This is a genomic window from Nocardioides epinepheli, assembly GCF_037936805.1.
In the GTDB taxonomy this organism is placed as follows: domain Bacteria; phylum Actinomycetota; class Actinomycetes; order Propionibacteriales; family Nocardioidaceae; genus Nocardioides.
Window position 1 is genome coordinate 283,841 of sequence record NZ_JBBMMC010000003.1, and the last position, 54,050, is coordinate 337,890.

The 54,050-nt window shown below is 70.2% G+C and carries 50 protein-coding genes and 1 pseudogene (1 of these 51 cut by a window edge); 31 read left to right on the forward strand and 20 right to left on the reverse strand.

All coding sequences use genetic code 11. The features are described 5' to 3' along the window. The 10 genes from WMR31_RS06365 to WMR31_RS06410 all read right to left on the reverse strand — a co-directional run. A protein-coding gene (locus tag WMR31_RS06365; RefSeq protein ID WP_340537941.1) for a phosphotransferase family protein crosses the window boundary here: on the reverse strand, nucleotides 1–863 show its 5' portion. 232 nt of this gene lie to the left of the window's left edge; 863 of the gene's 1,095 nt are visible here — the first part of the coding sequence; it begins with the start codon at nucleotides 861–863; the stop codon falls past the left edge of the window. A gap of 32 nt (nucleotides 864–895) precedes the next feature. After that, nucleotides 896–2,173 carry an acyl-CoA dehydrogenase family protein gene (locus WMR31_RS06370; protein WP_340537942.1) on the reverse strand — a complete coding sequence of 426 codons (1,278 nt, stop codon included), beginning with the start codon at nucleotides 2,171–2,173 and terminating at the stop codon, nucleotides 896–898. 7 nt (nucleotides 2,174–2,180) lie between these two features. Next, nucleotides 2,181–2,705 carry a VOC family protein gene (locus WMR31_RS06375; RefSeq protein ID WP_340537943.1) on the reverse strand — a complete coding sequence of 175 codons (525 nt, stop codon included), beginning with the start codon at nucleotides 2,703–2,705 and terminating at the stop codon, nucleotides 2,181–2,183. A gap of 86 nt (nucleotides 2,706–2,791) precedes the next feature. Next, the gene (locus tag WMR31_RS06380; protein WP_340537944.1) at nucleotides 2,792–3,592 is read right to left on the reverse strand and encodes an enoyl-CoA hydratase/isomerase family protein; all 801 of its coding nucleotides are present in this window, start codon (nucleotides 3,590–3,592) and stop codon (nucleotides 2,792–2,794) included. Further along, nucleotides 3,589–4,407, reverse strand: a complete 819-nt coding sequence (locus WMR31_RS06385; RefSeq protein ID WP_340537945.1) for an SDR family NAD(P)-dependent oxidoreductase — start codon at nucleotides 4,405–4,407, stop codon at nucleotides 3,589–3,591. The genes WMR31_RS06380 and WMR31_RS06385 overlap by 4 nt, the downstream gene beginning before the upstream one ends. Further along, nucleotides 4,388–5,299: an ABC transporter ATP-binding protein gene (locus tag WMR31_RS06390; RefSeq protein WP_340537946.1), complete on the reverse strand. Its 912-nt coding sequence runs from the start codon at nucleotides 5,297–5,299 to the stop codon at nucleotides 4,388–4,390. Before WMR31_RS06390 ends, WMR31_RS06385 begins: the two co-directional genes overlap by 20 nt. After that, nucleotides 5,296–6,135 (reverse strand): ABC transporter ATP-binding protein, encoded by an 840-nt coding sequence (locus tag WMR31_RS06395; protein WP_340537947.1) that lies wholly within the window; start codon nucleotides 6,133–6,135, stop codon nucleotides 5,296–5,298. The genes WMR31_RS06390 and WMR31_RS06395 overlap by 4 nt, the downstream gene beginning before the upstream one ends. Then, nucleotides 6,132–7,220, reverse strand: coding sequence for a branched-chain amino acid ABC transporter permease (locus WMR31_RS06400; protein WP_340537948.1), 1,089 nt, complete (start codon nucleotides 7,218–7,220; stop codon nucleotides 6,132–6,134). Before WMR31_RS06400 ends, WMR31_RS06395 begins: the two co-directional genes overlap by 4 nt. Next, nucleotides 7,220–8,101, reverse strand: coding sequence for a branched-chain amino acid ABC transporter permease (locus WMR31_RS06405; protein WP_340537949.1), 882 nt, complete (start codon nucleotides 8,099–8,101; stop codon nucleotides 7,220–7,222). Before WMR31_RS06405 ends, WMR31_RS06400 begins: the two co-directional genes overlap by 1 nt. 8 nt (nucleotides 8,102–8,109) lie before the next feature. Continuing rightward, a complete protein-coding gene (locus tag WMR31_RS06410) occupies nucleotides 8,110–9,363 on the reverse strand; it encodes an ABC transporter substrate-binding protein (protein WP_340537950.1) in 1,254 nt (417 codons plus the stop codon). A 172-nt stretch (nucleotides 9,364–9,535) separates the two neighbouring features. Between WMR31_RS06410 and WMR31_RS06415 the strand changes: the two genes are divergently transcribed. Together WMR31_RS06415 and WMR31_RS06420 are read left to right on the forward strand one after the other, a co-directional pair. Next, the gene (locus WMR31_RS06415; RefSeq protein WP_340537951.1) at nucleotides 9,536–10,813 is read left to right on the forward strand and encodes an MFS transporter; all 1,278 of its coding nucleotides are present in this window, start codon (nucleotides 9,536–9,538) and stop codon (nucleotides 10,811–10,813) included. Continuing rightward, entirely contained in the window at nucleotides 10,810–11,442 is a 633-nt protein-coding gene (locus WMR31_RS06420) for a GntR family transcriptional regulator (RefSeq protein ID WP_340537952.1), read from the forward strand. The genes WMR31_RS06415 and WMR31_RS06420 overlap by 4 nt, the downstream gene beginning before the upstream one ends. 43 nt (nucleotides 11,443–11,485) lie before the next feature. Here the strand turns inward: WMR31_RS06420 and WMR31_RS06425 are convergent, their stop codons facing one another. The 4 genes from WMR31_RS06425 to WMR31_RS06440 are packed head-to-tail and all read right to left on the reverse strand — an operon-like array spanning nucleotide 11,486 to nucleotide 14,547. After that, entirely contained in the window at nucleotides 11,486–11,833 is a 348-nt protein-coding gene (locus WMR31_RS06425) for a cupin domain-containing protein (protein WP_340537953.1), read from the reverse strand. After that, nucleotides 11,830–13,257, reverse strand: a complete 1,428-nt coding sequence (locus WMR31_RS06430) for a phytoene desaturase family protein (RefSeq protein ID WP_340537954.1) — start codon at nucleotides 13,255–13,257, stop codon at nucleotides 11,830–11,832. Before WMR31_RS06430 ends, WMR31_RS06425 begins: the two co-directional genes overlap by 4 nt. A gap of 16 nt (nucleotides 13,258–13,273) precedes the next feature. Then, entirely contained in the window at nucleotides 13,274–14,347 is a 1,074-nt protein-coding gene (locus WMR31_RS06435) for a hypothetical protein (RefSeq protein WP_340537955.1), read from the reverse strand. Further along, nucleotides 14,347–14,547 carry a hypothetical protein gene (locus WMR31_RS06440; RefSeq protein ID WP_340537956.1) on the reverse strand — a complete coding sequence of 67 codons (201 nt, stop codon included), beginning with the start codon at nucleotides 14,545–14,547 and terminating at the stop codon, nucleotides 14,347–14,349. Before WMR31_RS06440 ends, WMR31_RS06435 begins: the two co-directional genes overlap by 1 nt. A gap of 330 nt (nucleotides 14,548–14,877) precedes the next feature. On the opposite strand from WMR31_RS06440, the gene WMR31_RS06445 reads away from it, so the two are divergent. Continuing rightward, nucleotides 14,878–15,762 (forward strand): aldo/keto reductase, encoded by an 885-nt coding sequence (locus tag WMR31_RS06445; RefSeq protein ID WP_340537957.1) that lies wholly within the window; start codon nucleotides 14,878–14,880, stop codon nucleotides 15,760–15,762. Nucleotides 15,763–15,804: 42 nt separating this feature from the next. Continuing rightward, on the forward strand, nucleotides 15,805–16,953 hold the full coding sequence (locus WMR31_RS06450; protein ID WP_340537958.1) for a cysteine desulfurase-like protein: 1,149 nt from the start codon (nucleotides 15,805–15,807) through the stop codon (nucleotides 16,951–16,953). A 146-nt stretch (nucleotides 16,954–17,099) separates the two neighbouring features. Here the strand turns inward: WMR31_RS06450 and WMR31_RS06455 are convergent, their stop codons facing one another. Beyond that, nucleotides 17,100–18,284 carry an amino acid deaminase/aldolase gene (locus WMR31_RS06455; RefSeq protein ID WP_340537959.1) on the reverse strand — a complete coding sequence of 395 codons (1,185 nt, stop codon included), beginning with the start codon at nucleotides 18,282–18,284 and terminating at the stop codon, nucleotides 17,100–17,102. On the opposite strand from WMR31_RS06455, the gene WMR31_RS06460 reads away from it, so the two are divergent. The 3 genes from WMR31_RS06460 (at nucleotide 18,283) to tpx (ending at nucleotide 21,885) form a co-directional block, all read left to right on the forward strand. After that, nucleotides 18,283–19,626, forward strand: coding sequence for a D-arabinono-1,4-lactone oxidase (locus WMR31_RS06460; RefSeq protein ID WP_340537960.1), 1,344 nt, complete (start codon nucleotides 18,283–18,285; stop codon nucleotides 19,624–19,626). The genes WMR31_RS06455 and WMR31_RS06460 overlap by 2 nt on opposite strands. A gap of 197 nt (nucleotides 19,627–19,823) precedes the next feature. Next, a complete protein-coding gene (locus WMR31_RS06465) occupies nucleotides 19,824–21,329 on the forward strand; it encodes a lysozyme family protein (protein ID WP_340537961.1) in 1,506 nt (501 codons plus the stop codon). 64 nt (nucleotides 21,330–21,393) lie between these two features. Beyond that, nucleotides 21,394–21,885, forward strand: coding sequence for a thiol peroxidase (tpx, locus tag WMR31_RS06470; RefSeq protein WP_340537962.1), 492 nt, complete (start codon nucleotides 21,394–21,396; stop codon nucleotides 21,883–21,885). A 26-nt stretch (nucleotides 21,886–21,911) separates the two neighbouring features. Here the strand turns inward: tpx and WMR31_RS06475 are convergent, their stop codons facing one another. Next, nucleotides 21,912–22,826 (reverse strand): LysR substrate-binding domain-containing protein, encoded by a 915-nt coding sequence (locus WMR31_RS06475; protein WP_340537963.1) that lies wholly within the window; start codon nucleotides 22,824–22,826, stop codon nucleotides 21,912–21,914. Between the two features lie 70 nt (nucleotides 22,827–22,896). Between WMR31_RS06475 and WMR31_RS06480 the strand changes: the two genes are divergently transcribed. From WMR31_RS06480 to WMR31_RS06490, 3 genes are all read left to right on the forward strand, one after another. After that, on the forward strand, nucleotides 22,897–23,865 hold the full coding sequence (locus WMR31_RS06480) for an SLAC1 family transporter (RefSeq protein ID WP_340537964.1): 969 nt from the start codon (nucleotides 22,897–22,899) through the stop codon (nucleotides 23,863–23,865). 167 nt (nucleotides 23,866–24,032) lie between these two features. Next, nucleotides 24,033–24,803, forward strand: coding sequence for a lytic murein transglycosylase (locus tag WMR31_RS06485; RefSeq protein WP_340537965.1), 771 nt, complete (start codon nucleotides 24,033–24,035; stop codon nucleotides 24,801–24,803). 31 nt (nucleotides 24,804–24,834) lie between these two features. Further along, nucleotides 24,835–25,356, forward strand: coding sequence for a PGPGW domain-containing protein (locus WMR31_RS06490; RefSeq protein WP_340537966.1), 522 nt, complete (start codon nucleotides 24,835–24,837; stop codon nucleotides 25,354–25,356). Here WMR31_RS06490 and WMR31_RS06495 read toward each other — a convergent pair. Continuing rightward, nucleotides 25,331–26,461 carry a DNA glycosylase AlkZ-like family protein gene (locus WMR31_RS06495; protein ID WP_340537967.1) on the reverse strand — a complete coding sequence of 377 codons (1,131 nt, stop codon included), beginning with the start codon at nucleotides 26,459–26,461 and terminating at the stop codon, nucleotides 25,331–25,333. The genes WMR31_RS06490 and WMR31_RS06495 overlap by 26 nt on opposite strands. A gap of 194 nt (nucleotides 26,462–26,655) precedes the next feature. On the opposite strand from WMR31_RS06495, the gene recC reads away from it, so the two are divergent. Genes recC through WMR31_RS06515 form a run of 4 tightly spaced genes read left to right on the forward strand, consistent with a single transcriptional unit; the run spans nucleotide 26,656 to nucleotide 35,835 of the window. Beyond that, nucleotides 26,656–30,015 (forward strand): exodeoxyribonuclease V subunit gamma, encoded by a 3,360-nt coding sequence (recC, locus tag WMR31_RS06500; protein WP_340537968.1) that lies wholly within the window; start codon nucleotides 26,656–26,658, stop codon nucleotides 30,013–30,015. After that, on the forward strand, nucleotides 30,012–33,410 hold the full coding sequence (locus WMR31_RS06505) for a UvrD-helicase domain-containing protein (RefSeq protein WP_340537969.1): 3,399 nt from the start codon (nucleotides 30,012–30,014) through the stop codon (nucleotides 33,408–33,410). The genes recC and WMR31_RS06505 overlap by 4 nt, the downstream gene beginning before the upstream one ends. Next, complete coding sequence (gene recD, locus WMR31_RS06510) at nucleotides 33,407–35,197, forward strand: exodeoxyribonuclease V subunit alpha (RefSeq protein WP_340537970.1); 1,791 nt, start codon at nucleotides 33,407–33,409, stop codon at nucleotides 35,195–35,197. Before WMR31_RS06505 ends, recD begins: the two co-directional genes overlap by 4 nt. A gap of 29 nt (nucleotides 35,198–35,226) precedes the next feature. Beyond that, complete coding sequence (locus tag WMR31_RS06515; RefSeq protein WP_340537971.1) at nucleotides 35,227–35,835, forward strand: ACT domain-containing protein; 609 nt, start codon at nucleotides 35,227–35,229, stop codon at nucleotides 35,833–35,835. Nucleotides 35,836–35,890: 55 nt separating this feature from the next. On the opposite strand, the gene WMR31_RS06520 is transcribed toward WMR31_RS06515, so the two are convergent. Next, nucleotides 35,891–36,340: a nitroreductase family deazaflavin-dependent oxidoreductase gene (locus tag WMR31_RS06520; protein ID WP_340537972.1), complete on the reverse strand. Its 450-nt coding sequence runs from the start codon at nucleotides 36,338–36,340 to the stop codon at nucleotides 35,891–35,893. A 57-nt stretch (nucleotides 36,341–36,397) separates the two neighbouring features. Between WMR31_RS06520 and WMR31_RS06525 the strand changes: the two genes are divergently transcribed. From WMR31_RS06525 to WMR31_RS06570, 11 genes are all read left to right on the forward strand, one after another. Next, nucleotides 36,398–37,315 (forward strand): 1,4-dihydroxy-2-naphthoyl-CoA synthase, encoded by a 918-nt coding sequence (locus WMR31_RS06525; RefSeq protein WP_340537973.1) that lies wholly within the window; start codon nucleotides 36,398–36,400, stop codon nucleotides 37,313–37,315. Between the two features lie 147 nt (nucleotides 37,316–37,462). Beyond that, nucleotides 37,463–37,885: an SCO4402 family protein gene (locus tag WMR31_RS22130; protein WP_445321606.1), complete on the forward strand. Its 423-nt coding sequence runs from the start codon at nucleotides 37,463–37,465 to the stop codon at nucleotides 37,883–37,885. Between the two features lie 242 nt (nucleotides 37,886–38,127). Beyond that, the gene (locus WMR31_RS06530) at nucleotides 38,128–38,637 is read left to right on the forward strand and encodes a hypothetical protein (protein WP_340537974.1); all 510 of its coding nucleotides are present in this window, start codon (nucleotides 38,128–38,130) and stop codon (nucleotides 38,635–38,637) included. Further along, nucleotides 38,634–39,143, forward strand: coding sequence for a hypothetical protein (locus WMR31_RS06535; protein WP_340537975.1), 510 nt, complete (start codon nucleotides 38,634–38,636; stop codon nucleotides 39,141–39,143). Before WMR31_RS06530 ends, WMR31_RS06535 begins: the two co-directional genes overlap by 4 nt. A 4-nt stretch (nucleotides 39,144–39,147) precedes the next feature. Further along, entirely contained in the window at nucleotides 39,148–39,522 is a 375-nt protein-coding gene (locus tag WMR31_RS06540) for a hypothetical protein (RefSeq protein ID WP_340537976.1), read from the forward strand. A 14-nt stretch (nucleotides 39,523–39,536) separates the two neighbouring features. Continuing rightward, nucleotides 39,537–39,956 carry a WapI family immunity protein gene (locus WMR31_RS06545; protein WP_340537977.1) on the forward strand — a complete coding sequence of 140 codons (420 nt, stop codon included), beginning with the start codon at nucleotides 39,537–39,539 and terminating at the stop codon, nucleotides 39,954–39,956. A 42-nt stretch (nucleotides 39,957–39,998) separates the two neighbouring features. Continuing rightward, complete coding sequence (locus WMR31_RS06550; RefSeq protein ID WP_340537978.1) at nucleotides 39,999–40,583, forward strand: type IV toxin-antitoxin system AbiEi family antitoxin domain-containing protein; 585 nt, start codon at nucleotides 39,999–40,001, stop codon at nucleotides 40,581–40,583. Continuing rightward, nucleotides 40,580–41,407 carry a nucleotidyl transferase AbiEii/AbiGii toxin family protein gene (locus WMR31_RS06555; protein ID WP_340537979.1) on the forward strand — a complete coding sequence of 276 codons (828 nt, stop codon included), beginning with the start codon at nucleotides 40,580–40,582 and terminating at the stop codon, nucleotides 41,405–41,407. The genes WMR31_RS06550 and WMR31_RS06555 overlap by 4 nt, the downstream gene beginning before the upstream one ends. Before the next feature lie 22 nt (nucleotides 41,408–41,429). Next, nucleotides 41,430–41,585: a hypothetical protein gene (locus WMR31_RS06560; protein ID WP_340537980.1), complete on the forward strand. Its 156-nt coding sequence runs from the start codon at nucleotides 41,430–41,432 to the stop codon at nucleotides 41,583–41,585. Between the two features lie 627 nt (nucleotides 41,586–42,212). Next, a complete protein-coding gene (locus WMR31_RS06565) occupies nucleotides 42,213–42,743 on the forward strand; it encodes a DUF4304 domain-containing protein (RefSeq protein WP_340537995.1) in 531 nt (176 codons plus the stop codon). Between the two features lie 262 nt (nucleotides 42,744–43,005). Then, nucleotides 43,006–43,854 (forward strand): phospholipase D-like domain-containing protein, encoded by an 849-nt coding sequence (locus WMR31_RS06570; protein ID WP_340537981.1) that lies wholly within the window; start codon nucleotides 43,006–43,008, stop codon nucleotides 43,852–43,854. On the opposite strand, the gene WMR31_RS06575 is transcribed toward WMR31_RS06570, so the two are convergent. Continuing rightward, nucleotides 43,806–44,393, reverse strand: a complete 588-nt coding sequence (locus WMR31_RS06575) for a hypothetical protein (RefSeq protein ID WP_340537982.1) — start codon at nucleotides 44,391–44,393, stop codon at nucleotides 43,806–43,808. The two genes, WMR31_RS06570 and WMR31_RS06575, sit on opposite strands and share 49 nt — an antisense overlap. A 661-nt stretch (nucleotides 44,394–45,054) precedes the next feature. Here WMR31_RS06575 and WMR31_RS06580 point away from each other — a divergent pair. The 3 genes from WMR31_RS06580 to WMR31_RS06590 all read left to right on the forward strand — a co-directional run bounded on the left by WMR31_RS06580 (nucleotide 45,055) and on the right by WMR31_RS06590 (nucleotide 49,246). Continuing rightward, on the forward strand, nucleotides 45,055–46,569 hold the full coding sequence (locus WMR31_RS06580; protein WP_340537983.1) for a sugar ABC transporter ATP-binding protein: 1,515 nt from the start codon (nucleotides 45,055–45,057) through the stop codon (nucleotides 46,567–46,569). After that, nucleotides 46,562–47,641, forward strand: coding sequence for an ABC transporter permease (locus WMR31_RS06585; protein ID WP_340537984.1), 1,080 nt, complete (start codon nucleotides 46,562–46,564; stop codon nucleotides 47,639–47,641). Before WMR31_RS06580 ends, WMR31_RS06585 begins: the two co-directional genes overlap by 8 nt. 123 nt (nucleotides 47,642–47,764) lie before the next feature. Then, complete coding sequence (locus WMR31_RS06590; RefSeq protein ID WP_340537985.1) at nucleotides 47,765–49,246, forward strand: aldehyde dehydrogenase; 1,482 nt, start codon at nucleotides 47,765–47,767, stop codon at nucleotides 49,244–49,246. 164 nt (nucleotides 49,247–49,410) lie between these two features. Here the strand turns inward: WMR31_RS06590 and WMR31_RS06595 are convergent. Next, nucleotides 49,411–49,801 (reverse strand): annotated as a pseudogene (locus tag WMR31_RS06595) (integrase core domain-containing protein); the annotation flags it as partial. A gap of 14 nt (nucleotides 49,802–49,815) precedes the next feature. Here WMR31_RS06595 and WMR31_RS06600 point away from each other — a divergent pair. The 3 genes from WMR31_RS06600 (at nucleotide 49,816) to WMR31_RS06610 (ending at nucleotide 52,434) form a co-directional block, all read left to right on the forward strand. After that, nucleotides 49,816–50,016 (forward strand): hypothetical protein, encoded by a 201-nt coding sequence (locus tag WMR31_RS06600; RefSeq protein ID WP_340537986.1) that lies wholly within the window; start codon nucleotides 49,816–49,818, stop codon nucleotides 50,014–50,016. Nucleotides 50,017–50,268: 252 nt separating this feature from the next. Further along, nucleotides 50,269–51,213, forward strand: coding sequence for a sugar ABC transporter substrate-binding protein (locus tag WMR31_RS06605; protein WP_340537987.1), 945 nt, complete (start codon nucleotides 50,269–50,271; stop codon nucleotides 51,211–51,213). A 108-nt stretch (nucleotides 51,214–51,321) separates the two neighbouring features. Continuing rightward, on the forward strand, nucleotides 51,322–52,434 hold the full coding sequence (locus WMR31_RS06610) for an NDMA-dependent alcohol dehydrogenase (protein ID WP_340537988.1): 1,113 nt from the start codon (nucleotides 51,322–51,324) through the stop codon (nucleotides 52,432–52,434). Nucleotides 52,435–54,050: the final 1,616 nt, after the last annotated feature.

Sequence of the window (54,050 nt, forward strand, 5' to 3'; positions counted from 1 at the left end):
CCGGCGAGGTCGGTGACCGCCGGCGTGAGCTGGAGTCCGGTCTCGCCGGGTTCGAGCCAGTAGAAGAGCAGCAGGGCCAGGTCGGCGAGCGGATCGCCGAGGGTGGACAGCTCCCAGTCCAGCACGGCGTTCACGTGCGGGGGCGACGACAGGGAGACCACGCAGTTGTCCAGGCGGTAGTCGCCGTGCACGATGCCGGTGCGCTGCGAGGCAGGGATACGCGCGGCGAGCAGACGGCCCAGTTCGGTGACGGCCGGGACCTCCTCGTCGGCGCTGCGCTCCCACTGGTCGGTCCACCGGCGCACCTGCCGGTCCAGGAAGCCTTCGGGCCGGCCGTAGTCCCCGAGGCCGATCTCGCCGGGGACGACCTCGTGCAGGTCTGCCAGGGTGTCGACCAGGGCGAGTCCCAGCCGGCGGCGCTCCTCCTCGGTGGAGGCATAGCCCGCCGGCAGCTCGTCTCGGATGATGTGGCCCTCGACGCGCTCCATCACGTAGAAGGGCACCCCGAGCAGCTCGCCGTCGTCGGTGAGCACGATGCGCGGCACCGGGACCTGCGAGGCGGCCAGCGCCCGCTGGACCCGCGCCTCGCGGGCCATGTCGTGGGCGGTGGGGAGCAACGGGCCAGCCGGCGGCCGGCGCAGCACGAGGTCCCCGGCAGCGGAGGCCACCAGGAAGGTGAGATTGGACTTCCCCCCGGAGAGCAGGGTGACGTCGGGGGTCAGCCACGCCTGCTCCCCGGTCGCCGCGGCGAGCGCCGGGCCGATCCGGTCGGGCCGGACGAGCTCGTGCCACGAGTCGGGTGGCTGCACGTCGGACGCCGCCGGTGGGTGCGCCGGTCGGGCGGAGGATGGGGGAGCGGTCACGAGGGTCTCCTGGAGTCGAGGTCGGTCGGTGGTCAGGCGCCGAAGTCCCACGGTTCGCCGTTGTCGTGGTCGCGCAGTAGCCGCCGAGCGACGTTGACGACGTGCACCTCGTCGGCGCCGTCGTAGATGCGGGCGAACCGCGCGGCGCGGTACATCCGGCTCAGCGGGGTGTCGTCGGACAGGCCGGCGGCGCCGTGCACCTGGAGGGCCCGGTCGACCACGTCGTGCAGCATGCGGGCGCCGACCACTTTGAGAGCACCGATCTCTGCTCGCGCGCCGTGGCCGCGGTCGATGCGGCTGGCGGCGTCGAGCGTGAGGAGCCGGCTGGCCCAGATGGAGCTCCAGGACTCGAACACGTGCTGCTGCATCAACTGCCGCTCGCCCAGGGGGGAGCCGGACAGCATGCGTGAGTTGAGGCGGGAGCACATCAGCTCGAAGGCGCGCTGTGCCTGGCCGAGCCAGCGCATCGCGTGGAAGATCCGGCCCGGGCCCAACCGCTCCTGGGCGATGGCGAACCCGGCGCCTCGATCCCCGATCAGGTGGTCCTCGGGCACCTCGACGCCATCGAGCTCGATCTCGAAGTGCCCGCCACGGAGTCCGAGCGCGGGCGTCTCGCGGACCACGCGGTAGCCCGGCGTGTCGGTGGGCACCAGGATCAGCGAGAAGGACCGGTGCGGCGGCGCGTCGTCCTCGGTGCGGCACAGCACGGTGGTGAAGGCGGCGTCACCGGCGTTGGTGATGAACCACTTGCGGCCCTCGATCCGCCAGTGGCCGTCGACCAGCCGGGCGGTCGTCTGCAGGGTGGTCGGGTCGGAGGAGGCGACGTCCGGCTCCGTCATCGCGAAGCTGGGCCAGGCCTCTCCGGCGACGAGCGGGCCGAGGAAGCGATCGCGGCACGGCCCGACGGCATGGCGGTGCAGCATCAAGGAGTCCTGCAGGGTCCAGGTGCCCAGCGCGTACTGCCCGAACTCCGAGCGGCCCTGGATCTCGTTGATGTAGACGTAGTCGAGGAAGGGCAGGCCGCCGCCACCGATCTCGGCGGGATGCCCGAGTGCCCACAGGCCCTGGGCGGCTGCCTCGGCCTGCAGCGTCCGCAAGAGCTCGCGCGCCGCGGGCGTGCCGGCGTCGAGGTCGGCCTCGACCGGCTCGACGTGCTCGGTCATGAACCGGAGCACGGCCTCCCGGAGCGGCCGGATGTGGCTGGGGACCGAGAACTCGCTGCGGCCCTCGAGGTCCGCGGCGTCGGTGGTCTGCGGGCCGCTCGAGTCGGCCGGCCCGGTCGGGAGTGGGGCGGTAGGGGTGCTGGTCATCGGATCGTCAATTCTTGCTGCTCACCATCGACTTGTGCTGACTGTGGTCGACGTCGTCGGGGGTGGCGGTGAGCAGCCGGTGCGCCTCCTCGGCGTCGGGCTCGAACCCGGGGGTGTCGACGCAGAGCTCGACCATGATGCCGTTGGGGTCGATGTAGTACAGCGAGCGGAGATAGTCGTGGTCGACCTCCATGTAGGGCTCCACGCCGGCCTCGGCCATCCGAGCGCGCACCTCCTCGACCTTGTCCGCGGTGACGTTGAATGCGACGTGGTTCACCCAGCGGGGCAGCTTGTTGCCGATGGAGATCTCCGAGCTCCACCCCTCCCGCTCCCCGGCCTCGTGCAGGTCGAAGAACGCGATGCAGCTGCCGTCGCCGGTGTCGTGGAAGGTGTGGCGGAAGAAGCCGCCCTGAGGGCCGCGCGCGACCTCGGTGTGCACGAGGGGGAAGCCCATCAGGTCCTCGTAGAAACGGGTCGTCGCGGGCAGGTCGCGGCAGGCGTAGGCGACGTGGTGGATTCCGGGTGCGGTCATTGATCTTCCTCCTGGTGGTGGACCGATTCGGTGTGCGAAGCGCGGTGAGGCGCCCTGTGAGGGGGTGGTCCTGGCGTGGTGCCGGCTCAGTCGCCGAACCGTGGCGGACGCTTCTCGGTGAATGCGGCGACGCCCTCGTGGAAGTCGGTGGTGGCGTGCAGCATGGTCTGCGCGCCGATCTCGGCGGCGAGCAGGGCGTCGAGGCTCGTCGAGCCCTGGGCGAGCACCTTCTTGGTCATCGCCGTGGCCAGCCTCGGTTGTGCGGCGAGCTGCTGGGCGACCTGCGTGGCGACCGCCAGGGCGGCCCCTGCCGCGGCGGGGAAGTCGGCGAGGCCGGCGCGCAGCGCCTCTGCCGCCTGGACCTCCTCGTCGAGCAGCAGCATCCGGCGGGTCAGGCCGGCGCCGACGCGCTGGGGGAGGGTCCAGAGGAGGCCGAGGTCGGCCATCAGGCCGAGGCGGGGGAAGCCGCACCGGAAGCTCGCGGTCGCGGACGCGACGACGAGGTCGGCGGCCAGCGCTAGCGAGAAGCCCGCGCCGACCGCGTGTCCCTCGACCGCGGCGACGACCGGCTTGCTGCCGGCGACGACGGCGCGAACCACGCGATGCAGCGCCTCGAGGTTGGTGTGGGTCGACTCGACGGTGGCATCGCGCAGCACCGAGACCTCGATGCCGGCGCAGAAGGTGTCGCCGGCCCCGGTCACGACGAACGCGCCGACGCCGGGATCGCGCATGCCGTCGTCGAGCTCTGCCTCCAGCGCAGCCATCGAGGCGAGGGTGAAGGCGTTGCGCCGGGCGGGGTTGCTCAGCTCGAGGATCCGAACCGGTCCGTCGTCCCGTCGCCCGACGCAGGCCTCCTCGGCGGTCGGCTCAGAAGCTGGGGCGCTCATACCGCGGTCCATCCGCCGTCGACCGACAGCACGGAGCCGGTGACATAGGTCGAGGCGTCGGAGGCGAGGTAGACCAGGGCGCCGTCCAGCTCGTGGGCAGCGCCGCCGCGGCCCATCGGGATGTAGCGGCGGATGTAGGCGCGCCCGTCCTCGGTGGCGAACAGCTCCTGGCTCATCTCGGACTCGAAGTAGCCGGGGGCGATCGCGTTGACGCGGACGCCGGTGCGTGCCCACTGGCCGGCGAGCTCGTGGGTCAGGTTGACCACGCCGCCCTTGCTCGCGCAGTAGCCGCCGTGAGGGATGCGGCGCGAGCCGCGCAGGCCGAGTGCCGAGGCGATGTTGATGATGCTGCCGCCGCCCTGCTCGGCCATGGCGAGGCCGAAGGCGCGGGCGCATCGGTACAGCCCGACCAGGTTCACGTCGAGGAGGTGGGCGAACTGCTCGGGCGTCTCCTCGGCGATCGTACGGACGTGGGTGGCCCCGGCGTTGTTCACCAGGACGTCCACCCGTCCCTGCCACGACAGGGCCTCCTCGTGCAGGCGCCGGACCGAGTCCTCGCTGGTGACGTCGGTGCGGACCGGAAGCACCGAGTCGGTGCCGACCTCGTCGGCCAGTGCGCCGAGAGCGTCGTCGCGGCGCGCCGCGGCGACGACCCGTGCGCCCCGGCCGGCCAGGACGCGGACGAACCGCTCACCGAGCCCCGACGAGGCGCCGGTCACGACCACGACGCGGTCGGTCAGGTCGAACAGATCCGCCCGATCCGGGTGGGACGAGGGCCGGCCGTTCGGCGCGAGGTCAGTGGGACGTGTGCTCAACAGGAGCCTCCTCCGAGACGGACTCCGGACTGTCGGTACCGAGGTAGGCAGCCATGACGGCCGGGTCGGAGCCGATCTCGCTCGGAGTGCCGACGGCGATCCTCCGGCCGAAGTCGAGGACGGCGATGCGGTCGCAGATGTCCATCACCACACCCATGTTGTGTTCGACGATCACCACCGTCAGGTCCAGCTGCTCGTGGGCGTCGAGAACCGCGCCCACCATCGTCTCGACCTCGTCGCTGGTCATGCCCGCCACCGGCTCGTCGAGCAGCAGCAGGTCGGGCTCGGCCATCAACGCGCGGCACAGCTCGACCTGGCGCTGGAGACCGCCGGGCAGCTCGCCCATCGGAGTGTCGCGGTACCGATCGAGTCCGAACAGGTCCAGGATCTCCGCGGCGTGGGCGCGCGCCTTGCGCTCCTCGCGCGCCGCGGCCCCGAGCCAGAGCATGCCGCGCAGGACGCCGACGTGCTGGTTCCCGATGCCGCCGAGCAGGACGCTGTCGAGCACGGTCATCGTCGGGAAGGACTCGACGTTCTGGAAGGTGCGGGCGACGCCCCGTCGGTTGATCCGGTCCGGTCGCATCCCGACGAGCTCGGTGCCGTGGTGGCGGATCGAGCCCTGCTGGGGGCGGTAGACGCCGCTGATGCAGTTGAACAGCGAGGACTTCCCGGCGCCGTTGGGCCCGATCACGCCGAAGATCTCCCCGTGGTGCACCTCGAAGGTCACGCCGTCGAGCGAGCGGACTCCGCTGAAGCTGAGGCCGACCTCGTCGAGGGCCAGGGTCGCGTTCTCTGCCTTGGTGGCCATATCTGCTCCGTCGAGTTCTCGCTCGCCCACCCGGGTGTCGTCGGCGGTGTCGGTCGTGGTGATCGCGGGTGCGGGTGTCGTCATGCCGTCGCCGCCCCCTCTTGACGTCGGCGGGTCCTCCGACCGGAGACGGAGCGCTCGCCGAGGTAGTAGTGGGCGACCCGCTCGTCGACGGCCAGCTCGGCCGCCCGCCCGCTGACCGCGATCCGGCCGCCTTCGAGGACGTGGCCGTGGTCGGCGATCCGGAACGCGAGGAGGGCGTTCTGCTCGACCAGCAGGATGCTGGTGCCGCGGGCGTTGATGGCGAGGATCACCTCGCGGATCTCCTCGACGATGCGGGGGGCGAGGCCGAGGCTGGGCTCGTCGAGGACCAGCAGCCTCGGGCGTGCCATGAGCGCCCGGCCGATCGCGAGCATCTGCTGCTCGCCGCCGGACAGGAAGCCCGCGTGCTGGTCGAGTCGTCGGCCCAGCACCGGGAAGAGCTCGAGGACCTCGGCTCGGGTGGCCGCGGTCTCGGCATCGCCCCAGCGGCTGTACGACCCGGCGGCGAGGTTGTCCGAGACGCTGAGGTTCGGGAACACCTGCCGGCCCTCGAGCACCTGCGCGACGCCGCGCCGCACCACCTGTGCCGGATCGCCGCCGGTGATGTCGACGCCGTCCAGCCGCACCGAGCCCCGCCGGATCGCTCCCGAGTGGTGTCGTAGGAGCCCCGAGACCGCGCGCAGCACGGTGGACTTCCCCGCGCCGTTCGGGCCGACCAGAGCGACGATCGATCCCGCCTCGACCTCGAGGCTGACGTCGTCGACGACGTTCCCGGCGCCGGCGTAGCTGACGCTGAGACCCTCGATGCTCAGCGCGGCGCCCGGGGCGTCGTTCGTGACGCGGCGCTTGGACCGTCCGGAGTGCGAGGTGATGCTCATGCCTTGGCCTCCTTGCGTCGCAGCACGCTGCCGATTCGAGCCGGCAGCCCGGCGAGGCCGCGCGGCTCGACCACGAGCACCACCACCACGGCCAGTCCGTAGAGGAAGTTGGCCAGCAGGTCGGTGGTGATGCCGCCACCGGTGGTGGGCGTCGTCGAGATCCCCGGCAGGACGCCGGCGAGCAGCGCCACCAGCTGCGGGATGGCGGTCACGAAGAACGCACCCGCGATCGCACCGCCCAGGGAGCCCATGCCGCCGATGACGATCATGGCCAGGTACTGGACCGACAGCATCAGGCTCCACTGGTCGGGCACGGCGTAGGTCTGGTAGCCGACCAGGAGTGCGCCCGCGACGCCGGCGTACCCGGCGGACACCGCGAACGCGGCGCTCTTCATCCGGGCGACGGGGACGCCGACCACGCTCGCGGTCAGGTCCCGGTCGCGGATGGCACCGAAGGCCCGTCCGGGTCGGCTGCGGGCGAGGTTGTAGGCAGCGAGGGCGCCCACGCCGAGGACCGCGCAGGCCAGGTAGAAGTACTGCTGGTCGGCGGACAGCAGGAAGGGCCCGAAGGCGACGTCGTCGAACAGGTCGTGGCCGAAGAGCTGGACGGTCTGGGCACTGCGACCGTTGGTGCCTCCGGTCAGGCCCTCCCAGGTGTTCCAGATGTAGTCGGTGACGAAGAGCACCGCGAGGGTGACCACGGAGAGGTAGAGCCCGCGCAGGCGGGCCGCGAAGGGCACCACCAGCAGTCCGACCGCGGCGCTGGCGATGCCGGCGGCGGGGAGCCACACCCACAGCGGCAGTCCTCGGTCCTCGCCGAGCCAGATCGCGGTGTAGCCGCCGACGGCGACGAACGCGGCGTGCCCCAGGGACACCTGGCCGGCCAGGCCGGTGAGCACGTGGAGGCCGATGGCGGCGATCGCCGCGATGGCTGAGAACACCCAGATCGCCTGCCACTGAGGGGTCGTCACGAGCGGGACCACGAGCATGGCGACCACGAGCAGGCCGGTGAGCAGCCTGCGCGGGCGTCGGGTGGCGGGGGTCGGCGTGGTCACCGGGGGCGCGGGGAGGGTCTGTGTCGTCATCACACGCGCTCCACATCGGCGCGGCCGAAGAGCCCCGAGGGCCGGACGGCCAGGACCACCAGCATCGCCACGTAGGGCAGCACGACATACAGTCCGCCGCCACCGAACGAGGTGAGGTAGCCCGCGCCGAGCACGAGCATCAGCCCGACGGAGACGCCGCCGACCACGGCCCCGACCAGGGAGGCGAAGCCACCGATGACCAGCGCCGGCAGCACGCCGAGGGCGGTGTCGACCATGCTCGGCGAGACGCGACGGGGGAAGGCGCCCAGGAACACCCCGGCGACCACCGCCAGCAGGCCGGCGATGCCCCAGGAGACCAGCTGCACCCGGCGCATGCTGATGCCCTGTGCCATCGCCGCCTCGTGGTGATCGGCGGTGGCGCGCAGCGCCAGTCCCATCCGGGTCCGCTGGAAGAAGAACCACAAGGCGGCCAGGAGCACCAACGACACCGCGATGATCGACAGGCTCGCCCAGGGCAGCGAGACGCCGCCGATCTCGAGCACGCCGCGTCCCATCGGCCCTTCGGTGGACCCCTGGGCCTCGACGCCCCAGATCATCGCGATCGCCGACTGCCCCATCACCGACAGGCCCAGGGTCGCCATGATCACCAGGTACAGCGAGCGCCCGGCGAGACGGCGCAGGACGAACAGCTCGCAGCCGATGGCCACGGCCACCATGCACACGGCCGCGGTCAGGATGCCCCAGAAGAAGCCGAACGGCGACAGGGCCGCGACGATGTAGGCGCTGGCCATCACGAACACCGGGTGCGCGAAGTTGAAGACGCCGGAGCTCTTGAAGACGATGACGAACCCCAGGCCGATGAGCGCGTAGATGCAGCCCAGCGAGACGCCTTGGAAGGTCAGCTGGATGAAGGTGTCCATCTCGATCCTCAGCCCTCGTCGTCTGAGAGCGACCACTCGTCGGCCAGCGGCGTGCTGCCGAACTCGGTCACCGGGACCAGGACGCCGGCGTCGACGTCGACCTTGTTGATCCGGGTCTCACGCGAGGGGATCCGCGAGTCGGCGTCGTCGTTGGAGCCGTAGGAGAGGTCGGGGCTCAGGCCGTCGGTGGAGATCTCCAGCCCCTCCATGGCATCGACGATGCCCTTCTGGGTGAGGTCCTTCTTCTCGCAGGCGCGCTCGAGCGCGGCGACGGCGACGGAGGCATCGATCCAGCCGGTGACGACGAGCTGGTCGGGCTTGGTGCCCGGCGCGACCTCCTCGACGTACTTGGTCACCTCGTCCATCGCCGGCACGTCCTCGGAGTAGGGCACGCTGCTGGTGACCACGTGGAGCCGGTCGAGCAGGTTCCCGAGCTGGGGAGCCAGGGTGGTGTCGTAGCCGGAGTCGACGGTCATCCATTGCGGGTCGAAGTTCAGCTGCGACGCCTGGCTGAGGATGGGCCCGGTCTTCGAGGCGATCCCGTGCACCCAGACCATGTCGACCCCGGCCTTCTTCATGGCCAGCACCTGGGCGGTGAAGTCCTCGGTCGTGGGGTCGTAGCTGGCCTCCGCGGCGATGTCGATGCCGTCGGTGTGCTCCGCGGCGTACTTCGCGGCGCGAAGACCCTCCTCGCCGAAGTCGTCGTCCTGGTAGATGACCCCGACCTTGAGGTTGCCGCTCTCGCCGAACTCCTGCTGCGCCCAGGTGAGCCCGTTGATCACGTACATGGGGAAGGGTGTGGTGAACAGGTAGACGTCCTCGAGAGGGATCACCGAGGCGGCGCTGGTCGCCGCCAGCGTGGCGATGTCGTCACGTGCGATCTGCTTGCTCAGCCCGAAGATCGTGGTCGCCCCGAGCAACTGTCCGATCATCGCGATGTCGTCGACGTTGGCCCGATAGGCCTGGACGGCGACCGCCGGGTCGTACTTGGTGTCGGCGCGGACCGAGACCAGGTCCCGGTCGCACACCCCGCCCTCGGCGTTGGCCTTGGCCAGGCGCGCGTCGAAGCCGGCGGCGCCCGCGATCGCCCCGGCGGCGACGGGCCCGGTATAGCCGTTGAGCAGACCGATCTTGATCTCGTCGTCCGTGACCCCCGCATCGACCTTCACCCCGCCCTTGCCGGAGGAGGTCGACACGCCGGCGCAGCCGGCGAGGAGGAGTGAGCAGAGGGAGAGACCTACCAGCGTCCGACGTGGGTTCATGGAATGACCTCGGGGTTCCGATTCGGGGGATGGGGTGAGTCAGGTCACACACCCAAACATGAATCTGACATCAGTGTCAATAAAAATGGCGAGGTTGTGCGCCGTTCTCTCCGTGGGCGTGCCGCGGCTCGGCGCCCTATCGCCGTTGGGATACAAGTTGTACGCTAGATCCATGCGGAGGGGAGAGGCGACGCTCGACGTGTCCGCGATCCAGCGGCGCACGCTGGCGGTGGTCATCACCGCCCAGGTCTTCGGCGGAGCGGGCCTCGCGGCGGGTGTGACCGTCGGCGGCCTGATCGCCGAGGACATGCTGGGCAGCGAGGGCGTCGCCGGGCTGCCGTCGGCGGTGTTCACCCTCGGCTCCGCGATCGCCGCCTTCTCGATCGGGCGCTACTCGGCACGGGCCGGACGACGACTCGGCCTGGCCGGCGGGTTCCTCGCGGGGGCGATCGGCGCAGTGGGCATCATCGCGGCCACCCTCCTCGAGAGTCCGGTCCTCTTCTTCGCCTCCCTGCTGGTCTACGGCTCGGGCACCGCGACCAACCTCCAGGCGCGCTACGCCGGGACCGACCTGGCCGGTCCGGCGACCCGCGCCACGGCCGCGGCGGCCGCGATGATCGCGACGACGGCCGGCGCCGTCGCCGGTCCGAACCTGGTCACCCCGCTCGGCGACCTGGCCGATGCGCTCGGCATCCCGCGGCTGGCCGGGCCCTTCCTGCTCGCCGCGGTCGCCTACGGCGCCGCGGGGCTCTTCCTCTTCGCCTTCCTGCGCCCCGACCCGCTGCTGGTGGCGCGCGGCCTGGAGCGCGCCGCCGAGACCGAGCCGGACGCCGATGCCGGGACCGGCCGTGCCCGACGGGTGCCCCCGGGCGTCGTCGTCGGCGCCAGTGTGATGGTGCTGACCCAGACCACGATGGTCGCGATCATGACGATGACCCCGATCCACATGCGCCACCACCATCACGGGCTCTCCGCGGTCGGCCTGGTCATCAGCCTCCACATCGCCGCGATGTACCTGCCCTCCCTGCTCACCGGACGTCTGGTCGACCGGGTCGGAAGACTGCCGATGTCGATCGCCGCCGGGGTCACGCTGCTTGCCGCCGGGATCACCGCGGCGGCCGCGCCCGCGACGTCGACCGGTTGGCTGATCGTGGCGCTGATGCTGCTCGGGCTCGGCTGGAACTTCGGCCTCATCGCCGGGACGGCGATGATCGTCGACTCCACCACGCTCCGCACCCGCGCCCGCACGCAGGGCACCGTCGACGTGCTCATCGCGCTGGCCGGATCTGCGGGCGGCGCCCTGTCGGGCCTCGTCGTCCACGCGACCAGCTTCCACGCGCTCGCGCTCGGTGGCGGGCTGCTCGCCCTGATCCTGGTCCCGGTGGCCGCCTGGCACGCCTCGACGTCCCGCGACGGCCGGGACGACCCGGTGCCGACGAGCACCCGATGAGCCCGCGCACCACGGCCGGCGACCGGGCCTACGACGCGATCCGGCGCTCCATCCTCGACGGCGACGTCACGGTGGGCACCATGCTCAGCGAGAACGAGCTCGCCGCCTCGCTCTCGATGAGCCGGACGCCGGTGCGTGCGGCCCTGCACCGGCTCCAGGCCGAGGGGTGGATCACGATCTACCCGCAGCGCGGCGCACTGGTGAACGGGCTCGGCGCGCAGGAGGTCCAGGAGGCCGCCGAGCTGCGCCACGCCCTCGAGACCGCTGGCGTGCGGCGCGGCACCCCGCGCGCCCGGGCAGCCGGCGAGACCGGGCTCGCGGCGAACCTCGCGAGCCAGCAGGTCGCACTCGACGGCGGCGACTTCGCCGCGTTCGCCCGGCTCGCTCTCGACTTCCATCGCGGCTTCGTCGCCCTCGCCGCGAACGATCTGATGCTCGCCACCTACGACCGTCTCCGTGACCGTCAGCTGATGAGCATCGCCCAGAGCGCAGGCCGGATCACCGGCGATCCGGCCCAGCTCCTCGCCGAGCACCGCGGGCTCCTCGACGCCGCCCTCGCCGGCGACGACGCCCGCTTCGCCGACCTGCTGGAGCAGCACCAGGCCCGCAGCCACGGCTTCGCGGGGTGAGGTGGTGGAGGCGGCTTGGCGGCGCGAACGCGCGGCGCCCCGATCAGCCGGTCGGGAGGGTGACGTACACCTTGCGGAGCGGTTCGGTGATGGTCCACGTGGTGCGGTCGCCGGCGTGGAGCTGGACGACGGCGCCGGGGGCCAGCGCCAGCTCGCTGCCGTCCTCGAAGCGGACGACGCCGCGCCCGGTGAGCACCACGAACAGCTCCTCGGCCTCGACATCGACGTCGGTGCCGGGCTCGGCCTGCCAGATCCCGATGCCTGCGGGGGAGTCGGCCAGCACGGCCAGGCTGGTCGGCATCGGGCCGTCGGCCACGTCGGGCTCGAGGTCGGCTGTGTGCGCATCGGCGCAGAGCAGACGGGTCTCGGCACTCGATCGACTGCTGATCATCGGGCCCCTTCCAGGTCGTCGGCGGCGGCGTTCGCGGCGTGGAACCCGCCCATGCCGTGCACGCCGGCACCGGGCGGTGTCGCGGCCGAGCATAGGTAGAAGCCGGGTGCGCCGGTGCGATAGGGGTCAGGGGTGAGGCGCGGGCGGAAGACCGTGCCCAGCAGGTCGTTGGCGCCGGTCGCGATGTCGCCGCCGACGTAGTTGGCGTTGTAGGCCTCCATCTCGCCCGGACCTCGCGAGAACCGCCCGACGATGCGGTCGCGGAAGCCCGGCGCGAACCGCTCGACCTGGGCGATGATCGCCTCGCTCGCGTCGCCGCCGTAGCCCGCGGGCACATGCGCGTAGGCCCAGACCGGGTTGACGCCGTCGGCCGAACGAGAGGGATCGGCGAGGTACTGCTGGCCAACGAGCACGAACGGACGTCGAGGCATCCGTCCGGCCGCGACCGCCGCCTCGGACGCGACGATCTCGGGCAACGCGCCGCCCAGATGCACCGTGCCGGCGCGGCCGACGTCGGTGTTCGCCCACGGGATCGGGCCCTCGACCGCCAGGTCGAGCTTGAAGGCCCCCGGGCCGAACCGGTAGCGGGTGTAGGCCCGCCGGATGCGCGGCGGGAGGAGGTCGCCCAGCAGCCGTGCGACCGCCGGCGGCGCCAGGTCGAACAGGACGGCGTCGGCGTCACCGACCTGTTCGAGGCGAGTGACAGGGGCGTCGGTCTCGATCCGCCCGCCGAGTTCGAGCAGGCGCGCCGCGAGCGCGTCGGTGATCGCGCGCGAGCCACCTCGTGCCACCGGCCAGCCGACCGTGTGGGCCGCCCCGGTGAGCACGAGGCCGACGGCCGACGTCAACGGCCGGGTGAGGGGGTAGGTCAGGTGGGCTGCGGCGCCCCCGAAGAGCGCCGGCCCCTCCTCGGTCTGCCATCGTCGCGTCAGCAGCGACGGCGACGGCGCCGCCGAGAGCCCGAAGCGGGCCAGCGTGAGCGGATGGCGCGGGATGTGCAGGACCGGTTGGAACAGCTCGTCCACCAGGTCGTCGTAGCGACGCACCAGCGGAGCGAACAGCCGCCTCCACCGACCGCCGTCGGCTCCGAGGCCGGCGGCCGTCTGCTCGAGAGAGCGATGGAGAAGTCCCGCGCGTCCGTCGTCGAGCGGATGGGCGAACTCGATCTCCGGCCAGAGGTACTCCAGTCCATGGCGCTCCAGGTCGAGCACACGCAGGTAGGGCGAGGCGAGCGCCGTGGGGTGGAATGCCGAGCAGTCGTCGTGGAGCAGGCCCGGGAGCGTGTTCTCCGAGGTGCGGGTGCCTCCGCCGATCCTCGACCCGGCCTCCAGCACGGTGACCTGGTGGCCTCGCTGGGCCAGGCGGACGGCCGCGGTGAGGCCGTTGGGCCCGGCCCCGACGACGTAGGCGGTACCGGCCCTCACTCAGCCGATTCTAGGCTCAGCGCAGGACGTCGGGGGCGGACTCGTCGTCGAGCCAGCCCTCGCCGTCGTCGTACAGGTCGCGGTCGCGGCCCCGCTCGCGGTCCTGCCCGCGTCCTCGTCCGGTCGCGCCTGCCACCGCCCCGGCCGCCGGGCCGGTGGCCGGCCTCCCGGACCTGCGGTTCGAGCCGCGCCCGGAGAGCGTGCCGCTGGAGCCCGCGATCCCGCCGGCGCCGATCGGGCGGACCGCGCTCCCGGGCACCAGCCCGCCGGAGCCGTTCGCCGCGGCGGGCGCCCCCAGTGCGCCGCCCACTCCGAGCGGGGCGGCCACGGGCGGCGGTGCCAGAGGACTGGGTGCCGCGGGGGTCGGGATGCCGCTGGGCAGCGCGCCCGCGGGAGCCCCGGGGGCGGCGGCCAACGGAGCGCCGGCCGGTGTACCCAGGGTGCCGGGCGAGGCGCCGGTGCCGGGAGTCGCGACCAGGGGGCCTTGCGGGGTGCCGGGCTGATCGAAGTCGAGCTCGAGGTCCCAGTCGTCGTCGTCGGGGTCGACCGACCTGACGGGGGGCTGGGTGGGAGGTGGCGGCTTCGGCGGCCACCACGGCGGCGGCGTCACGACGACCGCACCCGGTCGGTCGACCGGGATCCCCCGCCGCGGATCAGGACCGCTGCGGATCGACTTCATCTGCGCGATTCCCCGGCGGTAGGAGGACTCCTGCTCGTCGGCGACGGCCCCCAGGTCCACCTCGCGGGCGACCCCGTGGGTGGGGCCGTCAGGAGTGTCCTGATCGACCTTGCGCTTCTTCTCCTTCGCCGCCTCCGCGCCTTCCGCGACGACCCGTAGTGCCTCGCTGCCGATGCGCAGGTTGCGGATCTCGTGCTCGAGGGTGTCGATGGCGACCAGGAAGGCCGTATTCATCGCCGGCCCGGTCTGGGTCCCGATGTCGGTGTGTCGGTCCGCAGCGCGGCGCATCAGCTGCACGGCGTCGTCCAGGACCGTCGCGCAGCGCTCCCACTCCAGCGACTGGCGGTAGATGCGATTGGGTCGGGCGCGCTCGACGAGCTCGACGACCCGTCCCTCGTTGACGCCGGCCATCAGGCGTCCACCGTGCTGCTGGGAGGGGCGATCGGCACGATCGTGCGGAGCTGGTCGAGCCGGGCCTGGGCGTCGGCCTCCACGTTGTGCACCTCGTCGCGGTAGATCGACAGCGACTCGTGGTGGCTCGCGATCGCCTGGAGCGCGAGGTAGAGGGTGTGCTCGACGCGGCCCTGTGCGGCGGCCGTGTGGCGCGCCATCCGCTCGCCCAGGTGCGATCCGCCGAAGATCTCGGAGTCGGGGACTCCGGGCGGCCGGCGATGATCTGCCGGCCGGCGTCGTCGAGGATGCCGAGGATGTAGCGCACGGTCTCCTCCTCCATCCGCAGTTCGCCGATGGCCTCCTCGACGCCGGGATAGTTCGGGTCGGGCGCCACCACGACGGTGGGCGGCTCGGTCGTCGGGGGAGGGGTGATGCCGTCCGGCGGCGGCGAATCGGGGCTGGTCACGGGCGGTCTCCTTCGGGGGGTCTGCGAGCGATCTACCCGGCCGACGACGTCCACAAACAGAGGCTCGGGTAGACCTGAGGGCGTGAAGACACGACAGATCGGCAATGACACCGTCGGACGCGTCGAGGTGGGCGCCATCGGCCTGGGCCTGATGACCTTCGATCAGACCGGGAGCCAGCCGCGCGAGCAGCTCCTCGACACCGTGCGGGCCGCGCTCGACGCCGGAGTCACCCTCTTCGACACCGCCGATGCCTACGGACCGGGCGATGAGCTCGGAGCCGGCGCGCAAGGTGCGAACGAGACGCTCATCGCGGGCATCCTCGATGAGCTCGGCGTGCGCGATCAGGTGCTCCTGGCCACCAAGGGCGGCCACGTCCGCACCGCAGACGGCGGGTGGGACCTCGACAGCTCGGCCTCTCATCTGCGCTCCGCGGTCGACGCGAGCCTGGGTCGCCTCGGGGTCGAGCAGATCGCCCTGTGGCAGCACCACCGGCCGGACCCGAAGGTCGACTACGGCGACGTCGTCGGCACGCTCAAGGAGGTCGCCGACTCCGGGAAGGTCGCGCGGATCGGGCTGTCGAACGCAAACCCCGAGCAGATCCGGCTGGCGCACTCGATGCTCGGCGACGCGCTCGTCAGCGTCCAGAACCAGTACTCCCCGGCCTTCCGCTCCAGCCGCCCGGAGATCGACGTGTGTGAGGAGCTGGGCCTGGCGTTCTTGCCGTGGAGCCCGCTCGGAGGGCTGCGCAGCGCCAAGGGGCTGGCCGACGAGCACCCGGCCTTCGCCGAGATCGCGGCCGCCCGTGGCGTGAGCGCTCAGCAGGTGGCCCTCGCCTGGGAGCTGGCCCAGTCGCCGGTCGTGATCCCGATCCCCGGCGCCAAGCGACCGTCGTCGATCCGCGACTCCGCTGCCGCGGCCGACCTCGTGCTGACCTCCGAGGAGATCGCCGCCCTCGACGCCGACTGATCGACCCTGCCGGTCCCGGAGCCCAGATGGCAGGCTGCGGGCATGGACGTCGAGCGCGTACGTGGATCGTTCCCCGCCCTCGCTGACGGGCTCGCCCGCTTCGACGGCCCCGGTGGATCGCTGGTGCCGCGCGAGGTCACCGACGCGATCGCGGCGGCCCTCACCTGGGGGCTGTGCCAACGCGGCGCGCTGACCGAGCCGGAACGGCGTGCGGACGCGATCACTCTCGGCGCTCGGGCGTCGATGGGCCGATTCCTCGGGACGGACCCCGGCGGCGTGATCTTCGGCCGCTCCATGACGGCACTGACATTCGACCTCGCGCGCACCCTCTCACCTGACTGGGGGCCGGGTGACGAGATCGTGGTCACCCGCCTCGACCACGACGGCGACATCCGGCCGTGGGTGATCGCCGCCGAACGTGCCGGCGCGACCGTCCGGTGGCTGGGCTTCGACCCCGTGACCGCCGAGCTCGACGACGTCGCCGGGCTGCTCTCGGAACGGACCCGGGTGGTGGCGGTGACCGGCGCGTCCAACCTGCTCGGCACCAAGCCTCCCGTGCGGGCGATCGCCGACGCGGCGCACGAGGTGGGCGCCCTGGTGTTCCTCGACGCGGTCCATCTCGCTGCCCACGCCCCGATCGACCGGGTGGCCATGGGCGTCGACGTCGTGGCGTGCTCGCCGTACAAGTTCTTCGGACCTCACCTCGGCGTGCTCGCGGCCGACCCGGCCTTCCTCGCCACGCTGCAGCCCGACAAGCTGCTTCCCTCCACCGACGACGTGCCCGAGCGCTTCGAGCTCGGCACGCTGCCCTACGAACTGTTGGCCGGAGTGAGCGCCGCGGTCGACTTCATCGAGTCCATCGGGGGAATGAGCGAGGTGGAGGCGCACGAGGACGACCTGCTGGATCGCCTCCTGGACGGGCTGACCGCGTTGCCTCACGTCCGTGTGCACGGCTCGCCCGCCCAGCGCACCCCGACCCTGCTCGTCCAGGTCGACGGGCACCGCGACGAGGAGGTGCGCGCTCACCTGGCGAACCTCGGCATCGTCGTCCCGAACGGGAACTTCTACGCGATCGAGGCCTCCCGCCACGCCGGACTCGGTGATGCCGGCGGGCTGCGGATCGGCCTGGCGCCGTACACGAACTCCACGGAGATCGATCGGCTCCTGGCCGGGCTGGCCGCCCTCGCCTGACCGGGATCCCTCACGTGGCGAGCGCGATCCGCCACGTAGGGGATCGCCTACGTAGCCGCTCCCCTACGTAGCGGACCCGTGTCGTGTTCCGCGCCCTCAGTTGCGCAAGCCTCGTTGCGCAAGTCTTGTTGCGTTCCATCCGGGCATCACAGGAACGTGCGGCCCTCGCCGCGGTAGGTCGGCACGACCTCGACCACGGTGTCGCCGTCGACCAGGTGCAGCCGATCGACGCGCTCGCACAGCTCGCCGGCCTTGGCATGCCGGAACCACACCCGGTCGCCGAGTCGGAGTGCGTCGGCCGCGGCGCCCCGCAGCGGCGTCTGGACCTCTCCGGCTCCCTCCGAGCCGAGCAGGCTCAGGCCGGCGGGGTAGGCCGGCACGGGCAGCCGGTCCCGGCCGGCGGGGCCCGAGGCGATCCACCCGCCCCCGGCGACCGTCACCAGGCCGGGACCGGGGCGCCGCGTGACGGCCAGCGCGAACAGGGCAGCCGGCGACAAGGTGAACGTGTCGTAGCCGTCGAAGAGCGCAGGCGCGAGGAGGCCGGAGCCGGCGGCCACCTCGGTGACGGACGGGTCGGAGACGGTCGTCTCGATGGAGCCGGTACCGCCGCCGTTCACGAACTCGAGGTCGGCCAGCTCGCCGATCGCGGCCACCACGGCGCCGCGCCGCTCGGCGAGCTCGGGGATCGAGAACCGCTTCAGCCGACGTACGGCCAGGCCCCGCAGGGGATTGGCGGGACGGTCGGCAAGCCCCGCGACCTGCCCCTCGTAGGCCATCACGCCGACCAGCTGGAAGACCGGATCGTCGGCGACCGCGCGAGCCAGGGCGACGGCGTCCTCAACGCTGTGCACCGGCGACCGGCGCGGCCCCAGGTGGACCCGATCGCCGGCGAGCCGCAACGAGGCGTCCAGATCGAGGCAGACCCGGATCGGCAGCTCCACCTCCGCGATCGTCGAGCGCATCAGGTCCAGCGACTCCACCGAGTCGACCATGAGGGTCACCCGCTCCAGCAGCACCGGATCCTCGGCGAGCGCGCGCAGGGCGGCTCGTTCGGCGGAGGGGTAGCCGACGACGACGTCCTCGTGCTCCTCGGCGAGCCAGAGCGCCTCGGCGAGGCTGAAGGACAGGACGCCGGCGAAGCCCTCGCGATCGAGCACCCGATCGAGCAACGCCCGACAGCGCACCGACTTGCTCGCGACCCTGATCGGAGTGCCCGCGGCGCGGCGCGCGAGGTCGGCCGCGTTGGCGTCGAAGGCCGCCAGGTCGACGACCGCCACAGGTGCGTCAATCTCCTGCGTGGCGCGCGCGATCCGGGCATGCTGGCTCTCCATGAGGGGGAGTCAAACGTCGTCGCCCACCCTTGGCAACCACGGCGCGTCGTGGCGGAACTGGGCCGGCAACCAGCAGGCCGAGGGGATCGACGTCGTCGTGCCCGGTTCGGTCGAGGAGCTGCGCCGGGTCCTGGCCGACGCCGCGGCGTCGGGACGACGGGTCCGCCCGATCGGCAGCGGCCACTCCTTCACCCCGATCGGTCGGCCGAGCGATCTGCAGGTCCGGCTCGACCGTCTCGACCGGGTCCTGCGCGCCGACGCAGACACGGGGCTGGTCACCGTGCAGGCGGGCATCCGGCTGGGTGTCCTGAACCGGGCGCTCGACCTGCTCGGCCTGGCGATGACCAACCTCGGCGACATCGACCAGCAGACGCTCGCCGGCGCGATCTCGACCGGGACCCACGGCACCGGCGCTCGCTTCGGCGGCATCGCCACGCAGGTGAGAGCCCTCGAGATCGCGCTCCCCGACGGCGGTCTTCTCCCGTGCTCGGAGACGGAGAACCCCGAGGTCTTCGCAGCCGCGCGGATCGGGCTCGGGGCGCTCGGGGTCATCACGACGGTGACCCTGCAGACCGTGCCGGCGTTCGGGCTGCACGCCAGGGAGGGCGGCGGCCGGGTCGAGGAGATGATCGAGCGGTTCGACGACGACGCCGAGCGGACCGACCACGTCGAGTTCTACTGGTTCCCGCACACCGACCGGGTGCTCACCAAGCACAACAGCCGGATCCCGCTCGACGACGGTCTCGCGCCGTTGTCGCGGGCCCGCGCCTGGTGGGACGACGAGCTGCTCAGCAACACGACGTTCGGCGCGGTGGTCGGAGCCGGACGCCGGGTGCCGGGACTGGTGCGCCCGCTGGCGCGGCTCTCGGCGTCGGCCCTGTCCCCGCGCGAGTTCAGCGATGTCTCCCATCGGGTGTTCACCTCGCCGCGCCGGGTCCGGTTCGAGGAGATGGAGTACGCCGTGCCGCGCGAGCACGGGATGGACGTCCTGCGCGCGCTCATCGACCGGGTCGGTCGCAGCCGCTGGCGGATCGCCTTCCCCGTGGAGGTGAGGGCAGCGGCCGCCGACGACATCACACTCTCGACGGCGTCGGGTCGCGACACGGTCTACCTCGCGGTCCACACGCCGCCGCGCTGTCCGGATCGCACGGCCTACTTCGCAGCGCTCGAGGCGATCGCCGGCGAGGTGGGTGGGCGCCCGCACTGGGGCAAGCTGCACGGTCTCGGTGCCGATGTGCTGGCCACGCGCTACCCGCGGTTCGCGGAGTTCGTGGCCCTGCGCGATCGGCTCGACCCGGCGCGCACCCTCGGGAACGAGCACCTCGAGCGCCTTCTCGGCTGAGGACCGTCGACCCCAGGAATCCCATCAGTCACACCTGTCACACGCTGTGCGAACGTCATCCGAAGTCGCGATGAATCCACTTGGGCACCGGTGTTCTAATGGCCGTGACCTGGGTAACAATCGTCAGGACGGCCCGCCCGGTTCACCACGGACCGGGGGCCTCTCGGACATCGATCGGCGCAGAGGACATTTTCCCTATGGCTCGGAGGACCGCACGCACCGTTCGAGCCCGCCGTGCCGCGACGATCGTGCCGCTCGCCCTGATCTCGGCCGCGTGGACCGCGCAGCTCGCCGGCGCCGGCACGGGGACGCCGGGCGCGGACTCGGAGACGCCGGACCCCACGCCGTCCGACGCTGCCTCCGACGAGACGCCGGAAGTCCGGATGCCGGGCGCGCCCCTCGACTATCCGGCCAGCCTCTCCGAGACCGACGAGCCCGACTCCGCCAGTGACGGACGGTTCGTGAAGGCGGTCGCCACGCCCACGGCCGGGGAGATCCCCGCCGCCGCCCTGACCGCCTACCAGCGGGCCGAGACGGTCATCAACGCCGCCGACCCGACCTGCCGCCTCAACTGGCAGCTGATCGCCGCGATCGGCCGCGTGGAGTCCAACCACGGGAGCTTCGGCGGCAACACCCTCGACCTCAACGGCGTCGCGCGCCCCGGCATCATCGGCCCCGTCCTGGACGGCACCCGCGGCACCTCGCGCATCGTCGACACCGACGGCGGCCAGTACGACGGCGATGCCAAGCACGACCGTGCGGTCGGCCCGATGCAGTTCATCCCGTCCACGTGGGCGGTCGCCGGCGTCGACGCCGACAACGACGGCTTCCGCAACCCCCAGGACATCGACGACGCCGCGCTGGCCGCCGCCGTCTACCTCTGCTCCGGCTCCGAGGACCTCGGAACCCCCTCCGGACAGCGCCAGGCGGTGTTCCGCTACAACCACAGCCAGGCCTACGTCGACCTCGTCCTCTCGATCATGAACGACTACCTCGACGGCGAGTTCGGCACCGGGCCCAGCCCCACGACGGTCTCGGCCGGATACGTCGACTCCAGTCCGACCGGCCCCGGCGCGCCGGTCGCGGGGCCACCGGTGTCCGAGCCCGCCCTCACGCTCTCGGTGCCCGCAGCCGCCACCGACGAGCCGGCCGCCGACCCCGCCGGAGCCACGCTGACCCTCCAGACCCCTCCGCCGCCTGCAACCCTCGGTGGCACGCCGAGTGGCGAGCCGGCGCCCACCGAGCTGACCGGTCCCGCGCAACCCGCCGAGCCGGAGCAGCCGGCCGAGCCGGAGCAGCCGGCCGAGCCCGAGCAGCCGGCCGAGCCCGAGCAGCCCGCCGAGCCCGAGCAGCCGGGCGAGCCCGAGCAGCCGGGAGATCTCGAGCAGCCGGGAGATCTCGAGCAGCCCGGCCAGCCGGACCAGCCCGCGCAGTCCGACCAGCCAGGGGACCTGGAGGGCCCCGGTGCCGGCACCGAGCCCCCCGCCGAGCCGGTGGAGCCGGCCGAGCCCGAGGCGCCGCTGACCCTCGAGCAGGCGACCGAGCTGTGCTCGGGCGAGCTCGCACTGGTCGATGACCCCGCCTCCACCGACGACGACTTCGACCTGTGCGTGATCGACCACGTGCCCGCCGACGTCGCCGCGCAGCTCCGAGACGCCGTGCGGGCCGACGAGCCCCAGGCCACAGAGCCCGCTCAGCCGTAGCCGAGCGCGGGACTGGCTCCAGGCTGAGGTGCCGTCGCCTCCCCCGTCCTGCTAGAACTGACGCATGGCCACTACTGCCCTCGGCGGCAACCCCGTCCACACCCACGGCGACCTCCCCGCGGTCGGCTCCGACGCTCCTGCCTTCACGCTCGTCGGCTCCGACTTCAGCGACGTCTCGCTCACCCCCGGCACCCGCACCGTGCTCAACATCTTCCCGAGCGTCGACACCGGCGTCTGCGCGGCGAGCGTGCGCAAGTTCAACGAGCTGGCCTCCGGGCTCGACAACACCAACGTCATCTGCGTCTCGGCCGACCTGCCGTTCGCCCAGGCCCGCTTCTGCGGGGCCGAGGGCATCGAGAACGTGATCGCCGCGTCCGCGTTCCGCTCGCCCTTCGGGGACGACTACGGCGTCACCCTGACCGACGGCAAGTTCGAGGGGCTCCTGGCCCGCGCGGTCGTCGTGGTCGACGGCGACGGCGTCGTCCGCTACACCGAGCTCGTCCCCGAGATCGGCACCGAGCCCGACTACGACGCCGCGGTCGCCGCTCTCGGCTGATCCTCGACCCGCACCCGGACCGCCCGTCAGTCCCGCGCCGCGATCGCCAGCAGGTCGCGCAACGGACCGGCGGGCGGTCTGCGTGAACCGACCCACACCGCCGTGAACGACCGGGAGAGCGCCAGGCCCGTCGTCGGCACCTGCACCAGCGCGCCGGACTCCAGGTCGCGGGCCGCGGCCCGGCCGCTGACGAAGGCGGGCGGTCCGCCCGCGGCGACGGTCGCGAGCACCGCTGCCGACGTCGTGAGTGCACTGTTGGGCTCGGCGACAGGCACCCCCGACGCGCGCAGGGCCTCCTCCCAGACCCGACGCGTCCCGGACCCCTGCTCGCGGCTGGTCAGCGCCCGTGCGCCGATCTGCGCCGCATCGAGCGGACGGCGTCGCCGCGCCCAGGTATCCGCGGGCGAGGCGATGAGCACGAGCTCGTCCCCGCCGACGACCCTGGTGGCCAGGCCGGCCAGATCGCCGGCGCCCTCGACGAAGCCGATGTCGGCCTCGCCGGATCGCACCGCCGCGACGACGGCCTCGGAGTTCGCGGCCCGCAGCGACGCCACGATCGCGCGTTCGAGTCGCAGTCGCACGAGCCACCGCGGCAGCAGGTGCTCGGCGACGGTCATCGAGGCGTGGACGTGCAGCTCGCGCGAGCGTTCCTCGCGCAGCGTGCGCAGGGCGGCCTCGACGGCGTCGGCCCGCTCGAGCAGCTCGGCGCTCCATTCCACGAGCAGTCGGCCGGCCGGCGTCACCGACGACCCCGACGTCGTGCGCTGGACCAGCGTGAGCCCGGTGAGCATCTCCATCGAGCGCAACCGTTCGGATGCCGACTGCTGTGAGATCCCGGCCTCGCGCCCGGCCGCGCCGATGCTGCCGAGACGGGCGACGTCGGCGAGCAGCCGCAGGGAGGGAAGGTCGGGAAGGGCCACGAGAGCACCGTAGCCGCTCACAGGACACACCTGTGAGCCCACAGTGACGTGACCGCTACCGGGTGCTCGCCCGGCGTCGGAGAGTGGCGACATGGCCACCTCCCTGCGCGCCCCGATCGCCACCCGTCCCCTTCCGGCAGGCGCAGATCGCGTGTTCGGGCCGAACTGGTTCGCGGCGGTCATGGGGACCGGGATCCTCGCCACGATCCTGGACGTGCGGGTGCTGTGGGTGCTTGCGGCGGTGCTGCTGGGAGGGCTGCTCGTCGCGACGGCCGTGCACCGGCGCTCCTATCTCGATCACCCCGTGCAACGCCACTTCTACGGCGCACCGGCGATGGCGCTGATGACCGTCGGCTCCGGAGCCCTGGCGATCTTCGGTGCGTCGCCGCTCGTGCTGTGGTTCGACGCGCTGTTGTGGACGGCGGGCACCGCGCTGGGGGTCGCGACCGCCTTCGCCATACCGGCTCGGGCCGCTGGTTCCGCCCTGCCGGAGGTCGGGCCGTGGTGGCTGATGCCGGTCGTGCCGCCGACCGTCTCGGCGACCACCGGAGCCCTCCTCGCGCCGTACCTTCCTGCCGGGTTGGCCCGAACCTGCTTCATCACCCTCTGCTACGGCCTGCTGATCTTGAGTGTCGTGGGCACCGTGCGCGTCCTGCGCCACCTCTGCTGCCGCGTTTCTCGACACGGGTTCGGCGCGCCGGCCATGGCGCCCACCTGGCTGATCGTGCTCGGGCCGCTCGGCCAGTCGGTGACCGCACTGCACCACCTCGGCCTGCTGTCCGGCCTGGCGCCGCTCACCCCCTACGCCGGGACACCAGTGCTGCTCGCCGCGCTCGGCTGGCTGGGCGTGGCCGGCGTCGTCGTGCTGCGCGCGCGCCCGCCGTTCGGGCTCACCTGGTGGTCGTTCACGTTCCCGGTGGCCACCGTCGTCACCGGAACGGCCGCCCTCGGGTGGGGGCCGGTCGCCGCCGCCCTCACGGTCCTGCTCGTCTGCGCCTGGCTCGTCGCGGCCCTCGGCACCGTTCGCGGCGCCTGGAACGGCTCGCTGCTGAGGGTGTGAGCCGGCGCCGTCGTCCTCGGCCCTCCCGTGCCGCACAACACGCCGACACGCGCGACGCGCGGTTCGCAGACGCGGGAGACGGGGAGGCCGGAATGGGAGGATGAGCACTCGCATCGCTCCTCGTCCGAAGGCTCTTCCCCCGTGCCCCCCACTTCCCCCGCGTCGCTGTGACGCGCCCACTTCTGATCCTGATCGCGCTGGTCGCCCTCTGCGGTGCCGGCTATGTCGGCTACGACCGGCTGTACGCGACGCCTGTGGTGAACGACCTGACCCCCGAACCCGACCCGGGCGACCTCGCCGACGCACCGCCGGACCCACCCATCGTCCTGCTCAAGCGCGCCCCTAACGCCGCCACGCCGCAGCACGCCGTCAACCAGGTCGACCCGGGCTGGCTCAACCGCACCGTCGCGGCCACCGGCATCCCGAGTGTCGCCCTCCGGGCCTACGCACGAGCCGAGCTCACCGCCCCGGCGGGCTGTGGCGTCGGATGGACGACGCTGGCCGGCATCGGCTGGATCGAGTCGCAGCACGGTCGGATCGGCGGCCGCTCGCTTCGCCCCGACGGCCGCTCCACCAAGGCGATCATCGGTCCGGCGCTGGACCCCAGCGGTGACTTCGCCGCCATCCGAGCCGACGCCGACGGCACCCGCTGGCACGGCGACCCGGAGTGGGACCACGCCATCGGGCCGATGCAGTTCCTGCCCGGTACGTGGGCCACCTGGGGTGCCGACGGTGACGGCGACGGCGTCCGCAACCCCCACGACCTCGACGACGCCGCAGCGGCCGCCGCCCGCTACCTGTGCGCGGGCAGGCACGACCTCGGCACCGGCGAGGGGTGGACGAGCGCGGTCCTCACCTACAACCAGTCGCGCGCCTATGCCTCAGACGTGCACGCGGCGGCCAGCCACTATGCCGCCGCGGCGACCCAGGCGGGCTGACCGACGACGTTCGACCGGCGAGGTTTGGACCTTGACCGGCTCTGGGATCATCGAGCCCATGAAGGCGGCCAAGCGCATCGGGTTCGAGGTTGTCGGTTGGTTGCTGCTCGTGGGCGGGATCGCCGCGCTGGTGCTCCCGGGTCCGGGTCTCCTCATGGTCTTCGGTGGCCTCGCGGTCCTCTCCCAGCAGTACGAGTGGGCCGAACGACGGCTCGACCCGATCAAGTACCGCGCCCTCAAGGGTGCCGCCGAGGGCGTGGAGACCTCGCTGCGGATCGCGATGTCGGTGGCCGGGGTGCTGTTCCTCATCGCCTGCGGTGTCCTGTGGATCGGCGGCCCCGCGCAGCCGGACTGGTGGCCGCTGCCGGACTGGCTCTGGCTCCCCGGCGGGATCGGCACCGGGATCACCCTGGAGTTCTCCGCGGTCGTCGCCGCGGCACTGCTGGTCTACTCCTACCGGCGCTTCCACGGGAAGCCGGACGCCGTGGCGGCGCTCGAGAAGGAGATCGACGAGGCCGACAAGGAGTTCAAAGAGCTCCGTCACCACGACTGAGGCCGAGCCCCAGCCACGCAGCGAGGGCCTCCAGTTCGGCATCGACGGCGGCGCGGACGGCGGCGTCGAGCGGCTCATCCTCGTGGACGGCGGCGACCCTCAGCACGCCCGCGTCGCGATCGGCGGTGGCGTCGACCTTCCCCACCAGCCGGTCACCGTGGAGCACCGGCATCGCCCAGTAGCCCCACCGCCGCTTCGCCGCCGGCTTGTACATCTCCAGGATGTAGTCGTACTCGAAGAGCTCGGTGAGTCGCTTGCGGTCGGCGACCAGCCGGTCCAGCGGCGAGAGCAGCACCGACCGGGGGGCGAAGTCGGCGTCCTCGAGCGACCTCGGGTCGACCCGCCAGGTCCCCTTGACGCCGTCGACCACGGCCTCGACGCCGGCCTCGCCGACGTGGATCGGCTCCACCGGAGCCTGCGCCGCGCGGGCACGGGCGATTCCGAGCGCGGTCAGGCGCCGCTCGTCGCGGATCCGCTTCGCCTGGTCCGCCTCGGGTACGGGGTCGTCGGGATAGATCCGCTCCGCGAGATCCCAGAGCGTGTCGCGGCCGGACCCGCCCGCGCGTGCGATCTCGCCGCGATCGACCATCTGGGTGAGGAGCATCCGGACGTTGCGTTGGTCGTTCCAGCCGCTGGAGGGCCAGGGCACCTCGCACGAGTCCAGGAACGCCGAGGCCGGCAGCGGCCCGTCGCCGCGCAGCGCCTCGAGGATCTCGCGCCGGCACGCGTCGTTGGCCTCCACCCACCCGTAGAGGCGCTCCTGCCAGGGCTTCCACGGCTCGGGACCCGGCCAGCGCGCCATCTCGGCGCGGAAGAGCGTCAGGTCCTCGGCCGGACGCGCGAGCATGTGGTGCACCACGAGCTCCTGGCGGTCGATCAGATCGACCAGCTCGGAGGGGTCGTAGCCCGCACCGAGCCGTCCCCACAGGACCAGGTCCGCGCTGGGTGCCACCGCCGCCGTCGGGTCGAGCTGCACGAAGCCGAGATGCCGGACGACGTCGATCACGCCGTGCTCTGCCGGGTCGGATGAAGTGCCGTCGAGAAGCTGGGCTCGCACGGCGATCCGCCGCGCCTGCTCGCGGGTGAGCTCGACCGGTCCAGCCACCGCACCAGGGTAGGACTCATCAGGATGCCGAGTCGGCACTTGTGCTTAGCAAACACGCCGACTCGGCATCCTTGCCGGGTCGTGGTCGCCGTCCGCGCGCGGCGAGTCGGCGTTTGTGTTGAGCAAACACGCCGACTCGGCGTCTTGGAGTCCGGCGCCGCGGTGTCAGTGCCGTCTCCTAGGCTCGGCGCACGATGACGCTCCACCTGCATCGCGCCACGCGCACCGATCGTCTCGCCGACGCCGTCGGCGAGCTGTTCGCGTCGGCGCCGCTGGCCGATCCATTCGCGCAGGAGGTCGTCGTGGTGCCCGAGAAGGGCATCGAGCGGTGGCTGGCGCAACGCATCTCGCATCGGGTCGGGGTGGGTCCGCGCGGCGGCGACGGCGTGTGCGCGGGCGTGCGCTTCCTGCGGCCGGGCTCGCTGGTCTCGCTCCTGCTCGACCGCGACCGCGACGACGTCTGGGCTCCCGACCGGCTCGTCTGGCCGCTGCTGGCGACCATCGACGACTCACTCGGCGAGCCGTGGGCCGCCACCCTGGCCAGGCACCTGGGTCACGGACGTACCGGCGCGGACGCCGACCTGCGCCGCGACCGCCGCTACTCCGTCGCGCGTCGCCTCGCCGGGCTCTTCGCGAGCTACGCCGTCCAGCGGCCGCAGGTCGTCACCGACTGGCGGGAGGGCCGCGACACCGACGGTGCGGGCGACCCGCTGCCCGACGACCTGCGCTGGCAGGCCGAGCTCTGGCGCCGGCTGATCGCGCGGATCGGGGGCGAGCCCCCCGACGTCCGGCTCGCGCGCACCCTCGACCTGCTCCGCGCCGGCGGGGATGGTCTCGAGCTCCCCGACCGGCTCTCCCTGTTCGGGCACACCCGCCTGCCGGTCTCCGAGGTCGCGCTCCTCGACGCGCTGGCCGCCCACCGCGACGTCCATCTCTGGCTGCCGCAGCCCTCGCTGGCGCTGTGGGACGCCCTGGCCGGGCTGGGCGGCCCAGCCGGCATCGTGCGGCGCGACGAGGACGAGTCCGCCGAGCGGGTCGGCCACCCGCTGCTGGCCGCGCTCGGTCGTGACACCCGCGAGCTGCGGCGCACCCTCGACCTTCCCGCGGCCGACGAGCCGATCTCGGCCCCCGAGCCCACGGCCGCCACCCTGCTCGGCCTCCTGCAGCACGACCTGCGCGCCAACCACGCGCCCACCGCGCAGGAGCGGGCGACCCGCGTGCTCGACCCCGCCGACCGCAGCCTCCAGGTCCACGCCTGCCACGGCCGCGCCCGACAGGTCGACGTGCTGCGCGAGGTGCTGGTCGGCCTGCTCGCCGACGACCCCACCCTCGAGCCGCGCGACATCGTGGTGATGTGCCCCGACATCGAGGCCTTCGCCCCCCTCATCTCGGCCGGCTTCGGTCTCGGCGGCCTCGACCCTGACGCCGGCGACGACACCGATCTGCACCCGGCCCACACCCTCCGCGTCCGGCTCGCCGACCGGGCGCTCACCAGCACCAACCCGCTGCTCGCGGTGGCCTCCACGCTGGTCGAGCTCGCGGGCGGGCGCGTCACCGCCTCCGACGTCCTCGACGTCGCGGCCACCCCGTCGGTCCGGCTGCGCTTCGGGTTCACCGACGACGACCTCGACCGGATCGGCCGGTGGGTCGCCCAGTCCGGCGTCCGCTGGGGTCTCGACGCCAGCCAGCGCGACCGCTTCGAGATGGGCCGCTTCGAGCACAACACCTGGCGCAGCGGCCTGGACCGGATCCTGCTCGGCGTGGCCATGAGCGGTGACGACCACCGCCACCTCGGGCGCGGTCTCCCCGTCGACGACGTCGGCAGCTCCGACGTCGACCTCGCCGGCCGGCTCGCCGAGTTCGTCGACCGGCTCGCGCGCGCCCTGGACGGCATGGCGGCCGCCGCCGACGTCGCCACCTGGATGACGGTGCTCACCGAGGGCGTGCGCGACCTCACCGACGTCCCGCTCGACGACGCCTGGCAGGTCCCGCAGCTCGAGCGCGAGCTGGCCCGTGCCGCCGGCGACGGCAGCAGCGTGATCGGCGACGTGCCGTTGCGGCTGGCCGACGTGCGCGCGATGCTCGACGCCCGGCTGGGCGGTCGCCCCACCCGCGCCAACTTCCGCACCGGCTCCCTCACCGTCGCCACGCTCGTGCCGATGCGCTCGGTGCCGCACCGGGTGGTGTGCGTGGTCGGGCTCGACGACGGCGTGTTCCCGCGCCTCACCGCCGTCGACGGCGACGACGTCCTCGCCCGGCGTCCCCTCACCGGCGAGCGCGACGTGCGCAGCGAGGACCGGCAGCTGCTGCTCGACGCGCTCCTGGCCGCCCAGGACCACCTCGTCATCACCTACACCGGCGCCAACGAGCACACCGGCGCGCCGCGGCCCCCCGCGGTGCCCCTCGGCGAGATCCTCGACGCCGTCGACCGGACCACCTCGGCGCCCGTGCGCGCCCAGGTGCTCACCGAGCACCCGCTCCAGCCGCACGACCCGCGCAACCTCTCGCCCGGCGCCCTGGTCACCGGCGACCCGCGCCCCTTCAGCTTCGACCGCGCCGCGCTGGGCGGTGCGCGCGCCGTCGTGGCCGAACGCGTGCCACCCCCGCCGCTGCTCGACGGCCCGCTCCCCGCGGCCGCGGACGGCGACGTGTCGCTCGCCGACCTGAAGGACTTCCTCGCCCACCCGGTGCGGACCTTCCTACGACAGCGCCTCGACGTCTCGACGCCGCTGGCGCCCGACGAGCTGGGCGATGCGATCCCGATCGAGCTCGACGCCCTGGAGAAGTGGGGCGTCGGCGATCGCCTGCTCCACGCCGTGCTCGCCGGCCAGGACCCCACCGCGGTGATGACCGCCGAGCAGCTCGGCGGCACGCTCCCGCCCGGTGGCCTGGGCGGGGCGGCACTCGCCGAGGTGGTCGAGCAGGCCCAGCGCCTGATCACCCGCACCGCCGACCTGCGCACCGGCGAGCCGCGCGCGGTCGACATCGACGTCGATCTCGGCGACGGGCGGCGTCTCTCCGGCACCGTGTCGGGCCTCTACGGCTCGAAGCTGGTCTCGCTGGGCTACTCCCGGCTCAAGCCCCGGCAGCGCCTGCACTCCTGGGTCGATCTGCTCGCGCTCAGCGCGGCCCGGCCCGACGAGTCCTACACCGCCCACGCGGTCGGTCGCGAGCGGGCCGGGCCCCGGCGCGCGCTGGCCGGGCCGCTCGACCATCGCGCCGTCGAGTGGCTGCGGAGCCTGGTCGAGCTGCGCGACCGCGGCCTGCGCGAGCCACTGCCGATGCCGCTGGCCACCTCTGCCGCGTGGGCCGAGGGCCGGCTGCGCGAGCAGGCCGGCGAGGGCGTCAGCGCGGTCGCGCTGGCCCGCAAGGCCTGGACCACCGACCCGTTCAACGCCTTCGGCATCGAGGGCGAGGACCGCGATGCCTACCACCGCCGGGCCTTCGGCGACGACGTCGCCCTCGAGCGGCTGATCGAGGCCGGGCTTCCCGACCTCGCCTGGGTCGTCTGGGAGCCGCTGCTCACCGGCGCCGAGCGGGTGGGCGCCCTATGACCGGCAGGACCCCCACGCCCGAGCCGTTCGACATCACCGCACCCCTGCCCGGCGTCGGCACCACGCTGCTGGAGGCCAGCGCCGGCACCGGCAAGACCTGGACCATCGGCGCGCTGGTCACCCGCTACGTCGCGGAGGGTGTGGCCCGGCTCGACGAGATGCTGGTGGTCACCTTCGGGCGCGCGGCCAGCCAGGAGCTGCGCGACCGGGTGCGCTCGCAGCTGGTGGAGGCCGAGCGTCTGCTGGGCGGTGACCCCACGGTCAGCCCCGAGGCCGCCGAGGAGTCCGCGCTGCTGCGGCTCCTGCTCGACTGCGACGCCGCCGAGCGCGCGCTCCGGCACCGCCGCCTCGTCGAGGCGCTGGCAGGGTTCGACGCCGCCACGATCGCCACCACCCACCAGTTCTGCTCGCTGGTCCTCGACTCCCTCGGGGTCGCCGGCGACACCGACTCCCGGGCCCGGCTCGTCGAGGACATCGACGACCTGGTCGGCGAGGTCGTCGACGACCTCTACCTGCGCGCCTTCGCCTTCGCCGACGGCCCACCGCTGTTCACCCACGCCGAGGCCCTCGCGATCGCCCGCGACGCCGTCGGCGATCCGCAGGCCGCGCTCGAGCCGGCCGATGCCCCGCCGGGTTCCAACGCCGGTCGTCGGGTCGCCTTCGCCGAGAAGGTGCGTACCGAGGTCGAGGCGCGCAAGCGGCGTCTCGGGATCCTCACCTACGACGACCTCCTCAGCCAGCTCGCCGTCGCGCTGGACGGCGACGACTCGCCCGCGCGCGTCCGGATGCGGGAGCGCTGGCGGATCGTGCTGGTCGACGAGTTCCAAGACACCGACCCCGTGCAGTGGCAGGTGCTCGACCGCGCCTTCAGCGGCGTCGCCACGATGGTCCTGATCGGCGACCCGAAGCAGGCCATCTACGCCTTCCGCGGCGGCGACATCGCCACCTACCTCCAAGCCGCCGAGACCGCCGCCACCCAGCAGACGCTGGCGGTCAACCGGCGCAGCGACGCCGGCCTCCTCGACGCCGTCCAGACCCTCCTCGGCGGCGCCAGCCTCGGGCACGAGCAGATCACCGTCCATCCGGTCCAGGCCCACCATCGCGAGGCCCGGCTCGTCGGCGCGCCGAACCCGGCGCCGCTGCGCCTGCGCGTGGTGCGACGCGACGCGTTCGGCAAGGGCTCGCGCGCGACCCTCCAGATCGGCGACGTGCGCCCCTACATCGCCCGCGACCTCGCCCTCGACATCCGCCGCCTCCTGGCCGCGGAGCCCACGTTCGACACAGGGTTCGACACAGGGGACGAGGCCAGGGCGCTGCTGCCGCGCGACGTCGCGGTCATCTGCTACCGGCACGCCGACCTCGCCGAGGCCCAGCGCGCGCTGCACGCGGTCGGCGTCCCGGCGGTCATCGCCGGCGGCGGCAGCGTGTTCGCCACTCCTGCCGCCCTGGAATGGCTCACTCTGCTGGAGGCCCTCGAACAGCCGCACCGCAGCGCCCGGGTGCGTGCCGCGGCGCTCACCGGTTTCGTCGGCCACAGCGCCGCCGAGCTCGCCGCCGGGGGAGACGCGCTCACCGACGACGTCGCCGAGACCCTGCGGCACTGGGTCGAGCTGATCGAGCAGCGCGGCGTCGCCGCCGTGGTCGAGGCGGCCTCCGCCGGCGGACTGCCGGCCCGCGTGCTCGCCGAGGTCGGCGGCGAGCGTCGGCTCACCGACCTGCGCCACCTCGGCGAGGCCCTCCACGAGGTCGCCCAGACCGAGCGGCTCGGCGTCGTCTCCCTGCTGGCCTGGCTGCGCGACCAGGTCTCCGATGCCCGCGCCGGTCGCGGCGGCGAGCGCACCCGGCGCCTCGACTCCGACGCCGCCGCGGTCCAGCTGGTCACCATCCACGCCAGCAAGGGACTCCAGTACCCGGTCGTCTACCTGCCCGCGCTCGCCGACCGGTTCCTGCCCAAGCCCACGCGGCCGCTCTTCCACGACGCCTCCGGACGCCGCTGCCTCGACGTCGGCGGCGAGGGTCCGCAGTGGGCCGACCACGTGCGCCGCTGGGAGGAGGAGGAAGCAGGCGAGTGGCTGCGCCTGCTCTACGTCGCCATCACCCGAGCCCAGTCCCAGGTCGTGTGCTGGTGGGCGCCCACCCGCAATGCGGTCGCCTCGCCGCTGCACCGGCTGCTGCTCCGCACACCCGGTCCCGACGGCCCCGATGGCCCCGACGGCAGCGGCGACGTGCCCGACGCGCCGCCGGTGCCGCCCGACGACGCTGTGGTCGGCCTGCTCGCCCAGTGGCGCGACCGCGGCGGGCCCTCGCCCGAGGCGGCCATCCACGCCGACCCCGGACCGGAGGCGCCCCGCGAGGATGTCGGGGCCCTCGACGTCCGCGCCTTCACCCGCGAGGTCGACACCACCTGGCGCCGCACCTCCTACTCGGCGTTGAGCGCGGTCGAGGCGGCGGCGGTGACGGTCGGCAGCGAGCCGGAGGACCTCGGCAAGGACGACGAGCCGGCGGCCGAGGTGCTCGACCCCGTCGCGACGACCGCCGACGCCGCCTCGCCGCTCACCGCGGCCGTGTCGCCGATGGCCGACCTGCCGGTGGGCACGACGTTCGGCTCCCTGGTGCACGCCGTCCTCGAGCATGCCGACCCCGACGCGTCCGACTGGCGCGCCGAGCTCGCCGCCCACGTCGCCGAGCAGCTGACCAGGTGGCCGGTCGACCTCGACCCCGACGCGCTGGTGGACGCGCTGGTCGCCGTCTGCGACACCCCGCTCGGCCCCGAGGTCGAGCACCGCACCCTGCGCGGGATCCCGCTGCGCGACCGCCTGCGCGAGCTCGACTTCGAGCTGCCGCTCTCCGGCGGCGACCTCGCTCCCGGGGCGGCCGGCGCCGTCACCCTCGGCGATCTCGCCCCCCTCCTGCGCGAGCATCTCGCCGACGACGACCCCGTTCGTGGCTACGCCGATGCCCTCGACGTCCCGGCGCTGGGCGAGCAGAGCCTGCGCGGCTACCTCACCGGCTCGGTCGACGTTGTGCTGCGCGTCGGCGGCTCGAGCCCGCGCTACCTGGTGGTCGACTACAAGACGAACTGGCTGGGCCCGCGAGACGAGCCGCTCACCGCCCATGCCTACCGTCCGGCCGCGCTCGACGCCGCGATGGGGCACTCCGACTATCCGCTCCAGGCGCTGCTCTACGCCGTGGTGCTGCACCGCTTCCTGCGGTGGCGCCAGCCCGACTACGACCCCGAGCGTCATCTCGGCGGCGTGCTCTACCTCTACCTGCGCGGACTGTGCGGCCCCGACGCCCCGCTCGACGACGGCCGCCCCTGTGGCGTCTTCGTCTGGCGGCCCCCGGTCGCGCTGCTCGAGGCCGTCTCCGACCTGCTCGACGGGAGCCGCCGATGAGCATCCTCACCCCCGAGCCGTGGCCGGCGCACGACCGGCGGCTGGCCGTCCGCGCCGGCGGGCTGTTGGCCGACTTCAACGCCGCCGGAGTGCTGGAGGCACCCGACGTCCACGTCGCCACGCGCGTCGGCGCGCTCGGTGGCGAGGACGACGAGCGCGTGCTGCTGGCGGTGGCGCTGGCGGTGCGCGGCATTCGCGCCGGGTCGGTGTGCATCGACCTCACCACCGTGCCCGCACTGGCCGACGGCCTAGCATGGCCCGACGCCGAGGGCTGGTCCGCGGCGATGGCCGCCTCGCCGCTGGTCGCCGCCGGCGTCGTCCGCTACGAAGAGTCGCTGGTCTACCTCGACCGCTACCACCGGCTCGAGACCCAGGTGTGCGACGACCTGCTCGACCGGGTCCGCGCGCCGGCGCCGCCGGTCGACGAGGCCGCGCTGGCTGCGGCGCTCGACCGCGTTCGCGGGCCGCACCTGAGCGCCGAGCAGGAGGCGGCCGCCGTCCGGGCCGCGCGCTCCTCGACCACCGTGCTGATCGGCGGCCCCGGCACCGGCAAGACCACCACCGTCGCCCGGATCCTGGTGCTGCTGCACGACCAGGCCCGCGCGCGGGGCGAGCGGCTCTCGGTCGCCCTGGCCGCGCCCACCGGCAAGGCCGCGACCCGGCTGCAGGAGGCGGTGGTCGCCGAGCTGGCCCGCCCCGACGTCGATCCCGCCGACCGCGAGCTGGTCGGTCGTCCCGACGCCCTCACCCTGCACCGGCTGCTGGGCTGGCGACCCGACAACGCCACCCGCTTCCGCCACGATCGCGCCAACCGGCTCAAGTACGACCTGGTGGTCGTCGACGAGTGCTCGATGGTCGAGCTCACGATGATGGGCCGGCTCCTGGAGGCGGTCCGGCCGCAGTCGCGGCTGCTGCTGGTCGGCGACCAGCACCAGCTCACCTCGGTGGGTGCCGGCGCGGTCCTCGCCGACGTCGTCCGCGGCTTCGACGGCGACCCTCGCTCGCCGGTCGCCTCGCTGGTCGAGAACCATCGCTCCACCGAGGACATCAAGTCGCTCGCCGAGGCCCTGCGCACCGGCGACCCCGATCACGTCGTGGAGGTGCTGCGCCGCGGCGGACCCGAGGTCGAGTTCGTCGAGACCACCGGCGTCGACGACGCCGCGCTGGCGCTGCGCGCCGACACGCTCACCAGTGCCCTCGCCGTCCGCGCCGCGGCGCTGGCCGGCGACCCCCAGGCCGCCGTCGACGCGCTCGACCGGCATCGCCTGCTGTGCGCGCACCGGGAGGGTCCCTACGGCGTCCGGCACTGGAACCGGCAGGTGGAGCGTTGGCTCGCCGAGCACACCGGGGTGCCGATCTACGGCGAGTGGTACCCCGGCCGGCCGATCCTCATCACCAGCAACGACTACGCGCTCGAGGTCTACAACGGCGAGACCGGCGCCGCGGTGCTCGGCGGCGAGGGACGGCTGCGCGCGTGGGTCTCGGGCTCCGAGCGGCTGCGGGACTACGCGCCCGGCCGCCTCGACGCCGTCGAGACCATGCACGCCACCACCATCCACAAGAGCCAGGGCAGCCAGGCCGAGCGGATCACCGTGCTGCTGCCGGAGGAGTCGTCGCGGCTGCTGACGCGCGAGCTCTTCTACACCGCGGTCACCCGGGCCCAACGCCACGTGCGGGTGGTCGGTTCGGAGGCCGCCGTCCGCGCCGCGGTCGGCCAGCAGGCCCAGCGCGCCTCGGGTCTCGCCGGGCGCCTGCGTGCCGCGCTGAGCGACCCGACCGACACATGAACGAAACCTCGGCTGGGTAGCATCGAACGGTGCCGTACCTGCTGCGCGTGGAACTGCCCGACGTCCCCGGCTCGCTGGGGCGGCTGGCCAGTGCCATCGGCGTGGCCGGCGGCGACATCGAGGCCATCGAGATCGTGGAGAAGCGCCACGACGGCACCGCCCTCGACGACGTCATGCTCGACACCGCCGACGGCGTGATGCCCGACTCCATCGTGTCCGCCTGCAACGCCCTCGACGGCGTCGAGGTCGTGTGGATCAGCCGCTACGTCTCCGGTGGCCTGCTGCTCGACCTGGAGGCGGTCGAGGAGCTCACCAGCGAGCCGTCCCGCGCGCTGGACCGGCTGATCGACCTGATCCCGGTGACCTTCCGCGTCGACTGGGCCTGCCGCGTCCACCGCTCGCACGGCGTCGAGTACGCCACCGCGGCGGCTCCCGCCGAGCTGGGCTTCCTCGAGATCGAGCGGCCCGTGTGCCTCGAGCTCGACGACGACGACAGCGAGACGCTCTACGCCGGCGCGCGGGTCGACGGCAACCGGATCGTCGTCGTCGCGCGCCGCGGCGGCCCGGAGTTCCTCGACTCCGAGCTCGCCCGGCTCGGCCACCTCACCGGTCTGGCCGTCTCGATCTCGGGCGGCTGAGGCCCCAGCCAGAATCGGTGCTTCCAGGCTCGGCCTGGATCCGCCGATTCTCGCCTCAGGCGTCGACGCGCTCGAGCAGGAAGACCGGGATCTCGCGGTCGGTGCTCTGCTGGTACTCCGCGTACGGCGCGAACTGGGCCACCGCGCGCTCCCACCACTCCGCACGCTCCTCGCCCTCGGCGATCCGGGCGCGGTAGGTGTGCGGCTCCGGCCCGTCCTGCAGGTCGACCTCGGGATTGGCCACGAAGTTGTGGTACCAGACCGGGTGCTCGGGAGCGCCGCCCTTGGACGCGACGGCCGCGTACACGCCGTCCTTCTCGACCCGCATCACCGGGTTCTTGCGCAGCTTGCCCGAGTTGGCGCCGCGCGAGGTGATGACCACGATCGGCCACTCGGGGTGGTCGCGCAGTGTGTTCGCCTCCGTGCCGCCGCTGGCCTCGTACTGCTCGACCTGGTCGCGGACCCACTGTGCGGGGCTGGGCTCGTACTCGCCTTGAAGTGTCATGCCCACCACAACAGCACGTCGTCGGCGCTGATTCCAGACCCGATAACGTGCGGCTCCATGAGCGCGATCGACGGCGTGTCCGAGATCTTCGATGCCGAGGCGTGGGACGTCGTCCCCGGCTTCGAGGACCTCACCGACCTCACCTACCACCGAGCGAAGGACCACGGCACGGTGCGGATCGCCTTCGACCGCCCCGACATCCTCAACGCCTTCCGCCCGCACACCGTCGACGAGCTGCTGCGCACCCTCGAGCACGCCCGCACCACCTCCGACGTCGGCTGCGTGATCCTCACCGGCAACGGCCCGAGCGCCAAGAACGGCAAGTGGGCCTTCTGCACCGGCGGCGACCAGCGCATCCGCGGCCGCGCCGGCTACCAGTACGCCGAAGGTGAGACCGCCGAGACCGTCGACAAGGCGCGGCTGGCCCGCCTCCACATCCTGGAGTGCCAGCGGCTGATCCGGTTCATGCCCAAGATCGTCATCTGCGTCGTCCCCGGCTGGACCGCCGGCGGCGGCCACAGCCTCCACGTCGTCTGCGACCTCACCCTCGCCAGCGCCGAGGAGGCCCGCTTCAAGCAGACCGACGCCGACGTCGGCTCCTTCGACGGCGGCTTCGGCTCGGCCTACCTCGCCCGCCAGGTCGGCCAGAAGTTCGCCCGCGAGATCTTCTTCCTCGGCCAGGAGTACTCCGCCGAGGACGGCGTCCGCATGGGCACCGTCAACCGCGCCGTCCCCCACGCCGACCTCGAGGCCACCGCCCTGGAGTGGGGCCGGATCATCAACGGCAAGTCGCCCACCGCCCAGCGGATGCTCAAGTACTCCTTCAACGCCATCGACGACGGCCTGGTCGGCCAGCAGCTCTTCGCCGGCGAGACCACCCGCCTGGCCTACATGACCGACGAGGCCCAGGAGGGCCGCGACCAGTTCCTCGAGAAGCGCGACCCTGACTGGTCGCCCTACCCCTGGTACTACTGATCTGGCGCATTTGCGCAGGTCAGAGGCCTATTGGACCCCCATGCGTGGCAGATGCGTGGCAAGAATCGCGATCTAGTTGCCGGTGTCGTCGCGGCTGGCCGCGGAAAGTGCGAGGCCGTACGACGACGTAGGTGACACCATCGCGGCATGGGAGTCGAGTGGCCGGGCCGGCGCGAGGACGTGCTGAACGCGCTCGACATCTTGGCCAGTGCGACCCCGTCGGCGGAATGGCCCACGCTGACCGAAGCGGTTCACTGGCTCGTGGACGACACCTTCTGGGACGCACGCGACCCCAAGGAGGACATCGGGGCGCTTCTCGTCGACGAACACGAGGCAGCAGCAATCCGGTCCGTAGTCAGTGCGGTGGTGGCGGTCTCGCAGCGACAGGGGCCGACTGCATCTGACCAGGCGTGGCTCGATGACTCCGGGTGGCCGATGGTCCAGAAGTTGGCTGCGCGGGCCGCGACGGCCCTGCGAGGGTTCGGCGGCGATGCCGCTCGACGGCGCGAAGACGCCGCCCAACCGCACCATCGAAGTGGAGTTGGACCGGGGCGACGCGGGGGTCGCTAGAGCCATCGGGATCCGTCCAAGCGAGCCGTGGCGTCGGCCTGTTCCTCAGTGGTGCGACCGACTGGTGTCTGGACGCGACCTCACCCGAGCGGGTGATGAGTCCTGGCTCGTGTCGTACAACTACGTCGACCCGGCCGGGCGCTGGACACTCCGGGACGCGAGCAGCGAGGACCCCTTCTCAGGTCTTGTGGGTCGGCGTCTCGAATCGTGCGCGGCAATCCGTAGCATGCGTGCCGAATGAAATGGGGGTGTGGGAGAGGGAGAAATTTGGATGGTTGAAGGGGGAGGTGATGGTGGTTGGTGGAAACGGATGGAGGCTTGAAAGAAGTGGAGGAATGAGGGCCAGGGAGACGGATGTGGCGGTGGAAAGTCGATCGGCGTCGGGCCGCGACATAGGCAAGAATCCGCACATGGAAACGGTCACCCTCTGGCGCCCGACAGGCCCTCAGGAGCTCGCGCTCGTTGAGGCCTCCGGCTGGCGGGAGTGGCCGCCGAGGCTGCCCGACCAACCGATCTTCTACCCGGTCCTCAACGAGGACTACGCCGTCCGGATCGCCCACGATTGGAACGTCAAGGCGAGTGGCGTCGGCTACGTGACCCGGTTCGATGTCGAGAAGGCGTATCTCGAGCAGTACGAGGTTCAGCAGGCCGGCGGCCAGACGATCCTCGAGTACTGGATCCCCGCCGACGACCTCGACGAGTTCAACCGGCACATCGTCGGCCTCATTGAGGTCGTTCGCGAGTTCCGATGACCGATTACGACGTGACACCCGAGCAGGCTTCTCACGGTCGGGTCATCCCGGACCGCGATCTGCCGATGATCGCCGCGCAGTGGTTGGCCGACGGCTATGACTCGCCGCTTCTGCGGGAGATGGCCTCGCTGACATCACGGCAGGCGCTCGAAGGAGCGGTGAGGCTCGCCGACGTCCTGGCTGAGCTCGGCCATCCGATCCGCGAGTTCGATTCTCCGTACGAGCAGCTGCCGTGGCGCGGCCAGTGGGAGGGCATCTGGTGGGCCGTCGATCGGATGGATCGAACCCATCGGCCCTATGCGTCGGCGCAGTGCGTCCTCGAGATCATCGGCGACTACGAAGGTCTCTGGGAGCCTGGCGGCGGCGAGGCCTTGATGGCCATGCTCAGGGCCTGGGACGAGAATCCGGACCTGCGGCCCGAGACCGACGAGCAGATCCGTGGGCATCTCCGCGGGCTTCGTGACGACGACGTGCCGCCTCTTGTGCAACCGGATGGGCAGGACTGAACACGTGACGAAGCGGCGCCTGCTCGGCTACTGGCGAAACGATGAACACCCGGAGTATCCCGATCCGGCCGCGTTCGTCGACAGCACATGGGATCGCCAAGAGCGTCACGAGGTCTGGTCCTACTTGTCGAGCGGGACCATGGCGGCTGCGTGCATGGGCCTGTCGCCGTGCCGAATCTGCGGCGAGCACAACGGAGCCTTGGAGTTTGCGGACGGGGTCTACCAGTGGCCGGAGGGCTTGGCGCACTACGTATACGACCACAACGTCCGCCTGCCCGCCGAGTTCATTGCGCACGCTCGCGCTCGGCTCGAACAGCTTGAAGGCGAACAGGTCGCCCTGGACTGGTGGCTGGAGGTCACCCGTCCTGAGCGCGGGTGAGGTAGGACCACCCTGTGAGGCTCGGCTCGTCGAACGAGCCGCGGGACTGGGACGCGAACTGGCTCGTCGTGGCGGGCGTTGTCGGGCTGCCTGATGGCTCCACGTGGTCGTTTGAGGATCCATGTCTGACCACGTGGGAAGCCAGGGAGTTGCTCGACTGGTTGCGCCAAGTTCGGGACGGTCTCGTACAGCCGAGCACCTGGGACTCCGATGAGGAGCGCCTGCTGGTGTTCACCGAGCCGAATCTCGCGTTCAGCCTCGCGGCCCGTACTGAGGGCTCTGTGACCATCCGTGCTCACCTGTCGCTGGAGTCGGGACCGGCTGAGGAGAGTGAGTTGTTCGAGTACTTCGTGCCGCTCGAGCTGACGTCGAAGGCACTCGTGGATGCCATTGTCGACTGGGAGTCGGCCTTGAGAGCGTTCCCTGTCCGCTAGCTTTCTGTGGCACAACCGTACCGCTTTCGGTACGGTTGTGCCATGGCTGCCGATATGAAGTATCGAGACCTGGTGCGGGAGATCGCGCTGGGCGAGTACGGCTTCATCACGACCAAGGAGGCCGTCGCGGCGGGTGTTCCGGCGGTCGAGCTGCGCAAGTTGGCTGCGCGCGGTGCGCTGGTTCACGTGGCGTACGGGATCTACCGGGTGGCTGATGCGCCCGGCTCGCCCTTCGACCAGTTCGCCGAGGCGCTCCTGAGGGCGGGGGAGGGGGCCTACCTCCGTGGTGACTCGGTGATGGCCCTGTTCGGTCTCGCTGACGTCAATCCGCGCAAGATTCGCGTCGTCGCGCCGAAGCGGACGCGAGCAAAGATGCCGGCCTTCATCGAGGTGGCCGCCGCGCCTCCAGGCGAGACGCCCAGCCTCACTCACTACGAAGGTCTGCTGGCAATGCGCGTTGCCGACGCGATCCTCGACTGCCGAGGTCGCATCGAGAGGGAACGTTTGCTAGATGCAGCCCGTGATGCTCGCAAGGAGGGTCTGGTGACCCGCGCCGAGTACGCGAAGTTACAATGCGAGCTGCGCAAACCTGGGTTGCGTGGCCCGGCGGAGGGAACTGCGTCATGACGTATTCGACCCCTCCTCCCAACCTGAGATCGCTCGAGCAGAGGATCCGCAACTTAGAGACCGATGCCACGAGCTCGTTGCGCTGTCAGGTGACGATGGCGATGGTCGTCGTCGGACAGATGCTCCCCGAGGGCGCGGTCAAGGGCGGCACAGCGATGGCGCTTCGCTACGGCCGTGACGACAGTCGATTCACGCAAGACCTCGACGCCGCGCGGGTCCATCCGTTGAGTGAGTTCCTCGACGACTTCGAGGCTTCGCTCAACCGCGGCTGGGCAGGATTCACCGGCCGCGTCGTCGACCGCACGCCGCCGCGACCGCCGGGAATTCCGCCTGCCTATGTCATGCAGCCATTCGACGTGAAGCTGGACTATCTCGGTAGGTCGTGGCGGACCGTCAACTTCGAGGTCGGTCACAACGAGATCGATGACGCCATGGAGCCTGAGCTTCGGATCGCGCACGACCTGGTCGAGCTCTTTACCGACCTCGGCCTTCCAGCGCCGGGGCCGATCCCGGTGATGCGCACTGACCATCAGGTGGCGCAGAAGCTCCACGCGGTCTCGGAACTGGGCAGCGAACGGGTGCGCGACCTCGTCGACCTGCAACTGCTCGAGAAGGGCGAGCAGCTCGATCTTGCGCAGGTCAAGGCGACGTGTATCCGGCTCTTCGACTACCGGCGGCGACACGCGTGGCCACCAACAATCGTCGTCGATGCCGAGTGGGCTGACCTGTACGCGGCGGCGATCGAGGGCATCGACGTACTCCACGACATCGAGGCAGTTGTCGCCTGGGCCAACGAGCTCATCAGGAGGATCGCCGATGCCTGACGGTCCGGTTACGGTTGCTGGCGTGGACCCAGCGGAAGCGGAGTTCCTTCGGCTCGCAATGGCGTTGCCGCCGCGCGAGCGCTGGAACCTCGGCATGCGCCTCCTCGAGGCCTTGGAGGTCAAGGACGCAGGCCCAGGGCAGGCGGCCGCCGACCCGCGTTTGGGTCAGCAGGAGTAGGACATGGCGAGAATAGGGCGTCGGCGGACCGAGCCCGACGAGGTCCGTGTCACGCGGATGCTCGTTACGGGCTACGGCAACGGGCCGTTCTACGTAATGGTGGAGCCCGAGGCTATGCACTACTTTCCTCCGCAGGAGAAGGTGCTGCTCACCTTTCGTGGGCCTGCCACTGCGGTCCCGGAGTTCGAGGTCTCGCGCGGCGTGGATGGACTCACGATCTGGCGGCCATCGGACACGGAAGTCTAGGCAACGCTCGCCGACGGCACCCACGAGCAGATCGGCGGATGGGCCCACATCCCCGCCCCCTGGCTCGACCGCGCGCATCCCGACATCGGCCGCCGCCCTGAGGATGGCTCGATGCGTGGCAAAAACGTGGCAGCAGAGTCGTTGGCGTCAGTTGACCGCCAAGGCCCACAATCACGTTTCCGCAGGTCAGCCGCATAGTGCCGTCGCCGACCATCAACAGCCGCTGAGCGTGCCGCACTTCCCCTGGTACTACCGATCTGACGCGTGTGCGTAGCTCATGCCTGCTACTGCCTGGTGCGTGGCAAGAGGCGCGACGGACCCTATGCTTGGAGCCTGATCCCATAAGTGCGCTCCTCGTGCGAGGCTTCGCGGGTGACCGAGATGCACCCCGAGGACCGCGACCTCTTTGACCGGTTCAGGGCGTGGAAGAGCCGTCCGAAGGACTTCAGTCCGGCTACGGAGAGCGACCCCACGCCTCAGGTGGTCTACAGCGACTTGATGAAGGGCGTGTTCGCTCCGGCTCTTCGGGAGGCCGGCCTGAAGGGTTCCGGTGGGCGGTTCGAGCTTCCGTCGGAGAAGTGCTGGGCGCAGCTGGGCTTCCAGAAGTCTGTCCACAGCGACTCGTCGATCCTCAGGTTCACGGTGAACCTGTCGGTGATCGACCGCGAGACCTGGGCGCGGCGGCCCGCGGTGACGTCACGACCCGGGACCAAGCCAAGTCCCAGCATCTATTACGGCGCGGGAGCGGGGCAGGAGCAGGCACGCATCGGGGCTCTGATGCCAGCTGGTGAGGACTTCTGGTGGTCTCTGAGTCGGGGCCATGACCCGACGTCGGTGGCTGAGGAGGTCGTCTCGGCCCTGATCGAACTGGCGGTACCGTGGCTCGTCGCGAGGACGGCGGCGAAGCCGTGATGCCTCGGCGTCGCACGCAGTGCTGCGAGATCACGCGGACCGCGTCGGGCTCGAAGCGAACCTCCACATAGGTCCAGCAGTCGTCGGACAATGTCGCGACCTCGGCGCCGCAGCCGGGGCAGAGGCGGTTGGGGCCGTCGCAGCCGTTGTGCCCGCAGCAGCCACTGTGCCAACCGACGCGGCTTCGCGAGCGCGGTGCGCATGAGGTTGCCGGCCGCTCCTCGTACTTCGGGGGCCGGATTGCGTATGAGCTCCCGTCGCGTTGGAGTTGTCTGCGCACGGTGAGTTGACGTCGAAGGAAGTCGATGTCGCCGACCTGGACTCCGGCCGCCTCGCCGAGGCGGAGGCCGGCGAAGGCGCACAACGCGACCTAGGCGCGGAAGCCCGGGTCGGTGCCGTCGAACGGCGGGGACTTTCGGTCGGCAAGCCCGCAGAACGTCCGGTGCTGGAGGCAGACCTCGAGGACATGCGTGCCGATGCCGAGCAGCAAGACGAACCGGTAGCGCAGGATCTGCCGGAGTCAGAACGCATTCAGTCTGTCGGCGATCCGTTCGCGACTGGGACCGACGGTCGCGCTCCCGTCCGCAGCATGAGCGTGTTCGAGCATCCCGATCTGCTCGATGAGGCCCTGCGCACCGCGAAGCGGCGTCTCATGATCGTGGCTCCCTGGGTCAAGAACGCGGTCGTCACGACCGACTTCATCTCTCGCATCGAGCAACGCCTACGCGCCAAGGTCGATGTGACGATCGCCCACGGGTACGGCGAGGACGACCGTGGTTCAGATGATGGCGCCCTGCGGCGCCTGGAGAACCTCGCCAAGCGCTACGAGCACTTCACCTTCATCCGGCTGCGCAACACGCACACGAAGATCCTGATCTTCGACGACGTGTGGGTCAGCACCAGTTTCAACTGGCTTTCGTTCCGAGGCGACGCGGACAGGACGTACCGCATGGAGGAGGGAACGATGGTGAGTATCCCGTCACGTGTTCAGAAGCAATACGAGCACTATCAGGCGATGCTTGACGAAACAGCGGCTCTGACCCAGCGAGCGTTCGTGCAGGCTCACGCGTCAAAGTCGTCGTGGGTGGTGACGCGTGCGAGTTCGATCTGACCCGTCGTCAGCACCCAGTAATGGATGCGTCGAGCCGATGGTGTATTCACCTGCAGGTTCGCTCGCCAGGCCACTGCTCCGTCCTCACGAATCCTGACGGGATCTTCTCCGCCGGAACCCGTGCGGAGGCGGTGGATCTCGCGGCTGGGAAGCTGCTGCGCCAACCCGGTGACGATCTCGAAGACCACGTCGGCGATCTTGTCCGGCTTGATGCCCTCGAGCTTGTCGAGCGAATCAAGAAACCGGGGACCGACAAGGTAGTTAGGCAGCGGTCGCTCACGCTGCTCGGCCGGCAGGGTGCGCGTCGCCCACTGGGTGAGCACGCGATGACGGAAGCCCTGTTCTCCGTCGAGGAACTGAGGACCCGCGCCGTCGACACCGCTCGCCTTTGCGCTTCCAGCCGCCTTGCGCAGCCGAGATCGGGTGGCCTTCAGCTCGTGCTCTGCCTTGTTTGCACGGCGATCGGCCTGGTCGAGGAGGTACCGGAGTTGCTCGCGCTCATCAATGGTGGCCGCGAGCTGCGTCCGTCCCGTCTGCACCTCTCGCTCGAGTCGGGCGATCTCGGCTGCGAGTCCGTCGATCTTCAGCAGAAGCGCCTTGGTCGACTCCCCAGCGTGCGGGCCGGGCGGGGGAGGGGTCCCAGGGGTGGGGCCGCAGTTTGCCGCGATCGAGCATGGCCGGGTTGGGGCGTACGACGGGAGGAGCGCTGAGAGCGACCGACGCGACTTCGACGTCGACCTGATCAGACAGACTCGTCGGGTGTGGGAGAGAGGGCAACGAAACGAGGGGGCGCGGCTCCTCGACAACGGGCTCGTCCGACTCCTCAACGAGCCACGGCGGACCGCCGACCAGAAGCGACGGCGCGTCGGCGATTGATACATCATCGTCGACCTCGCTGAGTCGGAGGTTCCAATGCGGCGCGGAAGTCACCACGCGTGCTGGAACGACCTCACCGACGGTCATGAGGGTTCAGGGCTCGGCCCGGCCGGCGGGCACCGTCACGACGACAACGGGCCGGGGGCGGGAACCGTTGAGCACGTCAGCGAGCGCGCTGGCCCTGTCGGTTCGTTTGGGCGATGAATGTGCCGCGTCATTCCGCTCAACGGACCGATGCGCTCGTCACTGTCTGCGTCAACACCAAGAATCACTCCACAGTGAGCGAGTGCAGGTGCGCGGGCTCCCAATCCTCTGAGAGGTCAAGTGAATTCGACCAACGTGCCGCCGCCTTCGCCAACAGGTCAGGCACTGCTTGAGGCCGTCCAGATCAGCAAGGCGTACGGCGCAGTTCGCGCACTCGAAGGTGTGTCGCTGACGATCCGGCGCGGCGAGATCGTGGCGCTCGCCGGTGAGAACGGATCCGGCAAGTCCACCCTGGCCAAGGTCATTGTCGGGGCACTATCGGCGGATGCGGGCGAGGTTCGTATCGATGGGGCGCCCGTGCGTTTGGAGAGTCCTCGGGACGGGCTGCGGCATGGGGTTGCGTTGGTGTCGCAGGAACCTACGTTGGTGCCGGACATGAGTGTCGCGGAGAATATTTCTCTTGCGAAGGTTGGGCGTACTTACGGTCTGGTTGGTCGTCGTCAACTTGAGACGGATGTGCAGCCTTTGCTGACGATGGTGGGGGTTTCGTGCTCTCCGTCGACTGTGGTTGCGTCGTTGAGCGCGGTTGATCGTGAACTGGTGGAGATCGCGAAGGCGCTGGCTACTACGCCGGACTTGCTCATCCTTGATGAGGCGACGACGAGGATGATCGACCCGGAACGACTGTTCTGTGTGTTGGAGAAGCTTGCTGCTGATGGTCTTGCTGTCTTGTTCGTGACTCATAAGTTGCGGGAGATCCGGCGGCTGGCTGAGCGTGTGGTGGTGTTGCGTGATGGTCGCGTGTCGGGCGAGTTGGGCCGAGACGAGTTGACGACCGATAGCGTGATTACCGAGTTGATGGTGGGTCGTGAACTTGACGACCTTTTCCAGCGTGTCCCGTCGGTGGTCGGCGAGCCGGTGTTGTCGGTTGAGGAACTGGTGCTTCGCGAGTCCGCGCGACCGATTTCGTTTCAGGTGCGAGCTGGAGAAGTGGTTGGGATTGCCGGATTGGGCGGTGCTGGTCGTAGTTCGTTGTTGGCGAGTATCGCGGGGTCTTGGCGTGAGGGTGGGGAGATTAGCGTCAATGGGACGTCGATTCCTGCGAATAGGCCGCATGCGGCTGTCCAGGCGGGAGTCAGTATGGTTCCTGAAGATCGTCATGCTCAGGGGCTCGTGCTGTCTGGTTCGATCTGTTTGAATGTCTCGCTGAGTTCTCACCGTGTACTGCACCGGACGAGGGCGGCGGAGGAACGGCGGCGTGCGGCTGATGCTGTGCGAAATATGCGGATCAAATGTAGTTCTATCCACGCGCCTGTTACCTCGTTGTCGGGCGGGAATCAGCAGAAGGTTGTTATAGGGCGGGCGTTGGCGTCCGATCCGATGGTTTTGTTGCTGGATGAGCCTACGCGCGGCGTCGATATCGGCGCTAAGCAGGAGATCTACCATCTCATCAGCGAGGTCACACAGGCGAGCAAAGCGGTGGTGCTGGCGACGTCAGACATGCTTGAGCTGTTGGGTTTATGTGATCGTATTCTTGTACTTTTCGAAAAGGAACTCGTCGGCGAGATCTCGGGTGAATCGGCCACCGAACAGGAGATCGTAATGTATAGCACGCGGGGAGCGCTCGATGTCTAGCGAGTCTGAAACTCAGGAACGGCTTGTCGGCGACGGTGCGCATGCCGGCGATTCTGGACCACGTTTTGGTGCGGTGGGCGCCAGTGGTCGTGCGGTATGGCTGCAGGGGGCATCTGGCCGCACGGCTGCTGCTGTGAAGCAATATACCGGTGTCGGCAGTGTGTTAATCGCGCTGATAATCACGTTGAGTATTATCTCGCCTCAGTTTAGAACGAGCGCGAATCTTATCAATGTTCTGGATGCTTCCGCGGTGTTGCTCGTTGCTTCTGTTGGCCTGACGTTCGTGATGCTCGTCGGGGGGTTCGACCTCTCGCTCGGCTCTACGATGGCTTTGGCTTCTGTTGGTATCTGGGAGCTTCTGAGGTTTGGTTTTCCTGCTTGGGCGACCGTTGTCCTCGTGCTTCTTGGATCTTTTGTTCTCGGTGCGGCCGTTAATGGTTTCCTCGTCGCTAAGGTGAGGATATCGTTCCTGGTAGTGACGTTGGGTACGATGTCGGTTTATCAGGGGCTTGCGTATCTAAGTACGGATGGCCAGTCGATCCCGCTGTACCAGTACACGTGGCTTACCGAGCTAGGCTCGGGGACATTTCTGTCCGTCCCCTATATCGTGCTAATAGCGTTTGGTGTGCTCTTGCTGGGTATATTTGTCCTCCGTTACGTAGGTTACGGCCGAGTGATTTATGCGATTGGGGGCAACCCTGCTGCTGCACGGATGGCAGGAATTAATATCACAGCTATCCGGATCTCCGTGTGGGGAGTGGCGGCATTGTGTGCCGGACTAGCCGCGTTGATCAACACAAGCCGCCTGCAGGCCGCGACCCCTGATTCAGGGATCAGCATCGTATTGCTTGCCGGGTCCGCGGTGTTGGTCGGTGGAACGTCCTTTCGGGGCGGGAAGGGCACGCTCCTAGGAACACTATTTGGTGTCCTGTTTATGGCTGTAGTGCAGAACGGAATTGTCTTGGTGGGGATAGCGTCGGCCTGGCAGGACATCATTATCGGTGTTGTTCTCATCTTGGCGGTACTCATCGATCGGCTTCGCAATGGCACCGGCGAGAACGTCGACGACTGAGAAGTCGACCTCGAAACTGATGTGAATATTGTTCTGATATCGGCGTTGGTGCCGTTATCTTCCGCTGCACGTCGGTGTTTCGAGTGAAACCGCTGGCGGCTAACGAGAGGCAGATCCTCACTCATGACGACCTTGAATACGGCTGCCGTTCCGCTGCAGCATCCTGATCGACTGTTCATCGACGGCAAATGGGTGGCCCCGTCGTCGACGGCGACCATCGATGTCATCGATTCCGGTACCGAAGAGCTCTATTTCCAGGTCGCGGAGGCGCAGGCCGCGGACATGGACCACGCTGTCAGTGCTGCCCGAGCGGCGTTCGACGAAGGTCCGTGGCCACGTCTGACGCACGAGGAGCGTGCCGGCTACCTGCGGGCGATGGCCGGCCAGTTGCGTGCGCGGATCCCCGATATCGCTGAGGTTTGGCCACGTCAGGCTGGTGTCCTTCAGGGGCTGGCGTTCAACATGTCCGAGGGAGACGCACACACGCTTGAGTATTACGCGGGCTTGGCGGCGACCTACCCGTTCGAGGAGCGCTACGAGTCGGCGGCCAATGGTGCCTTCGGTCTACGCGTCAGCGAGCCCGTTGGTGTGGTCGGTGCCATCATCCCTTGGAACTCACCGCTTGCGTTGTTGGTCGTCAAGGTCGCACCAGCTTTGCTCGCTGGATGCACGGTCGTGGTCAAGGCGTCGCCCGAGGCTCCGGGAGAGGCATACGTCTTCGCCGAGATCGCCGAGGCCGTCGGCCTCCCGCCGGGTGTTATCAACGTGGTGACCGCTGACCGTGACGTCTCGGAGCTGTTGGTCCGCGACCCCCGTGTCGACAAGATCGCTTTCACCGGCTCCACGGCGGCGGGACGGCGGATCGCCTCGATCCTCGGCGAGCGAATCGGGCGCTACACCCTCGAGCTCGGCGGCAAGTCTGCAGCCGTCGTGCTCGACGACGCCGACATCGCACAGACCGCTGCGGTTCTGGCCGGCCAGCAGTGTCTGGCCAGCGGCCAGGTGTGCGCCTCGCTGACGAGGGTCATCGTCTCTGGTGACCGCTACGACGAACTCGTCGATGCCTTGGCCGCGAACTTCGCTGGGGTCCGGGTGGGGTCGCCGTTCGATCCGGAGACGCAAATGGGCCCCCTGGCCATGAGCCGGCAGCGGGATCGCGTCGAGGGATTCATCGACAGGGGAGTCGCCGCCGGAGCGCGGCTGATCACCGGTGGCAAGCGGCCGGCGCACCTCACACGCGGGTACTACATCGAACCCACCCTGTTCGCTGACGTCGACAACTCCTCCGAGCTGGCGCAACAGGAGATCTTCGGGCCTGTCCTGAGCGTGATCCGCGCCGCCGACGACCGCGAGGCCGTGCGGTTCGCGAACGACACTATCTACGGCTTGGCCGGCGCGGTATTCACCGCCGACACGAACCGAGCCCGCACCGTTGCGGGTCAGATCAGAGCCGGGACTATCTCGCACAACTCGTTCAACTTCGATGTCCAGATTGGCGTCGGCGGGTTCAAGCAGTCCGGTGTAGGCCGCGAAGGCGGACTGGCTGGACTGCTTCCGTATCTCGAGACGAAAGCCGTGTTGCTCGCAGACGCTCCGGACGCTTAGGTGGTGGAGGAGCCGGTCCATGGCTGAGTTTGGCTATTTCGTGTCCGATGCCGCGGCTCTCCGCGTCAGACTGCTGGTCAACCACTTCGGTTGATCGGGCCTGACTCGTGCCACTTGATCGTCGATTCGTGATCGTGAACCGCCCCGGCAAGTCCGGAGACCTTCTAATTTGAGACTCCAGCGATTGCTGGGGTCTGGTGGTGAGCGTAGTGATCGGCCTCGGCTTCGACTGGCGTGAGGTCGTCGCAGTACTCGAACGGTCGCCGGTGGTTGAACCAGTCGACCCACTTGGCCGTGGCGATCTCGAGGTCGTCGAGGCCCTTCCACGGCCGCCGCGGCTTGATCAGTTCGGGCTTGTAGAGCCCGATCACCGACTCGGCCAGCGCGTTGTCATACGACGAACCGGATCAGACCGGTCAGGTCCTGGCTACCACGGCCCTCACGGCCGCGGGTCCAGATGGCTTGCTCGACCGCGTCGACGACGAACTGGCTGGTCATCGTCGTGGCCACCGACCAGCCCAGGATCCGCCGGGCGTAGGCATCGATGACGAACGCCCGGGCAGACGCTGATGGCGGACAAGACTGCTAACGGCCGCGACTTCGAAACCACCCTGGCCGCCACCGGCATCGACCTGCTGCGCCGAGCCCGAAGGGGCGAGACTGAACGACCCGCCGCTCGCTTCTTCAAACCACTGCGGCAGATCATCGAATGGGCAATGCACTGTTCCGTCTACCGAACCACTGCTGTTGCCGGGTCTGTGACTGTCTGAATATCGTCCGCGGGCAACACGCCGGATTGATCGTGCAGATAATCCCGATTGGTGGTCAAAATGTTTCTGATGGAGGCAGGGCCGCGATTGTCGCGGTCGTCGCGCGCTCGGCGGTGCGGGCGCGGCATGTGGGCAGTTTCGTTGGCGGCGCTGATGCTGGTGGTGGCGGCGTGCTCAAGTTCCACGAACACGGGTAGCGGGGACCAGTCGAGTTCGGTTCCTCCCGCGAAGCAGTTGAGTGCGGCGGAGTATATGGCGACACCTGCCGGGTGCTCGGGAGCCAAGGGCGCTACCTTCGGATATTTGGCACCTTTTGGGAACACCACCTTCGTGCAGTTTACTCAGATTATTGAGTCCAATCTTGAGAGTGCCGGGGCCACGGTCAAGACCGAGAACGCCAATCTGGATCCGGGTGCGCAGATGTCGCAGGGGCAGTCGCTGCTTCTGTTCAACCCCAAGGCACTGATCATCAATCCGCTGAGTGACCAGGCACTCGTTCCCTTCTACCAGGCGGCCGAGGCGAAGGGCGTCAAGCTCGTCGGGCAGGAACCGTCGGCCGAATATCTTGGTCCCTACGCTTCGAGCTTGCGTACCGACGTGGACTGGAATGTGCAGGCGGCGGTCAAGTTGCTGGCCGAAAAGGTCGGCAAGGGCGGCAAGGTGGCCGCGCTGGTTCCCCCGGACGTCGCTGCGGTCATGACTGAGGCTCGGCTGGCTTTCGAGAAGTACGCGAAGCAGTACGGGCTCGACGTTGTTGCCGAGACGGTGGTGCCCAAACTGGATTCGCCGACTGCTCGCAATATCGTGGATACCTGGAAGCAGAAGTACGGTAGCAGCCTCGCCGGAATCTGGAGCATCTCCGATGAGCCCGCGGCCGGCGCCGCGTCCGCGGTTGACGGGAGTTTCCACCCCGCGATTGTCACGCAGGGCCAGGCGCAGTCTACCTGGCAACTGGTCGAGAGCGGGAAGCTCTACGGTGTCGTCGACGGTGGGAACGCTCGCACCGGGAATGCATTGGCGTATGCAGCCCTGAAGGCCGCGTGCAACCAGCCATTGCCCTCGACGCTCTGGCTCCGAGGAGAGGTCGTGACCAAGGCCAACGCGGGGACGTATACGGATCCGGTGGTGGCGGCGAAGCAGACCGACTTCCGCAACCTCGCGCTGGAAGACATCGACGGCAAGATCTACATCAAGTAGCTCGTTGCGTAAGGCCGAAGTCGAGCGCGAGCGGTTCCCCGCTCGCGCTCGACGGCAGGCAGTGGAATGACCGATTACCAGATTCATGCACCCAGCAGAGGAGAGACTATGAAGACGCAGGCAGCCGTGATGCGGCAATCGCCGGGGCTGTGGGAGACTGTTGAAGTCGATCTGGACGAGCCGCGCCAGGACGAGGTCCTGGTCAAGGTGGTCGCGTCGGGCCTGTGTCACTCCGATGCTCATCTCATGGTCGGCGACATGCTGTCGGGTACCTACCCCATCTGCGGTGGCCACGAAGGTGCCGGGGTCATCGAACAGGTCGGGCCGAACACGTCGGGATTCCAGGTCGGCGACCACGTGGTTTTCTCCTTCATCCCAGGTTGCGGGCGTTGCCGTTGGTGTGCTGCGGGCATGCAGAATCTCTGCGATTACGGTTCCAGGATCCTTGAGGGCGATCGCATCACCGAGCACGGCTCGTTCCGCATGCAGCTCGATGGGAAACCGGTCGCCCAGATGGGTGGCATATCGACGTTTTCCCAGTACACCACGGCCAGCACTCTGTCTACCGTCAAGGTGCCCAAGGAAATCCCGCTCGACAAGGCATGCCTCGTCGGTTGCGGTGTGGCTACCGGCTGGGGCTCTGCCGTCGTTGCCGGCCCAGTCCGACCAGGTGACACGGTCATCGTGATGGGCATCGGCGGAGTCGGTATCAACGCGGTACAGGGCGCGGCTCATGCTGGGGCCAGTCACGTCATCGCCGTCGACCCCGTCGAGTTCAAGCGCGACAAGGCCAAGGAATTCGGTGCAACCGAGTCCTATGCCTCGATGGAGGAGGCGACCGAGGTCGCACGCAGCTACACGAACGGCCAAGGCGCCGACATCGCGATCGTGACCGTGGGCGTCACGACCGGAGAGCACGTCGCTCAAGCACACACCGCGATCCGCAAGGCGGGAACGGTCGTCGTGACCGGCGGAGGCCCAACGGTCGGAATACCGATCCCAGTCGTCGAACTCGCAATGATGCAAAAGCGGCTTCAGGGCGCGCTCTACGGCATGTTGTCCCCGAGCGCCGACATCCTCAAACTATTGAGGCTCTACCAGGAAGGTTCACTCAAGCTCGACGAGCTGGTGACCCGCACCTACACGCTGGATCAAGTCAACGAAGGCTTCGCCGACATGCTCGCCGGCCGCAACCTACGCGGCGTCATCGTCTTCGACTAGCCCTCAAACATGGGAGTTCGGACACCCAGCATCTGCGGCGGGTACTCGGCGCCTTCCCATAGGGGTTGGCTGCGATTGCTGCTCTGGTTGGCGGCAGGCTGGTCGGTCTCGCCGCGAAGACGTTCACTTCGGTTTCCCTCGACCCGACTGCGCGGTCGGCCGTCTTGGGCGTCGACAGGCCGTGGCCGGCAAGCAGCTGCCGTGCGGCGTGCTCGGCGTTGATGGTGTCGTTCTTCCCTGCAAGACGTCGGCGCGCAGTTCGGTGTCTTCGTCCTCGAGGAACGGCTGTGCCCAGACGGGGGCGGTGGCGTCGGTCCATCCGCGGGCCTCGGTGCGAACGGCCTCGATCTGTTCGGCCACCAGCTGTCCGTAGGCGGCGGTGAAGGGACCCCAGTCGTGGTTCTCGCTCAGGTCCGGGGATCCCTGGAAGCCAGCGGAGCGGGCTCTGAATCGCTGCGGGTCGGTCGGGGTCGCGCGCGAGCGTCGTTGCGAACTCGTCTGCGCGGCTGGTGAGGAGGTCGTCGATGCGTGCGTCGACGACGGCGGCCGGGTCCCGGGCATCGGCCAGCGAGCCGACCTGGACGGCGGCGCTGAGTACCTTCAACGGGCTGTGTTCCTCGAGCGCGATGAGTGCGAGGTGGGAGCGCAGCGTGGGCCACGCGGGTGCTTCGGTCAGTCCGGCCAGGAGCTGCTCGGCGTGGGTGTCGATCCTTCGATCAGAGGGAGCCGGGGGACTTGCTCTTCAGGAACCGGCCTGACTCGGCTCCGAGATCCAAACGCTTGGATCTCGCCGCAACAGCGTCGCCCGGAGCGGGGGCTCGCGGGTCATGAGAACGCGGCTATCCTCTTACTGGGCCCCCGCGGAAGCGGACCACTACGCCCCATGAGCGAGGGGCGTAAGTTGTCCGAGGTCCAGGGGCCTGCGGCCGTGGCATGTCGATCTAGAGGCCTGACTGGTCCGGGGTCGCAAACAGCGGTCAAAAGCCCCGGTGCCGGATGCTGTGAGACGTCGACACTGTGCACGTACTGTGCACAGCACGATCATCAAGCGCCGTCACGTCTCGTCACCCGCCAGAACGTTTCCGCAGGTCAAACCCATGTTGGCGTCACTCGATGACTTTCGACGTCAAGCGTGACCGGGTTCCCCTGGTACTACTGATCTGGCGCGTTTGCATCAGCAATGCGGCGTCTGCTTCGCGGGGCGCACGGTGGTGCGCGAAGATTCCACGGGAACCGTGGATTGGTGCCATGAGCCCGAGCGTCAGTCAGACTTTCCCAGCACGTCACCGTCACGGGCCCCCGGATCGGGGCATCTGCGGCGGCTAGCTCGCGGACGAGCGGCGACATCGTTTCCCCCGGGGGAGGGGGTGACCTGCGAGAGGTACGCGGCCGCCCGGCGCAGGACCTCGTTCTCCTGCTCGGGCAACTTGATCCGTGCAGAAGTCCCGACCCCTGAACCTGCGTTGCGGACGCAAGTGCGGCGCCGACAAGGTCGGCGCGGGCTCGGTGTGATGCGCTGTCTGGCCGCCTCCACATCGTGCCTGCTCTTTCGGCGCGGACAGATGCCTATCGCGGTTCGTTCAGCAAAACAGGTCTGTTGTTGCGCGCCTCAAACT

What these genes read in the sequence shown, in the direction of transcription:
- WMR31_RS06370 (WP_340537942.1), bottom strand. Translation starts at nt 2,173, where the DNA reads ATGACCAGCACCCCTACCGCCCCACTCCCGACCGGGCCGGCCGACTCG.
- WMR31_RS06375 (WP_340537943.1), bottom strand. Translation starts at nt 2,705, where the DNA reads ATGACCGCACCCGGAATCCACCACGTCGCCTACGCCTGCCGCGACCTG.
- WMR31_RS06380 (WP_340537944.1), bottom strand. Translation starts at nt 3,592, where the DNA reads ATGAGCGCCCCAGCTTCTGAGCCGACCGCCGAGGAGGCCTGCGTCGGG.
- WMR31_RS06390 (WP_340537946.1), bottom strand. Translation starts at nt 5,299, where the DNA reads ATGACGACACCCGCACCCGCGATCACCACGACCGACACCGCCGACGAC.
- WMR31_RS06395 (WP_340537947.1), bottom strand. Translation starts at nt 6,135, where the DNA reads ATGAGCATCACCTCGCACTCCGGACGGTCCAAGCGCCGCGTCACGAAC.
- WMR31_RS06400 (WP_340537948.1), bottom strand. Translation starts at nt 7,220, where the DNA reads ATGACGACACAGACCCTCCCCGCGCCCCCGGTGACCACGCCGACCCCC.
- WMR31_RS06405 (WP_340537949.1), bottom strand. Translation starts at nt 8,101, where the DNA reads ATGGACACCTTCATCCAGCTGACCTTCCAAGGCGTCTCGCTGGGCTGC.
- WMR31_RS06410 (WP_340537950.1), bottom strand. Translation starts at nt 9,363, where the DNA reads ATGAACCCACGTCGGACGCTGGTAGGTCTCTCCCTCTGCTCACTCCTC.
- WMR31_RS06415 (WP_340537951.1), top strand. Translation starts at nt 9,536, where the DNA reads ATGCGGAGGGGAGAGGCGACGCTCGACGTGTCCGCGATCCAGCGGCGC.
- WMR31_RS06420 (WP_340537952.1), top strand. Translation starts at nt 10,810, where the DNA reads ATGAGCCCGCGCACCACGGCCGGCGACCGGGCCTACGACGCGATCCGG.
- WMR31_RS06425 (WP_340537953.1), bottom strand. Translation starts at nt 11,833, where the DNA reads ATGATCAGCAGTCGATCGAGTGCCGAGACCCGTCTGCTCTGCGCCGAT.
- WMR31_RS06435 (WP_340537955.1), bottom strand. Translation starts at nt 14,347, where the DNA reads ATGGCCGGCGTCAACGAGGGACGGGTCGTCGAGCTCGTCGAGCGCGCC.
- WMR31_RS06440 (WP_340537956.1), bottom strand. Translation starts at nt 14,547, where the DNA reads ATGGCGCGCCACACGGCCGCCGCACAGGGCCGCGTCGAGCACACCCTC.
- WMR31_RS06450 (WP_340537958.1), top strand. Translation starts at nt 15,805, where the DNA reads ATGGACGTCGAGCGCGTACGTGGATCGTTCCCCGCCCTCGCTGACGGG.
- WMR31_RS06460 (WP_340537960.1), top strand. Translation starts at nt 18,283, where the DNA reads ATGAGGGGGAGTCAAACGTCGTCGCCCACCCTTGGCAACCACGGCGCG.
- WMR31_RS06455 (WP_340537959.1), bottom strand. Translation starts at nt 18,284, where the DNA reads ATGGAGAGCCAGCATGCCCGGATCGCGCGCGCCACGCAGGAGATTGAC.
- WMR31_RS06465 (WP_340537961.1), top strand. Translation starts at nt 19,824, where the DNA reads ATGGCTCGGAGGACCGCACGCACCGTTCGAGCCCGCCGTGCCGCGACG.
- tpx (WP_340537962.1), top strand. Translation starts at nt 21,394, where the DNA reads ATGGCCACTACTGCCCTCGGCGGCAACCCCGTCCACACCCACGGCGAC.
- WMR31_RS06480 (WP_340537964.1), top strand. Translation starts at nt 22,897, where the DNA reads ATGGCCACCTCCCTGCGCGCCCCGATCGCCACCCGTCCCCTTCCGGCA.
- recC (WP_340537968.1), top strand. Translation starts at nt 26,656, where the DNA reads ATGACGCTCCACCTGCATCGCGCCACGCGCACCGATCGTCTCGCCGAC.
- WMR31_RS06505 (WP_340537969.1), top strand. Translation starts at nt 30,012, where the DNA reads ATGACCGGCAGGACCCCCACGCCCGAGCCGTTCGACATCACCGCACCC.
- recD (WP_340537970.1), top strand. Translation starts at nt 33,407, where the DNA reads ATGAGCATCCTCACCCCCGAGCCGTGGCCGGCGCACGACCGGCGGCTG.
- WMR31_RS06520 (WP_340537972.1), bottom strand. Translation starts at nt 36,340, where the DNA reads ATGACACTTCAAGGCGAGTACGAGCCCAGCCCCGCACAGTGGGTCCGC.
- WMR31_RS06525 (WP_340537973.1), top strand. Translation starts at nt 36,398, where the DNA reads ATGAGCGCGATCGACGGCGTGTCCGAGATCTTCGATGCCGAGGCGTGG.
- WMR31_RS22130 (WP_445321606.1), top strand. Translation starts at nt 37,463, where the DNA reads ATGGGAGTCGAGTGGCCGGGCCGGCGCGAGGACGTGCTGAACGCGCTC.
- WMR31_RS06530 (WP_340537974.1), top strand. Translation starts at nt 38,128, where the DNA reads ATGGGGGTGTGGGAGAGGGAGAAATTTGGATGGTTGAAGGGGGAGGTG.
- WMR31_RS06535 (WP_340537975.1), top strand. Translation starts at nt 38,634, where the DNA reads ATGACCGATTACGACGTGACACCCGAGCAGGCTTCTCACGGTCGGGTC.
- WMR31_RS06550 (WP_340537978.1), top strand. Translation starts at nt 39,999, where the DNA reads ATGGCTGCCGATATGAAGTATCGAGACCTGGTGCGGGAGATCGCGCTG.
- WMR31_RS06555 (WP_340537979.1), top strand. Translation starts at nt 40,580, where the DNA reads ATGACGTATTCGACCCCTCCTCCCAACCTGAGATCGCTCGAGCAGAGG.
- WMR31_RS06565 (WP_340537995.1), top strand. Translation starts at nt 42,213, where the DNA reads ATGCACCCCGAGGACCGCGACCTCTTTGACCGGTTCAGGGCGTGGAAG.
- WMR31_RS06585 (WP_340537984.1), top strand. Translation starts at nt 46,562, where the DNA reads ATGTCTAGCGAGTCTGAAACTCAGGAACGGCTTGTCGGCGACGGTGCG.
- WMR31_RS06590 (WP_340537985.1), top strand. Translation starts at nt 47,765, where the DNA reads ATGACGACCTTGAATACGGCTGCCGTTCCGCTGCAGCATCCTGATCGA.
- WMR31_RS06600 (WP_340537986.1), top strand. Translation starts at nt 49,816, where the DNA reads ATGGCGGACAAGACTGCTAACGGCCGCGACTTCGAAACCACCCTGGCC.
- WMR31_RS06605 (WP_340537987.1), top strand. Translation starts at nt 50,269, where the DNA reads ATGGCGACACCTGCCGGGTGCTCGGGAGCCAAGGGCGCTACCTTCGGA.
- WMR31_RS06610 (WP_340537988.1), top strand. Translation starts at nt 51,322, where the DNA reads ATGAAGACGCAGGCAGCCGTGATGCGGCAATCGCCGGGGCTGTGGGAG.